Annotated in this window: 45 protein-coding genes and 1 pseudogene; 28 read left to right on the top strand and 18 right to left on the bottom strand. The window is 60.3% G+C overall.

The window, feature by feature from the left end; translation table 11 throughout:
* Positions 1-160: 160 nt before the first annotated feature.
* From JFU58_RS28340 to JFU58_RS28355, 4 genes are all read left to right on the top strand, one after another.
* Positions 161-1,051, top strand: a complete 891-nt coding sequence (locus JFU58_RS28340) for a bestrophin family protein (protein ID WP_201142888.1) — start codon at positions 161-163, stop codon at positions 1,049-1,051.
* Between the two features lie 75 nt (positions 1,052-1,126).
* Positions 1,127-2,185: a tetratricopeptide repeat protein gene (locus tag JFU58_RS28345; RefSeq protein ID WP_063030088.1), complete on the top strand. Its 1,059-nt coding sequence runs from the start codon at positions 1,127-1,129 to the stop codon at positions 2,183-2,185.
* Between the two features lie 111 nt (positions 2,186-2,296).
* Positions 2,297-3,799, top strand: coding sequence for an ATPase domain-containing protein (locus tag JFU58_RS28350; protein ID WP_201142889.1), 1,503 nt, complete (start codon positions 2,297-2,299; stop codon positions 3,797-3,799).
* Positions 3,796-5,466, top strand: a complete 1,671-nt coding sequence (locus tag JFU58_RS28355) for a response regulator (protein ID WP_063030082.1) — start codon at positions 3,796-3,798, stop codon at positions 5,464-5,466. The genes JFU58_RS28350 and JFU58_RS28355 overlap by 4 nt, the downstream gene beginning before the upstream one ends.
* A gap of 30 nt (positions 5,467-5,496) precedes the next feature.
* Here JFU58_RS28355 and JFU58_RS28360 read toward each other — a convergent pair whose 3' ends face one another.
* From JFU58_RS28360 to JFU58_RS28380, 5 genes are all read right to left on the bottom strand, one after another.
* Positions 5,497-5,874, bottom strand: a complete 378-nt coding sequence (locus JFU58_RS28360; protein WP_010171103.1) for a response regulator — start codon at positions 5,872-5,874, stop codon at positions 5,497-5,499.
* A gap of 66 nt (positions 5,875-5,940) precedes the next feature.
* Positions 5,941-7,146 carry a hybrid sensor histidine kinase/response regulator gene (locus JFU58_RS28365; RefSeq protein ID WP_063030080.1) on the bottom strand — a complete coding sequence of 402 codons (1,206 nt, stop codon included), beginning with the start codon at positions 7,144-7,146 and terminating at the stop codon, positions 5,941-5,943.
* Complete coding sequence (locus JFU58_RS28370) at positions 7,140-7,739, bottom strand: chemotaxis protein CheB (RefSeq protein WP_201142890.1); 600 nt, start codon at positions 7,737-7,739, stop codon at positions 7,140-7,142. Before JFU58_RS28370 ends, JFU58_RS28365 begins: the two co-directional genes overlap by 7 nt.
* The gene (locus JFU58_RS28375) at positions 7,736-8,551 is read right to left on the bottom strand and encodes a CheR family methyltransferase (protein WP_063030076.1); all 816 of its coding nucleotides are present in this window, start codon (positions 8,549-8,551) and stop codon (positions 7,736-7,738) included. The genes JFU58_RS28370 and JFU58_RS28375 overlap by 4 nt, the downstream gene beginning before the upstream one ends.
* The gene (locus tag JFU58_RS28380; RefSeq protein WP_201142891.1) at positions 8,552-12,049 is read right to left on the bottom strand and encodes a response regulator; all 3,498 of its coding nucleotides are present in this window, start codon (positions 12,047-12,049) and stop codon (positions 8,552-8,554) included.
* A gap of 256 nt (positions 12,050-12,305) precedes the next feature.
* Between JFU58_RS28380 and JFU58_RS28385 the strand changes: the two genes are divergently transcribed.
* Both JFU58_RS28385 and JFU58_RS28390 read left to right on the top strand, forming a co-directional pair.
* Positions 12,306-12,665, top strand: a complete 360-nt coding sequence (locus JFU58_RS28385; protein ID WP_063030072.1) for a response regulator — start codon at positions 12,306-12,308, stop codon at positions 12,663-12,665.
* Positions 12,666-12,897: 232 nt separating this feature from the next.
* On the top strand, positions 12,898-14,298 hold the full coding sequence (locus tag JFU58_RS28390; protein ID WP_201142892.1) for a DUF1254 domain-containing protein: 1,401 nt from the start codon (positions 12,898-12,900) through the stop codon (positions 14,296-14,298).
* 30 nt (positions 14,299-14,328) lie between these two features.
* Here JFU58_RS28390 and JFU58_RS28395 read toward each other — a convergent pair whose 3' ends face one another.
* The gene (locus JFU58_RS28395) at positions 14,329-15,000 is read right to left on the bottom strand and encodes a DUF3313 domain-containing protein (protein ID WP_201142893.1); all 672 of its coding nucleotides are present in this window, start codon (positions 14,998-15,000) and stop codon (positions 14,329-14,331) included.
* 196 nt (positions 15,001-15,196) lie between these two features.
* On the opposite strand from JFU58_RS28395, the gene JFU58_RS28400 reads away from it, so the two are divergent.
* On the top strand, positions 15,197-17,020 hold the full coding sequence (locus JFU58_RS28400; RefSeq protein ID WP_063030036.1) for a serine hydrolase domain-containing protein: 1,824 nt from the start codon (positions 15,197-15,199) through the stop codon (positions 17,018-17,020).
* 6 nt (positions 17,021-17,026) lie between these two features.
* Positions 17,027-17,830, top strand: a complete 804-nt coding sequence (locus JFU58_RS28405; RefSeq protein ID WP_201142894.1) for a MipA/OmpV family protein — start codon at positions 17,027-17,029, stop codon at positions 17,828-17,830.
* A gap of 153 nt (positions 17,831-17,983) precedes the next feature.
* Here the strand turns inward: JFU58_RS28405 and JFU58_RS28410 are convergent, their stop codons facing one another.
* Positions 17,984-19,261 carry an ATP-binding protein gene (locus JFU58_RS28410; RefSeq protein ID WP_201142895.1) on the bottom strand — a complete coding sequence of 426 codons (1,278 nt, stop codon included), beginning with the start codon at positions 19,259-19,261 and terminating at the stop codon, positions 17,984-17,986.
* A complete protein-coding gene (locus tag JFU58_RS28415; protein ID WP_017480435.1) occupies positions 19,262-19,969 on the bottom strand; it encodes a winged helix-turn-helix domain-containing protein in 708 nt (235 codons plus the stop codon).
* A 246-nt stretch (positions 19,970-20,215) separates the two neighbouring features.
* Here JFU58_RS28415 and JFU58_RS28420 point away from each other — a divergent pair, with 246 nt between their 5' ends.
* Positions 20,216-20,602: an ectoine synthase gene (locus tag JFU58_RS28420; protein ID WP_063030030.1), complete on the top strand. Its 387-nt coding sequence runs from the start codon at positions 20,216-20,218 to the stop codon at positions 20,600-20,602.
* A gap of 31 nt (positions 20,603-20,633) precedes the next feature.
* Positions 20,634-21,833 carry an MFS transporter gene (locus JFU58_RS28425; RefSeq protein ID WP_201142896.1) on the top strand — a complete coding sequence of 400 codons (1,200 nt, stop codon included), beginning with the start codon at positions 20,634-20,636 and terminating at the stop codon, positions 21,831-21,833.
* On the opposite strand, the gene miaE is transcribed toward JFU58_RS28425, so the two are convergent.
* Entirely contained in the window at positions 21,789-22,391 is a 603-nt protein-coding gene (gene miaE / locus JFU58_RS28430) for a tRNA-(ms[2]io[6]A)-hydroxylase (protein ID WP_063030025.1), read from the bottom strand. The genes JFU58_RS28425 and miaE overlap by 45 nt on opposite strands.
* Positions 22,392-22,541: 150 nt before the next feature.
* On the opposite strand from miaE, the gene JFU58_RS28435 reads away from it, so the two are divergent.
* Positions 22,542-23,402 (top strand): universal stress protein, encoded by an 861-nt coding sequence (locus JFU58_RS28435; protein ID WP_017480433.1) that lies wholly within the window; start codon positions 22,542-22,544, stop codon positions 23,400-23,402.
* 851 nt (positions 23,403-24,253) lie between these two features.
* Here the strand turns inward: JFU58_RS28435 and JFU58_RS28440 are convergent.
* Positions 24,254-25,561 (bottom strand): IS4 family transposase, encoded by a 1,308-nt coding sequence (locus JFU58_RS28440; protein WP_081253266.1) that lies wholly within the window; start codon positions 25,559-25,561, stop codon positions 24,254-24,256.
* Between the two features lie 166 nt (positions 25,562-25,727).
* Entirely contained in the window at positions 25,728-26,198 is a 471-nt protein-coding gene (locus tag JFU58_RS28445) for a DUF1289 domain-containing protein (protein WP_063030023.1), read from the bottom strand.
* Positions 26,199-26,592: 394 nt separating this feature from the next.
* On the opposite strand from JFU58_RS28445, the gene acnB reads away from it, so the two are divergent.
* The 4 genes from acnB (at position 26,593) to JFU58_RS28465 (ending at position 34,804) form a co-directional block, all read left to right on the top strand.
* Positions 26,593-29,193 carry a bifunctional aconitate hydratase 2/2-methylisocitrate dehydratase gene (gene acnB, locus JFU58_RS28450; protein WP_063030021.1) on the top strand — a complete coding sequence of 867 codons (2,601 nt, stop codon included), beginning with the start codon at positions 26,593-26,595 and terminating at the stop codon, positions 29,191-29,193.
* A 301-nt stretch (positions 29,194-29,494) separates the two neighbouring features.
* Complete coding sequence (locus tag JFU58_RS28455) at positions 29,495-31,471, top strand: IucA/IucC family protein (protein ID WP_242488343.1); 1,977 nt, start codon at positions 29,495-29,497, stop codon at positions 31,469-31,471.
* Positions 31,461-32,672 carry an MFS transporter gene (locus tag JFU58_RS28460; protein WP_201142897.1) on the top strand — a complete coding sequence of 404 codons (1,212 nt, stop codon included), beginning with the start codon at positions 31,461-31,463 and terminating at the stop codon, positions 32,670-32,672. The genes JFU58_RS28455 and JFU58_RS28460 overlap by 11 nt, the downstream gene beginning before the upstream one ends.
* A gap of 11 nt (positions 32,673-32,683) precedes the next feature.
* The gene (locus JFU58_RS28465; RefSeq protein WP_201142898.1) at positions 32,684-34,804 is read left to right on the top strand and encodes a TonB-dependent receptor; all 2,121 of its coding nucleotides are present in this window, start codon (positions 32,684-32,686) and stop codon (positions 34,802-34,804) included.
* On the opposite strand, the gene JFU58_RS28470 is transcribed toward JFU58_RS28465, so the two are convergent.
* Positions 34,776-35,201 (bottom strand): MerR family transcriptional regulator, encoded by a 426-nt coding sequence (locus tag JFU58_RS28470; protein WP_063030015.1) that lies wholly within the window; start codon positions 35,199-35,201, stop codon positions 34,776-34,778. The genes JFU58_RS28465 and JFU58_RS28470 overlap by 29 nt on opposite strands.
* A 69-nt stretch (positions 35,202-35,270) precedes the next feature.
* Here JFU58_RS28470 and JFU58_RS28475 point away from each other — a divergent pair, with 69 nt between their 5' ends.
* Together JFU58_RS28475 and poxB are read left to right on the top strand one after the other, a co-directional pair.
* On the top strand, positions 35,271-36,503 hold the full coding sequence (locus JFU58_RS28475) for an NADH:flavin oxidoreductase/NADH oxidase family protein (protein WP_201142899.1): 1,233 nt from the start codon (positions 35,271-35,273) through the stop codon (positions 36,501-36,503).
* Positions 36,504-36,581: 78 nt separating this feature from the next.
* Positions 36,582-38,306 carry a ubiquinone-dependent pyruvate dehydrogenase gene (poxB, locus tag JFU58_RS28480; protein WP_201142900.1) on the top strand — a complete coding sequence of 575 codons (1,725 nt, stop codon included), beginning with the start codon at positions 36,582-36,584 and terminating at the stop codon, positions 38,304-38,306.
* Positions 38,307-38,391: 85 nt separating this feature from the next.
* Here poxB and JFU58_RS28485 read toward each other — a convergent pair whose 3' ends face one another.
* On the bottom strand, positions 38,392-38,949 hold the full coding sequence (locus JFU58_RS28485) for an NADPH-dependent FMN reductase (RefSeq protein WP_063030009.1): 558 nt from the start codon (positions 38,947-38,949) through the stop codon (positions 38,392-38,394).
* Between the two features lie 226 nt (positions 38,950-39,175).
* Between JFU58_RS28485 and JFU58_RS28490 the strand changes: the two genes are divergently transcribed.
* Complete coding sequence (locus tag JFU58_RS28490) at positions 39,176-39,412, top strand: hypothetical protein (protein ID WP_003209248.1); 237 nt, start codon at positions 39,176-39,178, stop codon at positions 39,410-39,412.
* A gap of 4 nt (positions 39,413-39,416) precedes the next feature.
* Here JFU58_RS28490 and gspG read toward each other — a convergent pair whose 3' ends face one another.
* Positions 39,417-39,845, bottom strand: a complete 429-nt coding sequence (gspG, locus tag JFU58_RS28495; RefSeq protein ID WP_093197134.1) for a type II secretion system major pseudopilin GspG — start codon at positions 39,843-39,845, stop codon at positions 39,417-39,419.
* A gap of 175 nt (positions 39,846-40,020) precedes the next feature.
* Between gspG and JFU58_RS28500 the strand changes: the two genes are divergently transcribed.
* Positions 40,021-40,923: a LysR substrate-binding domain-containing protein gene (locus tag JFU58_RS28500; RefSeq protein WP_201142901.1), complete on the top strand. Its 903-nt coding sequence runs from the start codon at positions 40,021-40,023 to the stop codon at positions 40,921-40,923.
* 994 nt (positions 40,924-41,917) lie between these two features.
* On the opposite strand, the gene JFU58_RS28505 is transcribed toward JFU58_RS28500, so the two are convergent.
* The 3 genes from JFU58_RS28505 to pdxR form a co-directional block, all read right to left on the bottom strand.
* Complete coding sequence (locus JFU58_RS28505) at positions 41,918-42,487, bottom strand: GNAT family N-acetyltransferase (protein WP_017480421.1); 570 nt, start codon at positions 42,485-42,487, stop codon at positions 41,918-41,920.
* Between the two features lie 20 nt (positions 42,488-42,507).
* Complete coding sequence (locus JFU58_RS28510) at positions 42,508-44,763, bottom strand: Orn/Lys/Arg family decarboxylase (RefSeq protein WP_093197142.1); 2,256 nt, start codon at positions 44,761-44,763, stop codon at positions 42,508-42,510.
* A gap of 81 nt (positions 44,764-44,844) precedes the next feature.
* Positions 44,845-46,218 carry a MocR-like pyridoxine biosynthesis transcription factor PdxR gene (pdxR, locus tag JFU58_RS28515; RefSeq protein ID WP_201142902.1) on the bottom strand — a complete coding sequence of 458 codons (1,374 nt, stop codon included), beginning with the start codon at positions 46,216-46,218 and terminating at the stop codon, positions 44,845-44,847.
* Positions 46,219-46,352: 134 nt separating this feature from the next.
* Here pdxR and JFU58_RS28520 point away from each other — a divergent pair, with 134 nt between their 5' ends.
* The 5 genes and pseudogenes from JFU58_RS28520 to JFU58_RS28540 all read left to right on the top strand — a co-directional run bounded on the left by JFU58_RS28520 (position 46,353) and on the right by JFU58_RS28540 (position 52,531).
* Positions 46,353-46,829 (top strand): carboxymuconolactone decarboxylase family protein, encoded by a 477-nt coding sequence (locus JFU58_RS28520; protein WP_201142903.1) that lies wholly within the window; start codon positions 46,353-46,355, stop codon positions 46,827-46,829.
* Entirely contained in the window at positions 46,822-47,262 is a 441-nt protein-coding gene (locus JFU58_RS28525; RefSeq protein WP_201142904.1) for a GNAT family N-acetyltransferase, read from the top strand. The genes JFU58_RS28520 and JFU58_RS28525 overlap by 8 nt, the downstream gene beginning before the upstream one ends.
* Positions 47,259-47,882, top strand: coding sequence for an FMN-dependent NADH-azoreductase (locus JFU58_RS28530; protein WP_177027383.1), 624 nt, complete (start codon positions 47,259-47,261; stop codon positions 47,880-47,882). Before JFU58_RS28525 ends, JFU58_RS28530 begins: the two co-directional genes overlap by 4 nt.
* 158 nt (positions 47,883-48,040) lie before the next feature.
* Positions 48,041-49,089, top strand: a pseudogene (locus JFU58_RS28535) (MalY/PatB family protein).
* 94 nt (positions 49,090-49,183) lie between these two features.
* Positions 49,184-52,531, top strand: coding sequence for a hypothetical protein (locus tag JFU58_RS28540; RefSeq protein ID WP_201142905.1), 3,348 nt, complete (start codon positions 49,184-49,186; stop codon positions 52,529-52,531).
* A gap of 135 nt (positions 52,532-52,666) precedes the next feature.
* On the opposite strand, the gene JFU58_RS28545 is transcribed toward JFU58_RS28540, so the two are convergent.
* Positions 52,667-52,882, bottom strand: coding sequence for a TOBE domain-containing protein (locus tag JFU58_RS28545; protein WP_003217010.1), 216 nt, complete (start codon positions 52,880-52,882; stop codon positions 52,667-52,669).
* Between the two features lie 412 nt (positions 52,883-53,294).
* Here JFU58_RS28545 and JFU58_RS28550 point away from each other — a divergent pair, with 412 nt between their 5' ends.
* The 4 genes from JFU58_RS28550 (at position 53,295) to JFU58_RS28565 (ending at position 57,522) form a co-directional block, all read left to right on the top strand.
* A complete protein-coding gene (locus JFU58_RS28550; RefSeq protein ID WP_201142906.1) occupies positions 53,295-54,266 on the top strand; it encodes an aliphatic sulfonate ABC transporter substrate-binding protein in 972 nt (323 codons plus the stop codon).
* A gap of 10 nt (positions 54,267-54,276) precedes the next feature.
* The gene (locus JFU58_RS28555; protein ID WP_177071487.1) at positions 54,277-55,110 is read left to right on the top strand and encodes an ABC transporter permease; all 834 of its coding nucleotides are present in this window, start codon (positions 54,277-54,279) and stop codon (positions 55,108-55,110) included.
* A 2-nt stretch (positions 55,111-55,112) separates the two neighbouring features.
* Positions 55,113-55,826, top strand: coding sequence for an ABC transporter ATP-binding protein (locus JFU58_RS28560; protein WP_063029985.1), 714 nt, complete (start codon positions 55,113-55,115; stop codon positions 55,824-55,826).
* A 697-nt stretch (positions 55,827-56,523) separates the two neighbouring features.
* Positions 56,524-57,522, top strand: a complete 999-nt coding sequence (locus tag JFU58_RS28565) for an IS110 family transposase (protein ID WP_201142907.1) — start codon at positions 56,524-56,526, stop codon at positions 57,520-57,522.
* Positions 57,523-57,671 lie beyond the last annotated feature (149 nt).

Raw genomic sequence — 57,671 nt, forward strand, 5'->3', positions numbered from 1 at the left:
TGTAAGAGCGGAACCATAGGCGGCCGTTACCTAAATAACGGATATGTACACCCAAAGCCCCGACGATAGACCCCACCAATCACCCAGTCAGCCCAAGCAATTGGACGCAACGCAAACATGCTTCTAACCTGACAGCCTGCGCTACCCAAGAAGCCCGCCCATGATCGTCCGTCCCAAACCCAACCTGCTCGGCATCCTGTTCTCCCTCAAGGGCTCAATCGCCAAGCGCATCGCCCTGCGCAGCCTGCTGGTCACCTTGCTGGCCTCACTCATCGTGCTGGTAGAAACCCTGCACCCGGCCTACTTCTCCAAGGTCAACGCCACACCCTTCACCCTCCTCGGCCTATCACTGTCGATCTTCATGAGTTTTCGCAACAACGCCTGCTACGACCGCTGGTGGGAAGGCCGCAAACAACTGGGCCAGATGATCATCGAAATACGCTCGCTGATCCGCGAAACCCAAATCCTCAGCCCCACCGACCGAGAAAGCGTACTACGTGGCCTGTGCGGTTTCGCCCACGGCCTGATCGCCCGCCTGCGCCTGGAAGATGAAGCCCAAGCAATCAAACCGTGGGTCAACCCCAAGGCCAGCCACCCCAACCTCCCCGACAGCATCCTGCAAGACCTCGGCGCCCGCTGCTCGAACCTCGCCGAACAAGGCCACATCAGCGACTGGCGCTACACCCAACTGGAAACCCGGCTATACGGCCTGAGCCAGGTCCAGGCCTCGTGCGAGCGCATCAAGCACACGCCGCTGCCCTTCCCCTATACCCTGCTGCTGCATCGCACCATCTACCTGTTCTGCATTCTGCTGCCCTTCGCCATGGCCGAGCCGCTGGGCTGGCTGACGCCGGTGTTTACCGCGATCGTCAGCTACACCTTCTTCGGCCTGGATGAAATCGGCGACGACCTCGAAGACCCCTTCGGCTTTGACGAAAATGACCTGCCCTGCAACGCCATCCTCCGCACCCTGGAGCGCGAGATTCTCGCGGCCCTCGGCGAAACCGAGCTGCCGCCGGCCCTTGAGCCCATTGAATTCGTGCTGACGTGATGCGGGTTTGACACTCGCGGTGACCTGACCGAAGCTGGTGACTTTGCACTAGCTGCCAAGCTTTCGGACGCCTGCATGTCAAAGTCACGCCGTTACTCCATCATCGGCCTGTGCGCCCTGTTGTTTATTGTGCTGATCACCTGGTATTTCACCCGTACGCCCCCGGTGGTGGTGCCCCCGGCCATCGCCCACGGTTACGCCAAGGCCTTGAAACAGGCACACAACGGCGAACCCGGCGCCGCCCGCGTGCTGTACCAACAGCTGGGCCGTCCGGACCTCTCCGATGTGCGCCGCGCCGCCCTGCATGCCGAACTGCCTAACTACCCCAGCCCCCAGGCCCTGAAGCTGGCGGACAAGGACCTTACCCATGACGCACCCATGGTGCGTGAGGCGGCGATTCACAGCATTGTCGGCCTGGTGCCCAGCGGCCAGCGCACGCTGTTACTCGGGCCGTTGCTGGATGACCCGGAGCAAAGCGTCCGGTTTGCGGCGGCCAATGCCTTGCTGGGGCTGTCTCCCGACACCCTGGGCCTGTACTTCGGCCCGTTGCAGCAGGTACTCGACGAATACGTGAAGTTGCTCAAGGCCCAACCCGAAAGCCCCGAAGGCTGGATTCAGCTGGCCCGCCTGTACATTCACAGTGCGCTGCTGCCCGATGCCCAAAATGCCCTGGAACAGGCGATGCGTCTGCAACCGGACAACCTGCAAGCCGTCGTCGCGCAAATTGAACTGCTGGACAAGCAGGGCAAGGTCGACGAATCCCGCCAGCTCCTGGCCAAGCAGTTGCAGGCTCACCCCGATTCGGCCTACCTGCAACATGCCCTGGGCATGTGGCTGCTGCACCATGGCGAGCGCGCGTTTGCCCTGCTCAGCCTGTCCCGGGCAGTGGAGCTGGAGCCGAACAATCAGGATTACCGCTACGACCTGGCGACCACCCTCCACGCCCAGGAGGAACTGGAGGCCGCCCAGCGCCAGTTGGAAGAAATCGTCCAGCGCAACCCGGCCAATCGCAAGGCGCGGGTCTTGCTGGTCAATTACTGGAAGGAAACCGGCCAGTTGCAGAATGTGCAGGTGCTGCTAGCGCAGCTTGAACAGCAGAACCCGGACGACCCGGCGCTGCAACAAGGCCTGTAAACGCTGCAATTGATACAAAACGTTGAACCGCCACACACCGCTACGGTCAAGTAAATATGGCGCGCCCCAGACGGCGCTGCCGACTACTTATTTGTGACCCGAGGGCACTTCTTGTCTACATCCAAAGAGCTGTTCACAGCAAAGGCGGCCACCGGTATTGAAGGTCTGGACGACATTCTTGCCGGGGGGCTTTCCCGTAGCCACTTGTTCCTGCTGGAAGGTGAACCCGGCACCGGTAAAACCACCGTGGCCCTGCATTTCCTCCAGTCTGGGGCAAAAAACGGCGAACGATCGCTGTACATCACCCTGTCGGAAACCGAGCGCGAGTTGCGTCAGGGTGCCAAGTCCCATGGCTGGGACCTGGACGAACACATTCACATCTTTGAACTGACCCCGCCGGAAAGCCTGCTCAACGCCGAGCACCAGCAAAGCCTCCTGTATTCCTCGGACCTTGAGCTGGGCGAAGCCACTCGCCAGATCTTCGAAGTGGTGGAACGGGTCAAACCGACCCGCGTCGTCATCGATAGCCTTTCTGAGATCCGCCTGCTGGCGCAAAGCTCTCTGCGCTATCGCCGGCAGATCCTGGCCATCAAGCACTACTTCGTGCGCTACGACGCCACCGTATTGCTGCTGGATGACCTGACCACCGAGTCCCTCGACAAAACCGTACACAGCGTGGCCCACGGTGTGATTCGCCTGGAAGAACTGACCCCCAACTACGGCGCCGAGCGCCGTCGCGTGCGAATCGTGAAGTACCGTGGCCAGAAGTACCGTGGCGGTTTTCACGACTTCACCATCATGGAAGACGGCGTACATGTATTCCCACGCCTGGTGGCGGCCGAACACCGTGGCGGCTACAACCGCCAGACTCTCACCAGCGGCGTCCGTGAAATGGATGCATTGCTCGGTGGCGGTATCGAAACCGGTTCCAGCACCTTGATCCTGGGCCCGGCCGGTACCGGCAAATCGCTGATCTCGATGATCTTCGCCGCAGCGGCCGTCGCCCGCGGCGAAAAAGCCGCGCTGTTCATTTTTGATGAAGAGCTGGGCCTGCTGTTCGAGCGCATGCGCAACATGGGCATCGACCTGAAAGCGCTGCAAGCCACCGGCAATCTGCTAATCGAACAAGTGGACGCCGCCGAGCTGTCTCCCGGCGAGTTCTCCCACCGGGTGCGGCGTTGCGTGGACGAGCGCGGGATCAAGACCGTGGTGATCGACAGCGTCAACGGCTACCAGGCCGCGATGCCGGAAGAGAACGCGCTGATCCTGCACATGCACGAGCTGCTGCTTTACCTCAACCGCCGTGGCGCCGCGACCTTCATGACCGTCGCCCAGCACGGCCTGGTGGGTGACATGCAGGCGCCGGTGGACATCACTTATCTGGCCGACACCGTAATCCTGCTGCGCTACTTCGAAGCCTTGGGCAAGGTGCGGCGCGCGATTTCGATCATCAAGAAACGCACCGGCAGCCATGAATCGACGATTCGCGAATACCGTATCGGCAGCAAGGGCATGACCATCGGTGAACCTCTGGATACGTTCCAGGGTGTATTGCGCGGCGTGCCGACCTATATGGGCACCGATAACCCGCTGCTCAAGGATGAAAGTTCATGAGTGGATCGTCGGCCATTTCCGAACGGGCGATCATTCTGGCGCCCCTGGGCCGCGACAGCTCCCTGGCATTGATGATGCTCAATGAGGCCGGATTCAACGGCATCATCGCCAGCCATTTGCAGATGCTGTGCGAGGAACTGGAACAGGGCGCCGGCTTGCTGATTGTGGCCGCCGAAGCCATGCACGGTGTCGATCTGGAACCGCTGCTGAGCTACCTGCACCAACAGCCGGCCTGGTCGGACCTGCCTATCGTGCTGATGACTCATCATGGCGGCAGCGAACAGAACGGCTCATCACGCTTGAGTACGCTGCTGGGCAACGTGACGTTCCTGGAGCGGCCGTTCCATCCGATCACCCTGATCAGCCTCGTGACCACGGCCCTGCGCGGACGCCGCCGACAATACGAGGCACGCGACCGGTTGATCGACCTGAGCCAGAGCGAACAGCGCCTGCAAAGCACCCTGGAAACCCTTGAGCAACAGGTGGAAGAACGCACGGCTCAACTGCGCAACAACGAAGAAGCGTTGCGCCAGTCACAAAAAATGGAAGCCGTCGGCCAATTGACCGGCGGTATCGCCCATGACTTCAACAATATGCTGACCGGGATTATCGGCAGCCTTGAGCTGCTGCGAAGGCGCGTAGCCCGGGGCCGCACTGAAGACCTCGACAGCCTGATCGACCTGGGTGTCACTTCAGCCAACCGCGCGGCCGCCCTGACCCACCGTTTGCTGGCGTTTTCCCGTCGCCAGTCGCTGGATTCAAAACCGGTACAGATCAATCAATTGGTGAGTTCGATGGGTGAGCTGCTGCAACGCAGCCTCAACGAAAGCATCACCCTGGACATCCGCCTGACCGAACAGTTATGGACCGCCGAAGTCGACCCCAATCAACTGGAAAGCGCCCTGCTCAACCTGGCCATCAATGCCCGGGATGCAATGCCCAACGGCGGCAAACTGGTGGTGGAAACCACCAACCGCCACTTGGACAGTGTGTTTACCGCAGCCTATGGCACCCTCACCCCTGGCGACTATGTGGAACTGAGCGTCAGCGACACTGGCTGCGGCATGCCCGAGAGCGTGATCAGCCGCGCCTTTGACCCGTTCTTTACCACCAAACCCATCGGCCAGGGCACCGGGCTGGGGTTGTCGATGATCTATGGGTTTGCGCGCCAGTCCCACGGGCATGTGTCGATCCACAGCGTGGTGGGCCAAGGCACCACCGTCAGCCTGTTCCTGCCGAGGTATGTCGGCGAGGTCATTGCAGATGAACCTCTCAACCCGGCATTGCTGCCGTTCGCCAACGCTGGCGAGACGGTGCTGATCGTCGAAGACGACCCGGCCGTGCGGGTGCTGGTCAGCGCCGTGTTGAGTGAACTGGGTTATGCCTTCGTCGAAGCCGGTGATGCCGACAGTGCCATGCCGATCATCGAGTCCAGCCAGCGGATTGACCTGCTGATCAGCGACGTTGGCCTGCCCGGTATGAACGGCCGGCAACTGGCGGAAATCGGGCGGCAGGTGCGACCGGACTTAAAGGTGTTGTTTATCACGGGCTATGCAGAGCATGCAGCGGTACGGGGCGGCTTTCTGGACCCGGGCATGCAGATGATCACCAAGCCCTTCACCTTTGATTTGTTGACGGCAACGGTGAGGGAGATGATCAAGGCTTGAAGAGGGAGTGCGCTCCCTCTTCGCAAGGCGTTAAGCCAGCAAGCGCTGGATATGTTCCTGCAACGTATCCAGGTCAAACGGCTTGGCCAGGATCGGCGCATTGCGCGTGATCGGGCTGTTGCAGTCGAGGATCTCCTGCGGGTAACCGCTGATAAAGATCACCTTCAATTCCGGTCGCAGCTTGATCGCAGGCTCGGCGATCTGCACGCCGGAAATACCGCCTGGCAGACGATAGTCGGTGACCATCAGGTCCAGGTGCGGCTTGGTGGCGAGGATTTCGAACGCCTGCTCACCGTCAATCGCCTTCAACACCCGGTACCCAAGCCCCGACAGGTACTCGCCCAACACAAACATAATCGATTCGTCATCTTCGACGATCAGTACAACATCTTGTGCATCTTCACTCATGGGAAGCCTTTGTCCGGTCAATTGCTGCTGATACGACCATAGGGTCACGCAGAGGTTGCGTCGGATTCACGATTGATTTCCTGGCGCGGGCGCCAACGGCAGGCAAACGCGGAACAAGGCGCCCTCGCCTATCCGGCTTTCGACTTCGATAGTACCGCCATGGGCCGCGATAATCTGCTCGGAGATAAACAGCCCCAGGCCGAGGCCCGCCACAGCGTGGTTGGCCGACACCCGTTCAAACTGCTGGAAAATCCGCTTCTGGTTGTCTTCGCTGATGCCGATACCGTGGTCACGCACTTCCACTCGTGCTTCGCCATGCTCGGCATAAACCCGCACCTCCACCGGGCTCTTGGCCCCGTATCGCAAGGCGTTGGTCAGCAGGTTGGACACCACCTGTTCGATACGGAACTCGTCCCAGTTGCCCTCCACCGGCCCTTCCTGCACCCACTTCACCGAGGACTCGGCCGCCGCCACTTGCGGGGCGAAATTCTCTAGCAGGTTGTGCACCAGTTGCGTCAGGTCAAAGCGCCCGGGGCGAATCGACAGCTTGCCGGTGCGAATACGCGATACATCAAGCATGTCTTCGATCAAGCGGATCAGGCTCTGGATCTGCCGCTCGTCGCGGTCGACCATGGCGTGCATCTTGTCCATGGTAAAGGCGGCGGCGTTATCCCGGGCCAGGTGCATCTTGCGCAACTGGGTTTCCAGGATCAGCCCGTTGAGGGGCGTACGCACCTCATGAGCAACGATCGACATGAAGTCATCACGCATGCGCACGGCTTGCTCCAGTTCCGCCTGGGTGGCCTGCAAGCGCGTGAGCAAGGCTTCCTGCTCGCGGCGGCTTTGCTCCAGGGCTTCAACCTGCTGTTTCATCGCCTTGCTCTGGCGATACAGGTCGACGAACACATTGACCTTGCTCTTGACCGCATGGATATCCAGCGGCTTGTGCAGGAAGTCCACGGCGCCGCTTTCGTAGCCCTTGAACGCGTAGTTGAGCTCACGACCGGCGGCGCTGACAAACACGATCGGGATGTTCTTGGTCTTTTCGGTGCCGCGCATCAGCTCGGCCAGCTCAAAGCCGTTCATGCCGGGCATCTGCACGTCGAGAATGGCCATCGCGAACTCGTGCTCCAGCAGCAGCGACAAGGCCTCGTCGGCGCTCAATGCCTTGTAGACCTGGCGGTCCTCGCGCTTGATCAGCGCTTCAAGGGCCAGCAGGTTTTCCGGCAGATCGTCGACGATCAGCAGTTTGGCCTGGACAGTACTTAACATGGGGAGGATTCCAGGGAAGCCAGCAAGGTGCCGATGCGGCTCAAGGGAAGAATATGGTCAGGTGTATGCAGCGCCAGGGCGGCGCGGGGCATGATGGCTACCCGCGCCTCGTCGGGATCCTGGACCACCGTCATACCACCGCACTGTTTGACATGGGCCAGGCCACGGGCGCCGTCCTGGTTGGCGCCCGTCAGCAGGATCGCCATCAGGCCGGCGCCGTAAGCATCGGCCGCCGACTCGAACAGGTAGTCAATGGCTGGCCTGGAATGGTGCACGCGGTCCTCCTGGCTAAGTGACAGGCTACGGTCGTGCTCTACCGACAGGTGATAACCGGGGCCGGCAAAATACAGGGTACCGGGCTGGATCACTTCCTTGTCCCGCGCTTCCACCACCTTCATCGATACGCGACGGTCAAACACTTCCGCCAACTGGCTGCGGCGCTCGTCGGGCAGGTGCAGCACCGTGATGATCGGCAGGCCGAAGCTCGCCGGCAATTCACCAAAAATGCCCAGCAACGCCTCGACGCCGCCTGCGGAAGCGCCGATCACAATAGCTTCGATCCCGGATACCGGGCTGGCAGCAGCTTCATTCATAATTTTCGGTAGATCCGTTCTTGCTTGACCAAGGGTTCGAACTGCTTGCTGTAGCCGGAAAAATCCAGGGTTTCCTTGCTGCCCAGCACCAGGAAGCCGCGATGACACAGCGACTCATGAAACAATCCAAACGCCCTGTCCTGCAACTTTTTATTGAAGTAAATCAGTACATTACGACACGAAATTAATTGAGTTTCTGAGAATACGCTATCCGTGGCCAGGCTGTGATCGGCAAACGTCACGTTCTCTCGCAGGGTCTTGTCGAAGATCGCATGATCGTAAGCCGCGGTGTAGTAATCGGCAAACGAACGCTGGCCCCCGGCCTGCTGGTAGTTGTGGGTATAAGCGCGGATGTTCTCAAGGGAAAAAATCCCCTGCTTGGCTTTTTCCAGGGACCGGGGATTGATGTCGGTGGCGTAGATGATGGTGCGCTCCAGCAAGCCTTCCTCACGCAACAGGATGGCCATGGAATACACCTCTTCCCCGGTGCTGCAGCCGGCGATCCAGATCTTGATCGACGGGTAGGTCTTGAGCAGCGGCACCACTTCCTGGCGAATCGCCAGGAAGTGCGAGGGGTCGCGAAACATCTCACTGACGGGAATCGTCAGGAACTGCAGCAACTGCATGAACGCCGTCGGGTCATGCAGCACCCGCTCCTGCAAGGCCGAGATGGTGGCGCAGTCGAACTGCCGCAGCGCATGGGCCACGCGGCGCTTGACCGAGGCCCCGGAGTAATCACGAAAGTCATAGCTGTACTTGAGGTAAATCGCCTCAATCAACAAGCGCAGTTCGATGTCAGTGCTTCTTTCCAATTAAATCCGTTCCATCTTGGGTAGCCACACGCGAATCAATGAAAACAACCGGTCCAGGTCGATAGGCTTGGCCAGGTAATCGTTGGAGCCTGCCGCCAGGCAACGCTCCTGATCGTCCTTCATGGCCTTGGCCGTCACTGCGATGATCGGCAGCTTGCGCCAGCGCGGGTCCTGGCGGATCAAGGCCGTGGCCTCGTAACCGTCCATCTCCGGCATCATTACATCCATCAGCACCAGGTCGATGTCATCGACTTCATTGAGTTTCTCGATCGCCTCGCGGCCATTACGGCCGATCACGACAATCGCGCCCTTGTGCTCCAGGGCACTGGTCAGGGCGAAGATATTGCGCACATCGTCATCCACCAGCAGGATCTTGCGCCCTTCGAAGACCTTGTCGCGGCTGCGAGCGGTCCTGAGCATTGTCTGGCGTTCATGGGACAGCTGGGATTCGACTTTGTGCAGAAAGAGTGTGACTTCGTCCAGCAGGCGCTCGGGGGAACGCGCACCCTTGATGATGATCGAGCGCGAATACTTGCGCAGTTCGGCCTCTTCGTCCCGGGTCAGGTTGCGCCCGGTGTAGACGATCACCGGCGGGAACGAGCAGATATCCTCGGTGGACATGCGCTTGAGCAACTCATTACCGAGCATGTCCGGCAGCTTGAGGTCGATGATCATGCAGTCATAGATGTGGGTGCGCAGCAGGTCCAATGCCTCTTGGGCGAAGCCTACGGCGGTGATCTCGATGTCATCGTCGCCGATCAGGCGGGCAATGCTGTCTCGCTGAAGGTCATCGTCTTCCACCAGCAGCACACGCTTGACCTTCTGCGTCAGCTTGGCTTCCAGGCGGGCGAACACATCCTTGAGCTCTTCACGGGTGGTCGGCTTGACCGCATAGCCCACGGCGCCCATGTGCATGGCGGCTTCGACGCGGTCTTCCACGGAAATCACGTGCACCGGGATATGGCGGGTCCCGGCATGTTCCTTGAGGCGTTGCAGCACGGTCAGGCCGGAATGGTCCGGCAGGCGCATGTCCAGCAGGATCGCGTCGGGAATGTACTGCTCAGCCAGGGCGTAGCCTTCGTCCGCGCCATGGGCCACCAGGCAGTGGTAACCCAGTTCATGGGCGAGATCGAAGAGGATGCGGGCGAAGTTAGGCTCATCTTCCACCACCAGGATGCAACGCGTGGCGAACGGAGCCTTGTCGCGGTCATCGATAAAGCGCGGGATCTGCGCTTCGTGGGCGATCGGCATCGGCGACACCTTGATCGGCGCCGGTGCAGGCACAGGGACTACCGCGCGCGGCTGTTCCAGCGCCGGGGTGTCTTCGTCACGCTCTACATAGTGCTCGGGCACCACCAGGGTAAAGATACTGCCCTGACCAGGTTCGCTGGTGACGCTGATATAGCCACCCAGCAGGTTCGCCAGGTCCCGGGAAATCGACAGGCCCAGGCCGGTGCCGCCGTAACGACGGTTGGTGGTGCCATCGGCCTGGCGGAAGGCCTCGAAGATGCTTTCCTGCTGGTCCGGGGCGATGCCAATCCCCGAGTCGCGCACGGTAAAGGCGATGCCTTCCCCCGGCGCCCGGGATACCGACAGGCTGACCTCACCTTTCTCGGTGAACTTGATGGCGTTGGACAGCAGGTTCTTCAGAATCTGCTCCAGGCGCTGGCGGTCGGTGAACAGCATGTGCGGCGAGCCTTCCTGCACCTCCACCTGGAACCCGAGCTTGCGGTCGGCTGCCAGCGGCTCGAACATGCCGCGCAGCCCATCCACCAGGCGCGCAACGCTGGTATTCTCCGGGCGCATTTCCAGCTTACCGGCTTCGACCTTGGAGATATCGAGGATGTCATTGATCAGGTTGAGCAAGTCGTTGCCGGCCGAGTAGATCGACTCGGCGAACTTGACCTGTTCGGCGCTGAGGTTTTCCTGGGGGTTCTCTGCCAGCAACTTGGCGAGGATCAACGAGCTGTTCAGCGGTGTGCGCAGCTCGTGGGACATGTTGGCAAGGAACTCGGACTTGTACTTGCTGGAGCGCTGCAACTCATCAGCGCGCTCTTCCAGCTCGATCTGTACGCGATTGAGTTCAACGTTTTTCTGATCCATGGCATCGCGCTGCTCGGCCAGGGTCTGGGTCTGTTCGGCCAACTGTTCGTTGGTCTGTTCCAGCTCCGCCTGTTGGGTTTCCAGGTGGGCCTGGGACTCCTTGAGGATGCGCGACTGTTCTTCCAGCTCTTCGTTGGCGGTCTTGAGCTCTTCCTGCTGCACTTGCAGTTCTTCATTAAGCTGTTGGGTTTCGGCCAGCACTTCCTGCAGGCGCTGACGATAACGGGCAGCTTCGATGGAGGTGCCGATATTGCCGGCAATCAACTCCAGCAGTTCGACATCACGGTCTTCCAGTACACGCAGGAACCCCAGCTCGATCACCCCGTTGACCCGGCCATCGTCGCTGGTCGGTACCACCATCACACTGCGGGTCGAGCCTTCGCCGAGGCCGGAACTGACCTTGAAGTAGTCCACCGGCACATCGTCCAGGCGAATCAGGCGATCCTGACGGGCAGACTGGCCGACGATGCCTTCATCGTTATAGATCGACTGTTCCTGCTGCTCTTGCTCGCGGGAGAAGCCATAAGTGGCCACGCGTGTAAGGCCGCCGTGCTCTTCACGCACGTACAGCGCCGCCACCGCCGAGCCCATGTACTGGGCGAAGAACTGCAAAATGTTACGACCCAGCAGGCTCAACGTCAGTTGGCCAAGGACCTGCTCGGCCAGTTCGGTCTGGCCGTTGCGCAGCCAGGCTTGCTGCTCCAGGCGCTTGGCAATCCTCTGCTGCGATATGAGGTTTTCGCTGTAACTATTTGAAAGCTCGAGCAAATTCTTTCGGCCGACATACGCGAGAAAGCCGCTCAGGCCGAGTACAAACACCAGGTACAGGGTGACGCTGATGATCGTGGTGCGGGTAACGTCTTCATTCCGGGTGATGCGGAATTGTTGCTCCATCGCCACCGCCCGGTCGTACTCCTTGCGAATTTCGTCCGTCAGGCTTTTGCCACGCCCGGCTTTCACGGCGGTGCGAAAATCACCGCTTTGGCGCTGCATATCAATCATCGACTGGGCATAAGTGTTCCATGCCTGTTGCAACGACTCCAGACGCTTGAGCCGGTCCACCTGCTCTGGATTGTCCGCCACCAGTGCCTGCAAATTGCGCAAGTCCGAAATGATCCGCGGCTTGGCCACTTCATACGGGTCGAGGAAATGCTCGTCCCCCGTGATCAGGAAGCCGCGCATGCCGGTTTCCAGGTCCACCGTCAGTTTCGAGGTTTCGTTGAGATTGTTGATCACCCGGTCGGTGTGCTCGACCCACTGAATCACCGACAACAGGTAAGTGATCAGAACGACGAAAAACACTGCGCTGAGCACACCCACGCCCAACGGCAGCGCCACGTTGCGGCCCAGCAATTTACGGAAGCTTTTCTCATCGACAGACGACGCGGGAGTCATGGATATGCCTTGGCCAAATACGGAAAAACGGGGAGTTTGCCCCAAAGTTGCGCCTAAGCGCTATTTTTCTGCTGGCCATGGTGGCATTGATTACATAACGCGCCTGCTCATCGATTCCTTGGACGGGACATTTCCACTCAATCCCGGCACAATGCCGACCCTGTTTCGGGAACTTGCCGAGATTGACGCGACTCATTAGAGGATGGTCTTTCGACTGCTCAAGACCTGCCCCCTCAACTTCTCGGGAACCCTCACTATGTCCGCCTCAGCCTCCACCATCCTAGTAGTCGAAGACGATGCCATCGTTCGCATGTTGATCGTCGATGTCCTCGAAGAGCTGGAGTTCCAGGTGCTTGAAGCGGCAGACGCTGAAATCGCCCTGGATATCATCAAAGATACCGCCCACACCATCGACCTTATGATGACCGATCACGGCCTGCCGGGAATGAGTGGCGTTGACCTGGCCGCCAAGGCCCGTGAACTGAGACCCGCCCTGCCGATTCTGTTCGCCAGTGGTTATGCCGAGAACATCGGTGTACCGGCTGGCACCCAGGTGATTGGCAAACCGTTCTCGATTGATCAGTTGCGTGACAAAGTCAAATCCATGCTGCCTTGACCCCCCCTGCTGCCGCCTTCCACAGGCGGCACTTTCATCTCTTGATGTCGACTGATCGATAGATCTTTGCGTTGAACCTCACGTGCCAAAAGACTTCCTGAGCAACTGAGTGCAAACTCTGCCTGACACGCAAACGTTCAGCCAGTTGCGACTGTACGCGCCCACCGAAGCCTGCTTTGATAACAGCTGAAAACTCGACGACATCCGACTGATTCAGTAAGGACGCAACAACATGATTCGAACACCGACGCGCCTGCTGTTGGCGAGCCTCTCGATTCTCATGAGTACCGGCGCCTGGGCCGATTTCACCGCCACGCCGAGTGAAGCACGGGTCATCGCCAAAGAAGCCTACCTCTATGGCTTCCCGGTGGTGGAGATGTACAAGACTCTCTACACCCAGGCCGTCGACAAAGCCGGGCCGAACTTCAAGGCGCCGTTCAACCATATCGGCAACACTGCGCAAGCGATAACCCCTAAAGATACAGCTATCCCCACCCCCAACCCGGACACGCCCAACTCCTTTGTCTGGCTCGATCTGCGGGCCGAGCCCGTGGTGTTGACCCTGCCCAGGATCGAAGACAACCGCTACTACGCCGTGCAGTTGGTCGACCTCTATACGCAGAATTTCGGCTATCTGGGCACCCGCAGCACCGGCAACAACGGTGGCCACTACATGATTGCCGGCCCGGGCTGGAAAGGCCAGCAGCCAACCGATATCGACCGCGTCGTGTACAGCGAAAGCAACATCGCCTACGCCCTTTACCGCACGCAATTGTTCGATGAAAAGGACCTGGGTAAGGTAAAACAGATCCAGAGCGGCTATAAGGTCCAGACCCTGAGCAGCTACGTGAACCAGCCCAAACCCATCAAGCCGCCTAAAATTGCCTGGCCCAAGCCTACGCCGAACATGAGCGACAGCGTGCATCTGTTCCGCTATCTGAACTTCATGCTGGCCTACGCAGCACCCCAGGACAGTGAGAAAGACGTGCTCGCGCGTTTTGCCAGGATCGGCGTCGAAGCGGGTAAGCCGTTCGACCTCAAGGCCCTGACAGTTGAGCAACGTAAAGCATTGGATGACGGTATCGCCGATGGCAAGGCCGAGTATGCCGCCTTCAAGAAAGACAAGATCGATACTCATCAAGTATCCAGTGCGGACCTGTTCGGTAACCGCGACCACCTCCAAAACAATTACCTGTACCGCTACGCTGGCGCCAACATGCACCTGTTTGGCAACTCCGGCGATGAAACGGCCTACCTGCGCTACTCCGTGGACAGCGAAGGCAAACCCGCCAACGGCGCACGCCACAGCTACACCCTGCACTTCGCCAAGGACCAGTTGCCACCGACCGACGCATTCTGGTCACTGACCATGTACAGCGCCAAGACCAATCTGCTGACGCCTAACCTGAAGAAGCGTTACGTGCTCACGTCGGGGATGTTGCCCAACTTCAAGCTCGACGCCGATGGAGGCCTGACACTTTTGGTCGCGCACCACGAACCACCGAAGGCGGAGCAAAGCAACTGGCTGCCTGCACCACCCGGCCCGTTCTATGCCCTGTTGCGCATTTACCTGCCCAAGCCTGAAGTGGGTAACGGGCAATGGAAGCAGCCACCGCTCACACCGATCAAATAGCACCTGCTCAAGTCGTGCAGCGTTTGAGGCTTAGCCCTTTTTAAGCTTCAAAAACGATTGATGCAGGTCCGACGCCCAACCGTCGATGACGCTTTTCACGTCATCGGCTTTCATCACCTGGGATTCGTTTGCCAACGGCTTACCGGTGCCTTTGCGCACGACTTGGGCGACCACCTTGCCACTGGCACCATCGAGGAATTGGGCTTCGGTGCCCAAGGTGGTTTCCTGGTCACGAATTCCGGCGCCCGTGCTGACCGTGGCGACTACCAGGGCGACAGGAATGTACTCATAGGGTTTGAGACTTTCGGTCTTGCTGCTGACGGCAGTGATCGCCGCACGCACCACGATCACGCCCGGGCCTGGTCCGTCGGCCAGAGGCAAGGACTTTTCCAGTTCGCGCTTGAGCGCCTGGCTGTAGTAGGTGTTGATGCCCTGCAGGGTGCTTTCAGGGATCTTGGTGCTGGCTTGCGGCTTGGGGTAGAACTGGGTGGGCTCGATGTACACCGCGTTATAGCGGCTCAGACTCAGGCTGGGGTCCACCCAACGCATTACCTGCGCACCCGATGGCGACTTGGCTTCCTTGAGATTGCTGTAGTCGGAGAGAAACCCGGAGTATTCGTCCGGCTGAGTCACCTTGCTGGAACACCCCATCACCCCGATCGTGGCAATACACACGGTGCTTATCATTATTCCCAGTTTCATCGCGATACTCCTTGGCTGGCGTTGAGGAAGCGCTGAGCATTAGGTATAGCTGATGCTGGAGCTGCGGCAATGAAGCGAGCCCGCTCGGCGCGCCCCCTTTAACAGTCTTTGACAGTTTCCCGACAAAGCTCACAAAGACTCATGGACGGCCCGCCCCTAGCATTCGAGCATCCAAACCACCCCTCGGGTGCTCATCATGTTTCGCACATTGCGCAGTATTCCGCTGCTGGGTTGCCTGCTGGGCAGCCTTGGCTGCCACGGCCAACCGCCGGCTCCGCCGCCCATCCCCAAGGGCGACTACAGCGCAATCATTCGCTACCTGCAAAAACGCATCCCCGTTGAAATGGCCAGGCAAAACATACCCGGCCTGTCCATCGCCCTGGTCAATGGCCAGGAACTGATCTGGGCCCACGGCTTCGGCGTTGCCGACAAAGCCCTGGGCAAACCGGTGACCCCCAACACCGCGTTCCGCGCCGGCGCCCTCTCCAAACTGCTCACCGCCACCGCGGCCCTGCAACTGGTTGAGCAACAGCGCCTGACCCTCGACGCCCCGATCCAGGACACCCTGCGGGAGTTTTACGTACGCTCGCGCTTTCATTCCGACCAGACCGCCGCCGACCGCGACATCACTCTGCGCCGCCTGCTCAGCCACCAGTCCGGCCTGCCCAGCGAACACCTGCGGGACGTGCGCAGCACCTTCGCCATGGGCCAGATGCCGATGCGTATTTCCGGGGTATGGCTGAGCACGCCGCCGGGCACTCAGGTGGCCTATTCCAACCTCGGCTACGCCCTGGCCGGTGCCGCCATCGAGCGCAGCAGCGGGCAAGACTTTGAAAATCGGTTGCAAAGCAGCCTGCTCAAACCGCTGGAGATGAACCAGTCGAGCTTCGTCGGTACCGGCGCACAACTGAGCTTCCGCGCCCGGGGTTATGAGGATGGCACCGTCAGCGCCGACGCCCAGGTGCGCGACCTCGCGGCCGGTGGCTTGTGGGCAAGCCCCAAGGACCTCAGCCACTACGTGCGCATGCTCTTCGCCCGAGGCCTCTACAAAGACAAACAGGTGCTGAGCAGCCAGTCGATTGACGAAATGTTTACCCAGCAAAACACCGGCAACGCCCTGGACTTCGACTGCCAGATGGGCCTGGGGTGGTTTCTCGCCCCTTGTGGTGATGAACCGGTCGGCCCCGGCATACGCACCTACCAGCACAGCGGTGGCGGTGATGATTTCGCCGCGCAACTGACGATGCTGCCGGACCAGCAACTGGCGGTGATTGTCATGGCCAACGACAGCAACGCCGAAGAGATGGTGGTGTCCCTGACCACCGACACCCTGCGCCTGATGCTCCAGGCCCAGACCGGCGAGCCGGTGTGTTCTGACGACTGCCAACAGCCGGCCCACGGTCTGAAAATCCGCCAGGTGCCCGCTGCCATCGACCGCAAGCGCCTGGCCGGTTTCTACGCCACGGCCTGGGGCATTTTCCGTATCAAGGACGAAAACGGTCAGCTGTATGGCGAGTTGGCCGACACCCGTTTCGAACTGCTGCGGGACGGCCATGGCTGGCTGCGGGCGCAGCAGAAATTCCTCGGCTTCTGGCTCAAGGACCTGGGTGAACTGGGCCGCGTCCAGCTGGACGTGGTGACGGTGCAAGGGCGCCAGATGCTGACCGCCCGCAGCCATGGCCAGCGCGTGCCCGTGGGCGAACGCATCGAACAGACCCCGCTGAGTAATGCCTGGGCCGACACCATCGGCACCTATCAAGTGCTCAACACCCATGAGCCCGACGCGCCCTTGAGCGGCATCAGCGTGCGCCTGGAAAACGGCTTCCTGGTGATTCGCGGCCAACTGCACGACGAACCACTGACCGACTACATCCTGCTGCCCGTGGACAACGCCCACGCGGTGCTTGCCGGCAACGGCTATGGCCTGGGGGACACCGTGAGCCGCCAGATCAATGGCCTGAGTGCCTCTGGCTACCAGTTCAAACGTACTGATTCTCCCCACAACCCCCTGAGTCTCTGACCTCACATGAAGACCATCCTGCGTTCAAAAAACCTCTGCCTGTCCCTGACATCGCTGTGTCTGCTGTCCAGCGCCGACACCCTGCTGGCGGACGATTGGGAATACACCCTCAAGGCCGGCGTGGCCAACCTGCCCCGCTACAGCGGCAGCGACGAGCGGGTGACCGCGCCGGTGCTGGGTGCGGCCATCGTCAGCCCGTGGGGGATTTTCCTCGACACCGACAAGGGCTTGGGCTGGGGTTATGACGGCGGCGGCGCGAGCTTCAGCGCCTACGTCGGCGCCAGTGGCAATCGAAAGGATGAAAGCAGGAGCGGTCGCCCGGGCTCGAAGAAACTCAAGGGCATGGGCGAAATCAAGACCCGCCCCCAAGTAGGCATCAGTGGCAGTTATAACTTGGGCGGGGTGATTCTCGGCGCCACCCTGGAGCATGCACTTGAAGAGGATGATCACAAGGATTCCGGCAAGGCCTTCACCCACCTGGAACTGAGCCTGGGCACCAACCTGTATGACGGCGACTACGGTTCGCTGGACGCCAGCCTCAGCAGTCATTTTGGCGACAGCAACTACCTGCAGACCTGGTACGGCGTCACCACCGGCCAGGCCGCGCAGAGCCGCTTCAAGGCTTACAAGGCCAGCGGCGGCAATATCAGCAACGGGATGAACCTGGTATGGAGTTTGCCGATCAGCGATCACACCCAGTTTTCGACGCTGCTGGATGTGCAATACCTGGCGGACAAGGCTGGCCAGAGCCCGATTGTAGAGCGACGGTTGCAGACGTCAGTGATGGGGATGGTCGAGTACACGTTCTAAGGCGATCGTTCCCACGCTCTGCGTGGGAATGCCTATTGGGACGCTCGCGTCCCGCCGTCGATGCAAGGCTAAAGTCCTGCGCATGGGTGACGCGGAGCGTCACGGCAGGCATTCCCACGCAGAGCGTGGGAACGATCGGTGGCTCCTGGATGGTTATTCGACATACGCCCAGGTCATCCGAAACGACGCCCCGCCCCACTCCGAATCCAGCACTTCAACCTGCCCGCCGTGCCACTGGCACACGCGCCGCACCAGCGCCAGGCCGAGGCCGAAGCCACCGGTGCGGCGGTCGCGGCTGGCATCGAGGCGCAGGAACGGTTCGAAAATCTTCGCCCGCCCTTCCATCGGCACCCCAGGCCCATCGTCATTCACCCGCACTTCGTAGCCGGCACCGAATTTCACCAGCGACACTTCCACACGCCGGTCGGCGTAGCGAATCGCATTGCGCAACAGATTGATCACCGCCCGGGCCATAAAGCGCGGCTCGATGCGGATGTAATCGACTTCACAGGTGCGCAGCAGCAACTGCACGCCTGCCGCCTCGGCCTCCAGGGCGACGCTGCCGATCACACTGTCGAGCCAGCTGTGAGCCTCGATGCTTTCCCGGGTGATCTGCGTGGCCCCACGTTCCAGGCTGGCATAGGTCAACAGTTCCGAGACCATTTCTTCCAGCTCGCCGAGGTCGGCGTACATGTCGGCGATCAGCGCGCGGCTTTGGCGTGGGTCGGCCTGTTGCTTGAGCTGGTCTAGCTCAAAGGAAAGCCGTGCAATCGGCGTGCGCAGTTCGTGGGAGACCGCGTTGGTCAACTCGCGCTGATTGGCGATCAGGCTTTCGATGCGCTCGGCCATCTGGTTGAAATGCCCCGCCAGCTCGCGCACGGTGGAGCGGCGCGGCAGCAGGATGCGCGAGCCGAGGTCGTTGTCGCCGAAACGTTGCGCGGCCAGGCGAATATGCTCCAGGTCACGCCAATGGGGCCGTACCCAGAAGTACAAGACAATCGCCAGGCACAGGCCGAGGAAGCCATACGCCCACATGTACAACCACTTGGGCTCTTCCGGCAGCTTGATTTGCAGCAGTTGCTGGCCGCCATCGATGTTGGAGATGAACTCCATGAAATCGCCGCGCACCACCAACTCGCCCCCGGCCAGCAGTTGCTGCTCACGTTCGGTCAGTTTCAGCGCGTCCTTCTGCACCAGCGCCAGGCGCAGTCCGTAGTGCGGCTGCAAGTCAACCAGGCGAGCAGCGCGGGCTTCACCCGTCACCGGCCGCAATTGTTCCACCACCCCATAAGCCGGGCCGCGCAGGGCCTCACGGTTATAGGTTTCGTTGGCCTCCGGCAGCAGCTCATCGAAGGTGTAGTTCACCAGCCAGATCGCCCCGGCCAAGCCAATGGCCAGGATGATATACAGACGCAGAAACAGCCGTAACATCTAGACCTCCCAGGCGAACGGATTGAACAGGTAGCCCTTGCCCCAGATGGTCTTGATGCACACCGGTTCCCGAGGGTTGTCATTGAGCTTGCCGCGCAGCTTGCTGATGTACACGTCGACGCTGCGATTGAGCCCGTCAAAGGCAATCCCGCGCATGCGGTTGAGGATGTCGTCGCGGGAGAGGATTTTCCCGGCAGCGCTGGCCAGCAACCACAGCAGTTCGAACTCCATGGTGGTCAGGTCGATCTTCTCGCCGCCCAGGCTCACCACTCGGCAACTGCGATCGATGGCCAGCCGGCCGAACTCAAGGGAGCCCCGCACCGTGGGCTCCGGTGTCTGGCGGCGTTGCAGGGCACGCAGGCGGGCCAGCAGCACGGGTGGTTTAATCGGTTTGATCACGTAGTCGTCAGCGCCGGATTCCAGGCCGAGGATATGGTCCAGGTCGTCTTCCTTGGCGGTGAGGATCACGATGGGCGTGTCGGACACGTTGCGAATTTCGCGACACACATGCAGGCCGCTCTGGCCGGGCAGCATCAGGTCGAGCACGACGATCTTGGGCTTGAACTCCAGGAAGGCCGCCAGCGCCAGGTCACCCCGATGCACGGCCAGCACTTCGAAGCCGTGCTGGGACAGGAAATGGGCGATCAGCCCTGCCAGCTTCTGATCGTCCTCCACGAGCAAGACCTTGCCGAGACCCAAGTTATCCATAAATTTCCAGTGCACGCGCGGATTGAAGTGTGCGCATTATAGGGGGCAAGCCGGCAGACTAAAGCAGCTGGCCATTACTGGCCGACGAAGCTTCATGCTTTTAAGAGTTTTTAACAGTTTCACCGCAGTCTTTAACTCGGCACGGTCCGACAGGCGCGCCCCACACGCTTTTCGGAAGTGTCGCTGATGACAACACCACAAACACAAGAGAATCATGGCCCTTTACCCACATAGCGGGAGAGGATCATGTTCGTTCGTCATAAATCAGACATAGAAAACACCGCGCACTTTGTCGAATGGGGCGCTGGCACCAGCCATCGGCTGCTGACGGAAAAGGACGGGATGGGTTATACCGTGTGCCACACCGTCGTGCGCGCCGGCACTGAGTCGCTGCTGCACTACCGTAATCACCTGGAAGCTTGCTACTGCATCGCCGGCGAAGGTGAGGTGGAAGACATGGACGGCAACGTCTACCCTATCCGCCCCGGTGACATCTATGTGCTGGACCAGCACGACCGCCATTACCTGCGAGGCGGGAAGGAGCAGGATCTGGTGCTGGTCAGCGTATTCAACCCGCCGCTCAAAGGCGATGAGCGCCACAACCTCACGGATAAATCCGGCTCCGGCTACTGACGACGATTTGACTCACGGACACGAGCACACCATGCGCAAGGATTACCTGGCTTTCTTCATTTCGTTGTTTCTGTCACGCCTGGCCGACCAGATTCTGTTGTTCATCGTGCCGTTGATCGTATTCCAGACCACTAACAGTGTGTCGTGGGCCGGGCTGGCGTTTTTTGTCGAGTCCTTGCCGCGCTACCTGTCGTTCCCGGTGTGCGGGGCATTGTGCGACAAGTATCCCGCCGTGCGCATCCTGCATATCAGCCAGGTTTATCGGGCACTGGCCTGCGTGGTCGCCGTGCTGTTGTACGGCATGTTCGACGGCATTTACTGGATCGTGATCCTTTCAGCGCTGTGTGGCGTGTTGACCACCCAGGGCATCATGGCCCGGGAAGTGTTGATGCCGCATATCTTCAAGCATTACACCTACGCCAAGACCTTGTCCTACTCGCAGATTGCCGACCAGACCGGGTTGGTGCTGGGCCCACTGGTGGCCGCGCTGATGTTGGGCGCCTGGGCCTGGCACTGGGTCGTGCTGGGGGTTGCCGGGCTGTTCCTGCTGGCGGACCTGGCGATGCGCATCTGGCAACGCCACACCACGGTCAGTCTTGAAACCTTCGAGCAGCACAACGACATCTGGCTGCAGCCGTTGCGCGTTGCCTTCGGGCATATCCGCGACCTGCCGGAGCTGAAGAAGATCATCGCGCTGGCGGTGGGTGTGAACCTGATTATCGGTGTAACCCTGGCGACATCAGCCGCGATGGTCATTGGTCAGTACGCCGCCGGAAAGGACACCTACGCCGGGCTGCAGGCGGCGGGTGCCGTGGTGACCATCGCCATTCTGTTCTATCTGGCGCGCGCTTCCCTGCCGCTCAAGGTGCTGGGCGGTCTGTCGTATTCGATGATTGCCGTGGGTGCGCTGATCACCGCTCTCAGCCCGAATGTGTGGGCTTATGCCGTGGGTTTCCTGCTGCTGACCGGCTTCGACAAGATGTTCAACGTGTACATCCGCAGCACACGCCAGCGGATAATCCCGGTTCAGGACTTTGGCAAGACGGTGGGTGTGTTGACCTTGCTTAACAACCTTTCGCAGCCACTGGCAGGGTTATTGATTGCTTTGCTGGCGGCGCCGTTGGGGACACAGGCGGTGATCCTGATACTCGCCGGGGTCACCGCGCTGATTGGTGCAGCGGTTGCGTCAGGCTGGCACGCCACTGTGAAAGCGGAACTCGACGTCCGGTGATTCGATCAGGTCCTGCTCGGCGGCGCGTACGCGGTCAATGACCTGGGCGATGTCCTTGGCGTCGCCGTACTGGTAAGCCAGTTTCAAGTAACCCTGGAAATGCCGGGCCTCGCTTTTCAGCAGGCCGAAGTAAAACTTGCCGAGTTCTTCGTCCAAATGCGGCACCAGTGCTTCGAAACGCTCGCAACTGCGGGCTTCGATAAACGCGCCGACCACCAGCGTATCCACCAGTTTGACCGGCTCATGGCTGCGCACCACTTTGCGCAAACCCGAGGCGTAGCGGCCGGCGGACAGTTGGCGCAGTTCGATCTTGCGCTTCTTCATCAGGCGCATGACTTGCTCGTGGTGCACCAGTTCTTCCCGTGCCAGGCGTGACATCAGGTTGATCAGGTCGACGTGGGAATGGTACTTGGCGATCAGGCTCAAGGCGGTGCTGGCGGCCTTGAATTCGCAGTTCTTGTGGTCGATCAGCAAGGTTTCCTGGTCGGCCAACGCGGCCTGGACCCAGCCGTCGGGGGTGCGGCAACCGAGGAATTCGTGGATTTCTGGCAGGTTCATCGGGCTCACGGGCAAAGATTCACAAAAGGCCGGCGATTATACCGACCGCGCCGCAGACCGCCAGCCACCGGGCTTGATGTGCATCAACATGACGTGTGCCGAGCAGCAACTATAGTTGTTCCACGCCCACCCTTTTTGGAGAACCCGACCATGCAAGCCATCCGCAGCATCCTGGTGGTCATCGAGCCCGAGCATTCGGAAAGCCTGGCCCTCAAGCGCGCCAAGCTGATTGCCGGCGTCACCGGGGCCCATTTGCATCTGTTGGTGTGTGACAAGAAGCACGAGCATTCGGCGATGTTGAGCCTGCTGAAGGCCGGTTTGCAGGAGGATGGTTATAGCGTCACGACTGAACAGGCGTGGAATGACAGCCTGCATGAAACCATCATCGATGTGCAGCAGGCTGAGGGATGTGGGTTGGTGGTCAAGCAGCATTTCGCGGACAGTCCGCTGAAAAAGGCGCTGTTGACGCCTGCCGACTGGAAGCTGATGCGTTACTGCCCTACTCCGGTGCTGCTGGTGAAGACATCCACGCCCTGGGCTGGCGGGGTGATTTTGGCGGCCATCGACGTGGGGAATTCTGATGCGGAGCATCAGGCGCTGCATAACTCGATCATTGATCATGGGTTTGATATCGCGAGCCTGGCCAAGGCGCAGTTGCATGTGATCAGTGCGCATCCATCGCCGATGTTGTCGGCGGCTGATCCGGTGTTTCAGCTCAAGGAGACGATCGAGGCCCGGTATCGTGAGCAGTGCAAGGCGTTTCAGGCGGAGTTTGATATTGACGACACGCATCTGCATATCGAGGAAGGGCCGGCGGATGTGTTGATTCCTCATGCCGTGCATAAGTGGCAGGCGGCGGTGACCATTATCGGTACCGTGGCGCGTACGGGGATTTCGGGGGCGTTGATTGGGAATACGGCGGAGGTGGTGCTGGATGCGGTGGACAGTGATGTGTTGGTGCTTAAGCCGCAGGAGTTGATGGATCATCTGGAAGAGCTGGCTAATGGGTGAGGCTTTTTTTGGGGGCATATCCGTTTTTGGGTGATGGCTTGTATTGGTTCCGCTCTTACAGCGGGTCACTTTTGAAAAGAGCCCAAAAGTAACCAAAAGGCTCTTGCCCCACCACTCGGCACCTCGCCCAGGCTCGGTGTGCCCTCACTCCGGCTTTGGACCGTGGGCCGCCGCGATGGGCCATCCTTGGCCCAGCGCGGCTAACCCGGCGTCCTGCCGGGTTACCCACGCTCCAAAGCCTGCGTTCGGCCAGCGTGGTTTAACGGGGCGCCTAAGATCAAGATCAAAAGCAAGAGCACAGCGGCCTACCGGCCGGCTTGAGTGTGGTGAAGCAACAGCCAGATCAAAAGCTAAAGCGGGCACGGTCAAATGTGGGAGCTGGCTTGCCTGCGATGGCATCAACTGGGTGTACCTGATGCACCGAGGTGTCTGCATCGCAGGCAAGCCAGCTCCCACAGAAAAGCAGAGCTGCATCAGCTTCAGATTTGGCTTTCGCTCTGGCTTTCGCTCTGGCTTTTGATCTGGCTTCTAACACTCAAGCCGGCCGGTAGGCCGCTGTGCTTTTGCTTTTTGCTTTTGATTTTGATCTGACTGCCCCACTCAGCCCGAGGCCGAACGCAGGTATTGCGGAGCGGGTAAACCGGCAGGACGCCGGTTTAGCCGCGCCGGGCCATGGATGGCCCGTCGCGGCGGCCCGCGGAGCAATGCCGGAGTGAGGGAACGCCGAGCCCTAGCGAGGCGCCGACAGGCGGGGCAGAGCCCTTTGCTTACTTTGGGGCTTTTCCAAAGTGAGCCGCTGTAAGAGCCATCCCTTTCAAGGTCTGCGTTTAAAAGTCCGTTTAAGGCCATGTTTAAGTACGTTTATCCGACTTGGCCGCCTTAAGCACCCTAGCTGTTGAGACATGCGCCCGTGCTGCCTTACCTTCCAGCCACTCCTTGGGCTTGGCTACTTTGGGGCCACGAGGGCTTTTTGCTACGGACTTAGGTTTGATCATCCTTGCCAGGGCCAGCAATCGCTCTGCCAGCCCTTGCGGAGTCTTTTCAAGAGGGAAATTTTCCGCAGGCAATGCGATCTGCAAGCCTTGATAATCACTGCGAACATGCACCGCCAAATGGAAAATCGAAACCTGCCAACCCTCTGGCTGCGTTTCGCGGTGCGCCTGCTCAACGCTACGCTTGAGAACCGACAAAACGTTGTAAGCCAGGACCGCCGAGGCAAAGCCCAATAGCGCGGCTTTCGGGCTGCCAAGGCCTGTAATTTCACTGTCCAGTACCGACTCAAGGCGCTGAAACATTCCTTCGATACTCCAGCGATGACGGTATAAATCGGCTATCTGCCGGGCACCGATGGTGTCGGGCAAATTGCTCCAGAACCACATCACCAAATCACCTGAGTCATTCGCCGTTTGCAGGCTCAACTCAACACGTCGCCAGCGGCGGCCACCCTTCACTTCGATGATTTGTTCGCGAACGGTTCCGCTATCGACCGTCCCTGAGTCTTGCCACTCACTTTCCTGGACCAGGCGTGGATGCTTGCTGGGTTGGCGAACGATGAACGAAGCCCCCGTGTCCTCGCAGGCTTGCAGGATGGGCAGCGTGCAATAGAGCCGGTCAGCCATCCACAACTGGCCCGCGCATGCGCGGGCCAGCAGCGGTAAAACACTGACTCGCTCACTGGCGTAGGCATCTTCCCACGGCTGAAGATCAACGACTAAATCCAGATCCGGATCGTAGGCAACTACTGAAAATCCTGGGCGCGCTGCGCCGCGCTCATTGCGCAGAGCGCCTAGACGTTTTTCAGTGGCCGGCAAGTGGTTGCCATCCACAATACGCAACTGCCAGCCGGGCAGGATCGATGAATGGCCGAGCGTTTCGACGGTTGGTATCAAACGCTCGGCACTGCCCGAAATGAGGGCGCGAAGCAGCTCGGGTTCGGTTCGCTTGATCTTGTCATAGAGTGCCGAAACACTGACCGAAAGGCCCTCCATCTTGCGCGCCGCCGCGTGCAACGACGGCCTCAAGCCCAATGAAACAAGGGACATCAGCTCAACAACGGTTGAAAACAAAAGCTCACGTGAGTACTGCCGTTGGCGGTGATCATCGAACACCTTGTCAACCCAAGCGGCATCTACTGCCTGCTCTAATATCAACTTGGTCATGACGCTGGCCGGAGCCTGTTTTTCAAACCGTTCTAAAACCTTTTCCCACATAGTTTCGTCGTCCTGACTGGATTGGTTAGGGGATTTTAAACCAAGACCTTGAAAGGGATGGCTGTAAGAGCGGAACCATAAGTGGCCGTTACCGCAGCAACGGATATGTACACAGTCAGCTACCAAAAGCATCCCGCAAAAACCCCGGAGCGATATACCGCTGATAATGCGCCTCGGACAAAATAAAAAACTCCCGATCTATCGCATCCCGCAACTCAGGCAACCCCCAATCCCGAAACTCCGGCATCAACACCATCCCATAAGCCTCAAGATTGCTGATCACCCGAGCCCCCCGGGCAATCAACTGATACGCCCAGCAGTACTCCGACTGATGCGGCACAAACCGAATCTTGCGCTGCTCCAACTGCCCCCGCAGCATTTTCGGGTCAAACACCTCAAGCTTCCCGGCCATCACCTGCACCAACAACTGCTCCAGCCGCAGCCAGACCGCACGCTTTTCTTCCTCGTTATACCCGTTCCACTGAATCACCTCATGGTGAAACCGCTTACACCCCCGGCACACAAGATCGCCGTAAACCGTGGAGCACAGGCCTACGCAAGGGGTCTTGATGGTTTGGTTAGACATGGTCGACAACGCACAAATCAGCGAAACAGTTGCACATGTTAGCCCTTTGTCTAAGGTTGATCACCCCGCAAACTTGGCGAGGCAACTTACGTTTAGAATTTTTTTGCCGTAGAATCATCCGGCCTTGTAAGGCGCCAATAATCCGTTGGAAGCTGTTTTCAAAGCGTCACGAGCACAGTCGTTCCTAAAGAACGGTGTTGGCGATGGTTATTTACCCGGTAAATAGCCAGCGCCAACCCTCATCAGCTCCGTTCTGCAGGCGTAAAACTTTGAAAGCAGCTTCTGTGAGGATTGCCGGCAGCGCTGGCTCTACGGCCCAAAAAGCCCCTGAGCGCATGCGTGCCGTGCTTTTCTGGATGAGCGTCCCGTGGGACCACTGATGAGGGTAATAACTGTGCTTGAAGCCTACCGCAAACATATCGAAGAGCGTGCAGCCCTGGGTATCGTTCCCCAGCCGCTTAACGCCGAACAAACCGCAGGCCTGGTCGAGCTGCTGAAAAATCCTCCGGCTGGCGAAGAAGAATTCCTCGTTGACCTGATCACCAACCGCATTCCACCAGGCGTTGACGAAGCTGCCTACGTCAAGGCCGGTTTCCTGTCTGCCCTGGCCAAGGGCGAAGCCACTTCCCCTCTGATCGACAAGAAACGCGCTGTTGAACTGCTCGGCACCATGCAAGGCGGCTACAACATCGTGACCCTGGTCGAGCTGCTGGACGACGCCACCCTGGCTCCCGTCGCTGCCGCCCAACTCAAGCACACCCTGCTGATGTTCGATGCTTTCCACGACGTCGCGGAAAAAGCCAAGAACGGCAACCAGCACGCCAAAGACGTGATCCAGTCCTGGGCCGACGGCGAGTGGTTCAAGAACCGCCCGACCCTGGCCGACAAGATCAGCCTGCGCGTGTTCAAGGTGTCTGGCGAAACCAACACCGACGACCTGTCCCCTGCCCCGGACGCCTGGTCCCGTCCTGACATCCCGCTGCACGCCCTGGCCATGCTGAAAATGGCCCGTGACGGTATCGTGCCGGATGAGCAAGGCAAGACCGGCCCGATGAAGCAAATCGAAGAAATGCGCAGCCAAGGCTTCCCGATCGCCTACGTCGGTGACGTGGTCGGTACCGGTTCGTCGCGTAAATCGGCAACCAACTCGGTACTGTGGTTCTTCGGCGACGACGTGCCTTACGTGCCGAACAAGCGCGCTGGCGGCTTCTGCTTCGGCAGCAAGATCGCTCCAATCTTCTACAACACCATGGAAGATGCCGGCGCACTGCCAATCGAGTTCGACGTTACCAACATGAACATGGGCGACGTGATCGACCTGTACCCGCATGCTGGCAAAGTCACCAAGCACAACAGCGATGAAGTCCTGACCACCTTCGAAATGAAGACCCCGGTCCTGTTGGACGAAGTCCGTGCCGGCGGTCGTATCCCGCTGATCATCGGCCGCGGCCTGACCGAGAAGGCTCGCGCCGAGCTGGGTCTGCCACCTTCGACCCTGTTCAAGCTGCCGGAAGCACCGGCTGAAAGCGACAAGGGCTACACCCTGGCGCAGAAAATGGTCGGCAAGGCCTGCGGCGTGGCTGGCGTTCGTCCAGGCACCTACTGCGAACCGAAGATGACCACCGTCGGCTCCCAGGACACCACCGGTCCTATGACCCGTGACGAACTGAAAGACCTGGCGTGCCTGGGCTTCTCCACCGATCTGGTAATGCAGTCGTTCTGCCATACCGCGGCTTATCCAAAGCCGATCGACGTGACCACCCACCACACCCTGCCTGACTTCATCATGACCCGTGGCGGTGTATCGCTGCGTCCAGGCGACGGCATCATCCACAGCTGGCTGAACCGTATGCTGCTGCCGGACACCGTCGGTACCGGTGGTGACTCCCACACCCGTTTCCCAATGGGCATTTCGTTCCCGGCCGGTTCCGGCCTGGTGGCGTTCGCCGCAGCCACCGGCGTTATGCCGCTGGACATGCCGGAATCGATCCTGGTGCGCTTCAAAGGTGAAATGCAGCCTGGCATCACCCTGCGTGACCTGGTTCACGCCATTCCTTACTACGCGATCCAGGCTGGCCTGCTGACCGTAGAGAAGAAAGGCAAGAAGAACGCCTTCTCCGGCCGCATCCTGGAAATCGAAGGCCTGGACAACCTGAGCATCGAACAGGCTTTCGAGCTGTCCGACGCCTCGGCTGAACGTTCGGCTGCCGGTTGCACCATCAAGCTGTCGAAAGAATCCATCACCGAGTACCTGAACTCCAACATCACCCTGCTGCGCTGGATGATCGGTGAAGGCTACGGCGATGCGCGTACCCTGGAACGTCGTGCCCAAGCGATGGAAGCCTGGGTTGCCAACCCTGAGCTGATGGTTGCCGATGCTGACGCCGAATACGCTGAAATCATCGAGATCGACCTGGCCGACATCAAGGAGCCTGTGCTCTGCGCGCCAAACGATCCGGACGACGCCCGTCTGCTGTCCAGCGTGGCTGGCGAGAAGATCGACGAAGTGTTCATCGGTTCGTGCATGACCAACATCGGTCACTTCCGCGCTGCCGGCAAACTGCTGGATCAGGTCAAGGGTCAGCTGCCAACCCGTCTGTGGCTGTCGCCGCCGACCAAGATGGACGCTCACCAACTGACCGAAGAAGGCTACTACGGCATCTACGGCAAGGCCGGCGCGCGCATGGAAATGCCGGGCTGCTCGCTGTGCATGGGTAACCAGGCACGTGTAGAGCCGAACTCGACCGTTGTGTCGACATCGACCCGTAACTTCCCGAACCGCCTGGGTGACGGCGCAAACGTCTACCTGGCTTCGGCTGAGCTGGCGTCGGTGGCTTCCATCCTGGGTCGCCTGCCGACCGTCGAGGAGTACATGGAATACGCCGCGAAGATCAACACCATGGCCAGCGACGTGTATCGCTACCTGAGTTTTGACCAGATCGCCGAGTTCCGTGAAATTGCCGCAAGCGCCAACATTCCTGTGGTTCAAGCCTAAGGTTTTGTTGCTGTAAAGGAACGCCGCGTATCGCAAGGTACGCGGTGTTTTTTTATGCCTGCAGAAAATCGGGCAATCCGAGACAGCCCCAAATGGGCCGTAGGAACGGTCCTGTATTCGCGTCAGTAATATTTACACTTCGATACAGAGCATTCCGTCAGAACATTAAGCCATCCACAAACGTCAATGAATCCGCGGGATAGAGAGGTTTATTCGGACCGCTGGAAGGCCCGTCGACTGTATCAAAATACAAAAACAACGCTGCGAATAACAATGATTATCATTGGTTTCCGCATTTTAAATGGGTATCCTCCGCCTGCTTTTACTCAAGGCTGCGCAAAAGGACTCCCACTTGAAGTACGAATACAGCACAAAACCGCAATGGCTACTGACTCGCTGGAGCGAGGCACTCGGCACTCCCCTCTTCCAAACCCATCGCATCACACTTGACTCCCTGATCAACACCTTGGCGCCAGCCGCCGAGCGCAGCTTCCAACGTTTGATTCAGGCGCTGTTCCGTGAGGGGTTACTGAACGCAAACGCCCTTGAGTACGACGACCACCACCGATGCTGGTTGACCCTCTGCAACCAAACCCGCCTGTGCTTCGACCATTTGCTCCCGGGGCGCATGAGCAGCTGGGACCTGCGTGGCAATATCACCGCACACAGCGGGGAATACCCACCTCACAAGGTCCAGTTTCCTTCGGAACTGCTGACCCTGCTCAACAACGATCTCCAGGCGCCTGCCGCCCCCGAGGTGCTGCACCGCCTCAACGAAGAACTCGATGACAGCTTCACCAACGACACGCTGTGCCTGGCGTTCCATCAGCAGTGGACGCTCCAGTTGCACGAGGCCATGGACCCGGCACACAGCGACAATCTGCTGGGATGGCTCAAGGACGATCCACGCGTTGCCAACCCGACCTCGTTACTTGAGCAATGGGGCACCCTGGGCCACCCATGGCACCCCAACTACAAGACCAAGCTTGGCTTGAGCACCGACCAAGTCATCGATTTTTCACCGGAGTTCGAAGCCCGCTTTCCGGTGATCCTCTGCGCGCTGCACCGCCAGTTTGCCCATGTCGAATCACTGGCTGGCACCGCCGACTACTGGCAGTGGTGGCAAGCCCACTTTCCACAGGCGGCCCAGCAACTGACGGCTGAACTGACGCGCCAAGGCCTTGAGGCCGCAGACTACCTGCCGCTGCCTGCACACCCGTGGCAAGCCCGCCAGGAGCTGCCACAGACCTTTGCCAACGAAATCGGCGACCGGTTGTTGGTGCTGACCGACATCGTCGCATTTACCGCACATCCCACCATGTCGTTCCGCACCGTGTTGCCCGAGGGACGGCGTGATGCACCGATGGTCAAGCTGCCGGTTTCACTGCGCCTGACCAGCGTGCAACGCACCGTATCGCCACGCTCGGCGCGCATGGGCCCGCGCATCAGCCACTTGATGCAAACCATCCTGGCTCGCGAGCCGGAGGTTCAGAAGATTCTCGGCATCGTTCCCGAACGCATCGGCGTGCACTTCAAACCACAACCGGCAGACGACGAGCGCTCTCGTCACCTGGCGGTGCTATACAGGGACAACCCGCTGAACCAACTGCAACCCGGGGAAATAGCGGTTCCGGTCGGCAGCCTGTTCGCCGTCGACCAGCACGGCCAGCCGCTGCTGCGACAGTGGGTGCATCTGGCACAGGGCAAGGACGATAGCGGCGCCATGCAAGCGTTCTTCCGTGATTACGTTGCGATTGCAGTGCCCGGCCTGCTGAATATGTACCTGCGCTACGGCGTGGCTTTCGAAGCCCACCAGCAGAACAGCTTCATGATCATGGCCGCAGACGGACAACTGAGCCGCCTGCTGTTGCGTGACTTCGGCGATATCCGTATCGACCGCAAGACGTTGCATGCGCAGGGCCTGGACATCGAATTGCATGACCCGAAGATGACGCTGTATGACGACGCAGGCTTCGTGCGCGACAAACTGCTGCACACGGTTTTCATGTGTCACCTGGGCGAGCTGGTGCTGCTCGGTGCCCGCGAATTCGACGTCCCCCAGGCGCTGCTGTGGGGTGAACTGGCTTCACAGGTCAGCCAATGCTTCGACGACCTGCGCGGCCAGGTCGAACCGCAGCGCTGGGCCACGGAACGCCAGGCCTTGCTGGAACAGGACTGGCCGGCCAAATCGTTCATGCGCATGCGCTTGCTGGAGAGCCATGCCGATATCGTCGGGCGCCTGTGCAACCCGCTGAGCGTTCAAGTCGATGGCAACTAACAGCGCAGCCCTGCGGTTGCTGGTCTGCATTCAACTGGTGTCCATGGGCGCCATGGAAATGAGCGGCCCTTTCTGGCCCTTGCAGATCCAGAAACTGCTTGGCATCGCCAACGCCCAGTACACCGGCCTGCTGTCTTCACTGGTGTACGCCGGGCCGATGATGGCGGCGATGGTGCTGACCCCCGCCTGGGGGCGCCTGGGTGATCGAACCGGCCACAAGCCCATGATCATTCGGGCGTTGCTGGCGCTGGCAGTGTGTCAGGCCCTGGCCGCAATCACCTTCGATCCATGGCTATTGGTGGGCATCAGGGTGGCGCAAGGGGCGCTCGCCGGGTTTATTGCAGCGGCCCAAGCCTACGCTCTGGCCTGCTGTGGTGACGGGGGGCGCGGGCAAATTCTTGCCCGCCTGCAATCGGCGACAGCCGTTGGCTCACTGGCCGGCCCAGTGCTGGGTGGCTGGCTGATGGATGTCTCGGGGTTCGCGTTGCTGTGCTACAGCGCCACCGTCATTTGCCTTTTGTGCGCGGCGATCAGTGTGTTTTTGCCCAGCGATACGCAGCGCGTAACACACAAGCAAAAACCGGCACATACCCAGCTACCCAAGGGTTGGCTGGGAGCGATGCTCGGCGTCATCGTGCTGATTCAAGCGGCCAAAATGATGCCGCAGCCGTTCTATGCCTTATACGTGGCAGACATCCTGCACGCGCCCGCCTGGCTGATCGGCGCCAGTTATGCCGCCAGCGCCGCCACGCTCGCACTGTCCGCGCCGCTTTGGGGTCGGTTATTCGACCGCCATCAACCGGCGCACACCCTGCGTGTCATTGAATGGGTTACCTGGGCCTGCGCACTGACCCAGGTTTTTACCGCGGTCGCCAGTGAATGGATGGGCTTTATTGCCAGCCGCTTGCTCTGGGGCGTATGGCAAGGCGCGCTACTGCCCGTCGCTTACACCTTGATCGCCAACACGGTCGCGTCCAGCCAGCAAGGCTTCGCGCTGGGCCTGGGCAACAGCGCCGCCAAAGCCGGCGCGTTGTGCGGAGCCCTGATCGGTGGCATCGGCATGGGCCTCATTGGGTTGGCACACAGCTTCTGGCTCGTCGCCCTCACGTACGCGTTGGCTGCACTGGGTATTCGCGCCATTCGGTCTTTCTCAAAAATGCCAGAAACGACTGTTTCCACAACCAACACTTCTCAATACTAAAAAAGAAAAAAATGAAAAAAATCCAACTTTCTATCCTGTTGCCCTTTATCGGCTCGTTGAGCACCCCGGCGTGGGCTGATCAAACCGAAACGGCGCCCACCACGCCCAATGCCATGCAGTTACAGGAAGTGGTGGTGTCCGCCACCCGTACAGAGGCCAGTATCGCCTCGATTCCCGGCTCTGTGCAGGTGATAAGCCAAGAGCAGATCACCCAGCAAACCGGTGCGGGACGACGCGTCTCTGACATCCTCGGCCAACTGGTTCCGGGTATTTCCCCCTCCACCGGAGGCATGAGTAACTTCGGCCAGACTCTGCGCGGGCGAAATACTCTCGTGCTGATCGACGGGGTTTCCCAGAACTCGACGCGAGACAACTTCCGCCAGCTCAACAGCATCGCCCCGGAAAGCATCGAGCGCATCGAAGTGATTTCCGGCGCCAGCAGTGTGTACGGAGCGGGCGCATCCGGCGGCATCATCAACATCATCACCAAGCGCAACAACGGTGAGGAGTTGGCATTCAGCAGCAAGATAGGCCTGACTTCCGGCAACAACCTCAACAAGAAAGGTTTTGCCTACGACGTGTTCCAGAGCGCCACCGGGCGCAAGGACGCGCTGGACTGGTACGTATCGGCCAACGGCGTACAGCGCAACGATCAATTTGACGGTAACGGCCACCGCATCCCCCAGGACACGTCCCAGGGCAGCAACATGGACACCGACACCTACGACCTGCAAGGTCGCTTCGGCTACGAGCTGGACGCTGACAAGAAAATCAGCCTGTCGCTGCAGGACTACAAAGACCAACAAGATACCCACTACACCAAGAACCCACGCATCACCAGCGAAGCCGTCGCGGTAAAAGGCCTGGACCTGGATGACCAACCGTTCACTCACAACCAGGCCGTCAACCTCAACTACACCGACAAGGATTTCTACGGCCAGGGCTTGCAGGTCGAAAGCTATTGGCGGCGCGCCGACGCCTTGTTCTTTCCGGACCTGTCACGGGGCAGAGCCGGGATTTCCGACAACAATAGCGTGCAGGATGTGTACGGCCTGCGGGCAGCCATCGAAAGCGCCATGCCGGACATCGGCCCGGCCACCGGCACGCTGGTCTGGGGCGCCGATTACAATCACGAAACCTCAACCCAGCGCGGTGACCAATACCGGGTCAATGGGCTGAGCTACACCAAGACCGGTACGACCTTTGAAATGGGGCCGGACATCACGACCACCAACAAGGCCATCTTCGGTCAACTGTCCTACGACATTGGCGATTGGACACTGCGTGGCGGCGTGCGCCGCGAATGGATCGACAGCGAGATTTCCGACAGCATCGCCTACGGGGAAATCGTCCAGACAGGCAATCGGGCGACCCTCCCCGGCGGCACCCTGAAATACAACGACACCCTGTACAACTTCGGCGCGGTGTACCACTTGAGCGAAAATCAGGACGTGTTCGCCAACTTCAGCCAAGGCTTTTCCCTGCCGGATATCCAGCGTTTCCTGCGTGACGTCAACAGCACCTTTGACATCCAGAAACTCAATGCCCAGGCACTCAAGGTCAACAGCTATGAGTTGGGATGGCGTGGCAACTGGGACAAGTGGCAGGCCAGCGTCACGGCGTACGAGAACACTTCGGACGTCACCCAGTTCTATGACGCCAACGACCGCGTACTGCGCTTGATCAACCAGAAAGAACGCGTGCGCGGCGCGGAAACAACGCTGACCTATAACGTGACGGATCAATGGTCGGTGGGCGGCACTTACGCGTACGCCAAGGGCGAGACCAACCAGAACGGCAAATGGATCGACCTGCCTGCCACGCGTATTTCACCGGCCAAGACAACTGCCTTCGTGGGTTACGACCGTGGCGACTACAACCTACGCCTGCAAGGCATGCGACTGGCCAACTATGACGCCGCGTTCGACGATAACAACGGTCGCGATATCAAGGGCTACACGTTGTTCGACCTGCTAGGTTCGGTAGCGTTGCCGGTGGGTCGCCTGGAGGGCGGGGTCTACAACCTGACCAACCGCAACTACCAGAACATGTTTGCCCAGGCCAACGCCCGCGCGCCCTACCCGAATGCTGAAGGCCGTACGTTCAGCCTGAGTTATGCCGTCGACTGGTAATAACCTCTGCACGCGGGAGCGAGCTCCCGCTGATTAAGCAAGGCTCGCCTTCCGGGTGGGCCTTGACCGTCGCGATCACCGCCCGCAACTCAGCCTTGCTTTGCTCCAGACGCGCCTGTATCACCTCGATTTCCTCGATCTTTCGCTCAAGCCCGAAGACAATCTCTGCCCGCCTGGCCTCGCTGGGCGAGGCATCCGGCATCAGCTGTTTCAGCTCCTGCAAACTGAAACCTGCGCGCTGAGCGCCTTGGATCAACTGCAACGCCTGCAGGGTTTGGGGCGCATAACGGCGATAGCCATTGGCTTGCCGTTCAACCTGGATAAGACCCTCAGCCTCGTAAAAGCGAATTTTTGAGGCCGACAGGCCGCTGAGTTTTGCCAACTCGCCGATATTCATGCTTTACCCGCTTGACCTTAAAGTGACCTTTAAGCTTAGCCTGAGCGCTCCCATTGTGAGGAGTCAAGCATGTCGCCCTTTGAAGCGTTGCAATTGCCCAACGGCCAGCTCATCAGTAACCGCATCGCCAAGGCGGCGATGGAAGAGAACATGGCGGATGCACACCAGGCGCCTTCCGAGGCCTTGATGCGCCTGTATCAAGCCTGGGCCGAAGGCGAACCCGGCCTGATCCTGACCGGCAACGTGATGATCGACCGCCACGCCATGACCGGCCCCGGCGGCGTGGTGCTGGAAGACGAACGTCACCTGGACAAGTTTCGCCAATGGGCCGCGATTGGCCGGGCCAAGGGCGCGCAGTTCTGGGTACAGCTCAACCACCCGGGCCGACAGACCATGGCCAACCTCGGCCAGCCAGCACTGGCACCTTCTGCGGTGGCCCTCGATCTCGGCGGCTTTTCGAAGATGTTCGCCCAACCCAAGGCGATGACCGAGGACGATATACAGGACGTCATCTCGCGCTTCGCCACCAGCGCGCGTCTTGCCGAAAAAGCCGGTTTCAGCGGCGCGCAGATCCATGCCGCCCACGGCTACCTGCTCAGCCAGTTTCTCTCGCCCTTGTGCAACCAGCGCACGGACCGCTGGGGCGGTAGCGTGGAAAACCGTGCGCGGCTGCTGCTGGAGGTGGTCAAGGCCGTGCGCGCCGCCGTGAGCCCGGACTTCTGCGTGGCGGTAAAACTCAACTCCGCCGACTTCCAGCGTGGCGGGTTTGACGCCGCCGACGCCCGCGCCGTGGTCGAGCTGCTCAACCCCCTGGCCATCGACCTGCTGGAGTTGTCCGGCGGCAGCTACGAAGCCCCGGCCATGCAAGGCGAGGCTCGCGACGGACGCACTTTGGCCCGCGAAGCCTATTTCATCGAGATGGCCAGCGACCTGGCGAAAGTCGCCAGCATGCCGGTGATGGTCACCGGCGGTATCCGCCGTTTGCCAATCGTCCAGCAAGTTCTGGACAGCGGCATCGCCATGGCCGGAATCGCCACCGCCCTGACCCTGGAGCCGCACCTGATCAAGCAGTGGCGCGCTGGCCGCGATCTCAACCCGCAACTGCCGCCGATCCGCTGGAAGCGCAAACCCCTGGCCAGCCTGGCGAACATGGCAGTGGTGCGCTATCAGCTGCGCCGCCTGAGCCGTGGCCGCCAGCCGAACCCCGGGGTGGCGCCGCTGCTGGCATTGATAAAAGACCAACTGTTTATCGCCCGTCGCACCCGCCAATATCGAGCCGCGATGACCAATTCTTCACATTGAGCGGGGAGCATTCAGCGCCATGGAACTGTCCTCTACTGATCAGCAGCTTTTTACCCTCACTGACGATTGGAGTTCTTCATGGCGAAAATCACCCTGGCCCAGCAACTGGCGACCACCCTTGAACAGGCGGGCATCAAGCGCATCTGGGGCCTGACCGGCGACAGCCTCAACGGCCTGACCGACTCCCTGCGCACCATGGACAGCATCGAGTGGATGCACGTGCGCCACGAAGAAGTGGCTGCGTTTGCCGCCGGTGCCGAAGCGGCGGCCACCGGGGAACTGACCGTATGCGCCGGCAGCTGCGGCCCCGGCAACCTGCACTTGATTAATGGCCTGTTCGACTGCCATCGCAACCACGTGCCGGTACTGGCCATCGCCGCACAGATCCCCTCCACCGAGATCGGCCTGAACTACTTTCAGGAAACCCATCCCCAGGAACTGTTCAAGGAGTGCAGCCACTTTATCGAGCTGGTGACCAACCCCGAACAGATGCCCCACGTGCTGCACCGCGCCATGCGCTCGGCGATCCTCAATCGCGGCGTGGCGGTGGTGGTGATTCCTGGCGATGTGTCGTTGCTGGAAGTGGAAGACAAGTTCAAACCATGGCCGGCCCTGCTGGCGCCGCGCACCCTGCCGGCAGAACAGGACCTGCAACGCCTTACCGACATCCTCGAACACAGCGGCAAAGTCACCCTGCTGTGCGGCAGCGGCTGTGCCGGTGCCCACGATGAAGTGGTAGCCCTGGCCGACGCCCTCGGTGCACCGGTGGTTCACGCCCTGCGTGGCAAAGAGCATGTGGAGTGGGACAACCCGTTCGACGTCGGCATGACCGGCCTGATCGGCTTCAGCTCCGGTTACCACGCTATGCTCAACTGCGACACGCTGATCATGCTCGGCACCGACTTCCCGTATCGCCAGTTCTACCCGACTGACGCGAAGATCATCCAGGTCGACCGCAACCCGCAGGCATTGGGCCGACGTGCCACGCTGGACTTGGGGATTGCTGCCGACGTCAGCGAAACGATTCAAGCGCTGCTGCCGCGCCTGACCCGCAAGACGGATCGCAGCTTCCTCGAAACCTCGCTCAAGCATTATGAGAAAGCGCGCCAAGGCCTGGATGACCTGGCGGAACCGTCAAAGGCTGGCCGGCCGATTCATCCGCAATACGTCGCGCGCCTGCTCAGTGAGCTGGCGGATGACGATGCGATCTTCACCGCCGACGTGGGTTCGCCTACGGTGTGGGCAGCGCGCTACCTGAAGATGAACGGCAAGCGCCGGTTGATCGGCTCGTTCAACCACGGCTCGATGGCCAACGCCATGCCCCAGGCCATCGGCGCACAAGCGGCGTTTCCCGGGCGGCAGGTGATTTCGATGTCTGGCGACGGTGGCTTTACCATGCTGATGGGGGACTTCATCAGCCTGGCGCAGTTGAACCTGCCGGTGAAACTGGTGGTGTTCAACAACTCATCCCTGGGCTTCGTCGCCATGGAGATGAAAGCTGCGGGCTATCTGGACACCGGCACCGAGCTGAAGAATCCGGACTTTGCCGCCATGTCCAACGCCATGGGCATCCTCGGCATTCGGGTAGAGCAGTCCGAAGACCTCGAGCCGGCCCTGCGCCGCGCCCTGGCCCACGACGGCCCGGTGCTGGTGGATGTGGTCACCGCCACCCAGGAACTGGTGATGCCGCCCAGCATCAAGCTGGAACAGGCCAAGGGTTTCAGCCTGTACATGCTCAAGGCGGTGATGAGCGGGCGCGGTGATGAGGTGATCGAGTTGGCGAAAACCAACTGGCTGCGTTAATAGCGCCGTAGTGACCGACCATGCGGCCTGACCGCAGATAAAAAAGACCCCGCTTAAATAGCGGGGTCTTTTTTCGCGCGGCTAATCAACCGTGTTGTTTTTCCACCCACTTCCCGTAGGCATCAATAAACGCCTGCAAGAACGGCTTGGTCTTTTCCGACAGCTTGCCCGACTCGTCGAACACACTGCCCGCCCCGCCCAGGTAGGCTTCCGGCTGTTGCATGCACGGCACGTCAAGGAACACCAGGGATTGGCGCAAATGGTGATTGGCCCCAAAACCACCGATGGCGCCCGGGGACACACTGATCACCGCACCTGGCTTGCCACCCCAGACACTTTGGCCATAAGGCCGCGAACCGACGTCAATTGCGTTCTTCAATACACCCGGCACCGAGCGGTTGTATTCGGGGGTCACAAACAGCACCGCGTCGGATGAACGCACGTGTTGACGGAAAGTACTGTAGGCTGCCGGCGGTGAAGCGCCTTCAAGGTCCTCGCTGTAGAGCGGCAAATCGCCAATTTCGACAATGTTCAATTTGAGGTTGGCGGGCGCCAACTCAGCCAATGCCAGGGCGACCTTGCGGTTGATCGACTCTTTTCTCAAGCTGCCGACCAGTACGGCAATCGTGTAGACCTTGCTCATTGGGGTTTCCCGATTTCTGACTAAGGAGCTTGTAGTTATAGAGCCTGCGCGACGCTATCACCAGCGCGTTTTTGCAATCCCAAGGACGTTTACACCGCAAATGGACTTGTAAGTAATGTCTGAAAAAGTCAACGAATAGTATTTTTTTTCAATAGGTAAACTACCCCGCTCTCCTACGGTCTACAGAACCGCAAATCGAGTGTTTATCTCCAGAGGTTCTAAACAGATGGCAGCAGTACTTGTCGGACAGTTCCATGCCAGAGACGCGGAAGGTCGCGTTTATTCGGTGCATGAGTTCCAGGAATCCAACCCGCCCCTCGACGGCCTGGCTGGATCGGCGCCCACCACCACCTACAAGCTGGCCATTGGCGACCGCGTAGAAAAACTGGATGGCGATGAGTTCAGGCTGATTCAGTCGGGCACTATCATCACCCGCGAATCCGCAACGATCCACGCTTCATAAGACGTTATTCCCCATAGGCGATATCAACATTATCGCCGACGCCTCCCAGTGTCCGGTCCTTGCCGAACGAGAACAGATCAAAGTTGGTTTTGGCCTGGCTGGGAGGATAGTGGTACTGATAGGCCACGCCCCAGGGGTCTGTCAGCATGTCCTCATCCTTGAGATAGGGCCCCCGCCACTTCCCTTCCCCCGCTGGCTGAACCGTCAACACCGCCAGACCCTCGTCGTCGGTAGGATAACGCCCTACATCCTGATGAAATTGCTCGACCGCCTTGCCCAGCACTTTCAGCTGTACCTTGGCCGTGGCGATTTCGGTTTGAGTCACGTCGCCAAAGATCCGCGGCCCAACTGCAATCACCAGCACACCGACAACCAGCACGGCCACCAGCAGATCCCACAACGAAAACCCGCGCGTGTGTGTTTTACCGAGCATCGATAAAGCTCCCCGTGGATCCTTTGGTTGATACGCCCTTTATATGACCTGTTGGTTGCAGGCGCCAAGGGACTTGACCGTGCAAGTCTAGTTGGGCCGCTGCCGTGGCGGGTCTTTTTTCCTCACCCGGGCCTGAGCCATTGAATCCACGTCGCGCTGAACATAGACTCCGGCCATGCGTTTACGTCATATCGAAGTCATTCAAGCGATTTTACAGACCGGACACCTCGGCACTGCCGCCGAATGGTTGCAACTGCCCGTGGCCGATGTGGACGCGACGCTCAAGGATGCCGAGCTGCAATTGGGTTTCATGCTGTTCGCCAGTGTGCGCGGACGCTTGCAGGCCACCCGGGAAACCCTCGAGCTGCAGGGCGAAATCGCCCACTTCTATGCGGCCCTTGAGCCGGTGCAACGCCTGGCCAGCAGCCTGAAGCACCACCATGCCCCGCCCTTGCGCGCACTGTGCACCCCGCCGCTGGCCAATCAACTGCTGCCCCAGGCGATCGCCGTGCTGCGCCGGCGCTTTCAAGACACGCCGTGCAACCTCTCCAGCCACTCCACCCGGGACATCGTCAAGAGCCTGCTGCTGCACGAAGCAGACCTTGGCCTGAGCCTGCACGACCCGGAACATCCGCAGATCCACAGCACGCCACTGGCTCACGGCAAGCTGCAATTGCTCGCGCCCCATGGCTGGCTGAAGCCTCGGCAGAAGTACATTGCGCTACAGGAGCTGGCCGGGCAGTCGATGATCGGCCTTGAAAACCAGGACCCGCTGAGCCGCCTGCTGGACAGCAAACTGCAAGCCCTGCGCCCGCTGCCGGTGGTGCAAACGCGGGTGCAGACCTACCAGATGATGCGCAGCATGGTAGAGGCCGGGGAAGGTCTGGCGATTGTCGACCCGTTCACCGCCACTGGCGCACGGGAAGCCGGACTGGATGCGTGCCCGTTGTCACCGCCGATGGTGGTGACCTTGTATGCGTTGACCCTGAAGGACAGCGAAGCGTCGCCCGCCTTGAATGCGTTGCTGGAGATTGTCACCGAGAAGGCTGAAAGCCTGCTGACAAGCACACTGCCTTGAATATGGGAACTGTCGAGCCCTGGCGAGGCTGCGAAGGCGGCGGCATGGTCGATAAAGAGGTCGCCTGACACACCGCCATCGCGGCCTCGTTGGGGCTCGACGGCTCCCACAGGGGTTCGGGGGAAGTCTGGGAGGTGTGTGTTTGATCGCAACCACTCGGGGTTACTCAAATCAAATGTGGGAGCTGTCGAGCTTTAGCGAGGCTGCGAAGGCGGCGGCATGGTTGATAAAGAGGTTGCCTGACACACCGCTATCGCAGCCTCGCCAGGGCTCGACAGCTCCCACAGGGTTTGGGGGAAGTCTGGGAGTTGTGTGTTCGGTAGCAAGCACTCGGGTTGCGCAAATCGAATGTGGGAGCTGTCGAGCCTTAGCGAGGCTGCGAAGGCGGCGGCATGGTTGATAAAGAGGTTGCCTGACACACCGCTATCGCAGCCTCGCCAGGGCTCGACAGCTCCCACAGGGTTTGGGGGAAGTCTGGGAGTTGTGTGTTCGGTAGCAAGCACTCGGGTTGCGCAAACCGAATGTGGGAGCTGTCGAGCCTTAGCGAGGCTGCGAAGACGGCAGCACAGTCGATAAAGAGGTCGCCTGACACACCGCTATCGCGGCCTCGCTTGGGCTCGACGGCTCCCACAGGGTTCGGGGGAAGTCTGGGAGTTGTGTGTTTGACCGCGAGCACTCGGGTTGCGCAAACCGAATGTGGGAGCTGTCGAGCCTTAGCGAGGCTGCGAAGGCGGCGACACAGTCGATAAAGTGGTCGCCTGACACACCGCTATCGCGGCCTCGCCAGGGCTCGACAGCTCCCACAGGGGTTCGGGGGAAGTCTGGGAGTTGTGTGTTTGATCGCAACCACTCGGGTTGCGCAAATCGAATGTGGGAGCTGTCGAGCCTTAGCGAGGCTGCGATGGCGGCAGCACAGTCGATAAAGAGGTCGCCTGACACACCGCTATCGCAGCCTCGCCAGGGCTCGACAGCTCCTACAGTTGATTGGTGAAGCTCACACCGCTTCCAGTTCTGTCTTGAACAACCGATACCAGAAAATCGCCACTTCACGGGTCTGGGGATCAATCCCGCGATAGCGCAGGTGGTCGATCCCGCCCATCACATACCCGCAGCGCTCATACAGCCGGCAGGCACCGAGGTTGTTGTTCTGGGTTTCCAGCATCATCCCCGGCAGGTTCTTCTTGCGGCTCCAGAATTGCGCCACGTCCAGCAATGCCTTGGCCACCCCATGGCGCCGCGCCGGCAACACCACCGCCAGCTCATCCACATGGGCAAACCCGTTCCAGTTGGTGCTGACCACTATGTGCCCAACGGGCCGGTCATCCAGGTACGCCATGAACACCGCACTGTCGGCGGCGTCCCGAAAGCTGGCGAATTCCTCGGGGTCGATGCCGTAGCATTTGCGGTACGGCACGATACGCTCCACCGCCCATTGATCGACGCGCTTGCCCATTTCCGGCACACCATAGGCATTGACCTCAAAGCTGAAGTCATTACCCCACACGTAGGCGTCAAATCCCTCATCAGCCACGCGGACACTGAGACCCGGGTACTTCGGGTTCATTACAGCTTGCATAAACATTCTTAACCCTTGATGCAATCGACGGTGTAACAGCGACCATTGCCGTCATCTTCGTGTTGCAGTCCATGAACATCGGCGACAAAGCCGGGGAAACTACTGTCGAACGTCCTGGCAAACGCCAGGTAATCAATGATCGAGCGAGTCGATTCGGTGAACCGCTCACCCGGCATGATCAACGGAATACCCGGCGGATAAGGCACCAGCATGACCGCTGCGATGCGTCCTGGCAAAGCGTCGATGGACACTGCCTCGACTTCGCCCTTGACCAACAGGTCGTAGGCATCGGCCGGTTTCATGGCGATTTCCGGCAAGACCGTGTACATCCGCTTCAAGTGCTTGGCCGTGGCATTGCTGCGGTAGCAGCTGTGCAACTGGTCGCACAGGTCCTTCAAACCCAATCCCTGATACCGCACCGGGCCCTGCTGAAACACCGATGGCAAACAGACAGCAAGGCTCACGTTGGCGTCATAACTGCGCTTGAATTCCAGTAATTCGGTGAGCAGGGTACTCCACTTGCCTTTGGTGATGCCCATGGAAAACAGCACAAGGAACGAATACAGCCCGGTCTTTTCCACCACCAGCCCACGTTCCCAGAGGAATTTACTGACCACCGCAGCGGGGATTCCGCACTCGCTCAAGGCCCCGCCGGCGTTCAGGCCGGGCATCACCAGAGTGACTTTGATCGGGTCCAGCAACACGTAGTCTTCGGCGATATCGCCAAAGCCATGCCAGTCGGCCTGGGGTTGCAACAGCCAGTCCGCCGTCACCACCCGGTCAATGCCCGCCACCAGCGGCGGCTGCCAGATGGAGAACCACCAGTCTTCAGCGGCGATGTGCTGGCGCAGGTTGGCCAGGGCGCGACGAAAGCTCAGGGCTTCGTCAAACATCTCTTGCAGCAACGAGCGCCCCGCCGGCCCTTCCATCATTGCCGAGGCGACATCCAGGGAGGCGATGATGCTGTACTGCGGCGAGGTGGAAATATGCATCATGAACGCTTCGTTGAAGCGATCCCGGTCGAGCTTGCGCACACCGCCATCCTGCACATGGATCATCGACGCCTGGCTGAACGCCGCCAGCAGTTTGTGGGTGGAGTGTGTGGTGAACACCAGCGGGCTGTCGGCCGTGCGCGAAGTGCCCATGCCATAGCGCCCGGCGAAAAACTCATGAAACGCCGCGTAGGCGTACCAGGCTTCGTCAAAGTGCAGCACCTCGACACTGTTGCCCAGTTGCTGCTTGATCAGCTCGGCGTTGTAGCACAGGCCGTCGTAGGTCGAGTTGGTGACCACCGCCAGCTTGACCTTGGCCGGTCGACCTCGGGTCAGCGGGCTGGCGTCGATCTTGGCGCGGATCGACTCGGGGCTGAACTCGCTCAGGGGAATCGGCCCGATGATCCCCAGTTCATTGCGCTCCGGGCACAGGTACAGCGGGATGGCGCCAGTCATGATGATCGAATGCAGTACCGACTTGTGGCAGTTGCGGTCCACCAGCACCAGGTCATCCCGGCCAACCATGGAATGCCAGACAATCTTGTTGGCGGTAGACGTGCCATTGATCACGAAGTAGGTGTGATCCGCGCCGAAGTTGCGCGCCGCCCGAGCCTCGGCCTCGGCCAGCGGGCCGGTGTGGTCCAGCAGCGAGCCCAGCTCCGGCACCGACACCGACAAGTCCGACCGCAGGGTGTTTTCCCCGAAGAACTGATGAAACGCCTGCCCCACCGGGCTCTTGCGATAGGCCACGCCACCGCCATGGCCGGGGGTGTGCCAGGAATAATTGGAATCCGCCGTGTGCTGCACCAGGGCCTTGAAGAATGGCGGCAACAGGCCATCCAGGTAAGCCCGCGCTGCCCGTGCCACTTGCCGCGCGAGAAACGGCACGGTGTCTTCAAACAGGTAAAGAATGCCCCGCAATTGGTTGAGTTCGCTCATGGCGTCGGCCGGGGCGTTTTCCAGGGTGACTTGCTCACCCAGGGCAAAGATCGGCAGGTTCGGCGCCCGTACCCGCGCCAGGCGGATCAGCTCCACCATGTTTTGCATCAGGTGGGTATTTTCCCCGGCGCCCTCGGCGGCGATCAGCATGCAGGCCAGGCCGTGATGGGTCGAGGCCACCAGGCGGCCCTCGGCGTAGTCCACCGCCGAAAAGATACTGAAGCCCTCCTGTTCCAGCTCCCGGGCAATGCCCCGGACGCGGTCGCCGGCAACGGTGTCGGCCTTGATGTCGCGGTGTACGATCAGAACCGGGAACTTCAGGTCTTTGTACATGAGCGCTTGGCGTCCTGGGGGCTATGCCTTCAGGGTAGAAGCTCGGAGCGGATGTGGCGAATGAAGATGTTCAACCAGCCTTCATAAAGCCCCCCTGATGACCTCCCGCAACAGCAACGCCGCCTCCACGGCATGCTGGCGCGTCGCCAGGTTGGTGAAACCCATCAACAGGCCTTGCTGGCGCCCCGTCTCGATACTCCAGACAGACAGTGCCTGAATCCCCAGCCCCGCGTCGGCAGCCTGGGACGCAACTGCCTGATCAGAGACCTCCACCCGCAACCGCGCCAACAAATTGATCCCGCCAGACTGCTCATCGACCTGCAAAAATGCCCCGCAATGGCTGTTCAACGCATCCACCAGAAAGCCGCGCCGCTGGGTGTAGAGCTGGCGCATTTTTTTCAGGTGGCGGGTGAAATGGCCCTGGTCGAGAAAGTCGGCGGTGGTGGCTTGCAGCAACTCGGCACTGCGGTTTTGCAGGATGCGGGCGCTGGCCTCAAAGGCCGGGAGCAACGCCTGCGGCACCACCAGATAACCCAGCCGCAACCCCGGGAACAGCATCTTGCTGAAGCTGCCCGAGTAAATCACCCGGTCCGCCGTGTCCTGTCTTTTGAGCGCCGCCAAGGGCTGCCCCTTGTAACGAAACTCACTGTCGTAGTCGTCCTCCACCAACCAGCCGCCATGGGTCTGTGCCCAGTCGAGCAGGCTACGGCGCCGGGTGGCACTGAGGGCGACACCCAGCGGGCTTTGGTGAGCCGGCGTGACAATCGCCAGCCGCGCCTTTGGAGCAAGTCGTACGCCCTCCTCGACATCGAGCCCGTCACGGTCGACCGGCACCGGCACCAACTTCACCTCCAGGTGGAGCAACAACTGCCGCGCATGCAAATAGCCCGGGTCTTCGAACCAGCAGTGCTTGCCTGCCATCTGCAACGCATCACACACCAGCGCGAGGCACGCCGAGTAACCCGCACACACGAACACCTGCTCCGGCGAGCACTCCACACCACGGTACAGCGCCAGGTATTGAGCAATCGCCACACGCAGCGACCGGGCACCCCGCACGTCACCCATGGCCAGGCTGTTGACGTCGACACGCCGGACCTGCCGGGTGACCAGGCGCGCCCATAACTTGCGCGGAAAGCTATCGAGCGCCGGCAAGCCCAGTTGCAACAGGCGCGGCGCAGAGGTCGGCGCCAAGGGCTGCGATTCGACCGCCAGCGACTTGATCGACCGCTGCGGCAGCGCCTCGGCCACCACCGTTCCCGCTTGCCCGCGCGCCAGGAAGAACCCCTCGCTAACCAGCAACTGGTAGGCCGTCTCCACGGTGCCCCGGGCCACCTTCAACTCCTGGGCCAGGCTGCGCACCGACGGCACCCGTTCGCCAGGACGCAGTTGGCCCTGATCAATGGCCTGGCGAAAGCGCCGGTAAATCTCCTGGTATTTGGGCAGTGACGACATCGTTATCCGGCTCACAGTGAATCAGCGCTGGAGTCTGATCTTGTCCCAACCCGCTTGTCCATTCTTGGCCCTATTGAGCCGGCGACCAGGCCGCCAAACTGACGGCATCCCTTCACCACAGCAAGGAACACAGCATGCAACACCGTCTCGACTACGCCCAGGCAGCGCCCGCCGGCTACAAGGCCCTTGGCTCGGTGCACAGCTACATCCACGGCTGCGGCCTGGAGAAGGAGTTGATTGACCTGGTGTACCTGCGGGTTTCCCAACTCAACGGTTGCGCCTACTGCCTGGACTCTCATTCCCGCGACCTGCTCAAACAGGGCGTGAGCCTGGAAAAGCTGATGCTGCTGGCTGCATGGCGCGAAGCCTTGCCGTTGTTCACTCCGCGTGAATGTGCTGCGTTAGCGTGGGCCGAGTCGGTCACCCAGGTCGCACACACCGAGGTGCCGGACGAACACTATGCCGAGGCCAAGGCCCTCTTCGACGACAAGGAAATTGCCGACCTGACCCTGGCTATCGCCCTGATGAACGCCCTGAACCGCGTCGCCATCAGCTTTCGCAAAGTTCCTGCCGCCGTAAAAGCGCACATTGAGCACGGTAACCATGAATGACGCTGTTGAGTTTGTGCACATCGAAAGCGACGCCGACTGCCTGGCCTGTTTTGCCGTCATGCAGCAACTGCGGCCAAAACTGGAAGACCCGCACGCCTTTGCCCAGCAGATCCAGCGCCAGCGGGAAAACGGTTACCGCCTGCTGGCCGCCCGGGAAAACGGCCAGGTGCTGGGCCTGGCCGGTTACCGCCTGACGGAAAACCTGCTGTATGGCCGCTTCATCTACGTCGATGACCTGGTAGTGGACGCGTCCCTGCAACGCCGACGCCTGGGCGAACGGCTGCTGGATCAGGTACGCCAGCACACCCGCCGCCTGGGTTATCGCTATCTGGTGCTGGACACCGGCATGCACATGGCCCTGGCCCAGCGCTTCTATTTCCGCCAGGGCCTGCTGCCGCTGGGGATGCACTTTTCCCAGGATCTGAACCAATGACCCGCGCCCTGCTGCTGAGTTTCAGCCCCCACGGCAAGGCGGCCCAGACCTTCCGCCTGGCCCGCGCCCTGCTCCGTGAACAGGCGCCCGAGGCCGAAGTGGTCGAGCGCGACTACGGCGGCCAGGCCCTGCCACCGTTGACCCGGGAATACGCCAACGCACTGACCACGCCCGGCGGGCTCAGTGGCGCGGCAACGGCGCTGTCCGAGCAACTGATCGTCGAGCTCGAGGCTTGTGACCTGCTGATTATCTGCACCCCGGTGCACAACTTCACGGTGCCGGCAGCGCTTAAGTGCTGGATCGATCATGTGGTGCGTATCCATCGCAGCTTCACCGTCAACTCGCAGTTTGAAAAAGTCGCCTTGCTCCAGGACCGGCCAACCTTTGTGCTGGTCAGTTCCGGAAGTTCGCGAAAAAACCGTGAACCCGACTTCCTTACGCCCTACCTGCAGGCAATCCTCGGCACCGTGGGTATACGCACGGTCGAGTTCGCCTATCTGGGCGCCATGGTCCGTGGCGAAGCCGCCGTGCAACGTAGCGTGGAACAGGCCCAACAGCAGTTGTCCGGGGCTTTTTACCGGCAAGCGGGAGCCCAAGCGGCAATCAGCTCTGGCGCGTAAAATTAATGGCGCTAGAATCAGCGCCATTTCCACGCCCGCCTCCCTGACACGAGCCACCCATGAGCTTTGACTTCGACATGATCCACTCCCGCCTCGGCACCGGCAGCACCAAGTGGAGTCGTTACCCGCAAGACGTTCTGCCGATGTGGATTGCCGACATGGACATCGCCGCGCCACCGGCCGTGCTTCAAGCGTTGCACGAGCGACTGGGTCAGCAGATCCTCGGCTACAGCGTGGCCTGCGATGGCGTGCGTGAGGCGATCGTCGCCGATTTGTGGGCCAAGTACGCCTGGCGCGTACAGCCGGATGAGCTGCTGTTTTTGCCGGGTGTCGAGCCTGGTTTCAACATGGCGTTGCACGCGTTTGTGCAGCCTGGGCAACCGGTGGTGTTGCAAACCCCCAACTACCGCCCGATTCGCCTGGCACCTGGCCACTGGAACCTGCCGAAGATCGAAGTGCCGTTTGAGTTGAGCGCCGAAGGCGAGTACCTCACGCCGTTGCCAGCGATGCGTGAGGCACTCAAAGGCGCCGGTGCGTTGCTGTTGAGCAACCCGCATAACCCGATGGGCAAGGTCTTCCCCGTGAAGAACTGCTGGCCGTGGCCACCGCCTGCCTGGACCAGGGCGCGCTGATCGTCTCCGATGAAATCCACGCCGAGCTGTGTTTTGACGGCCGCCGCCACATCCCCACCGCCAGCCTCAGCCCGGAAATCGCCCAGCGCACCATCACCCTGATGTCGGCGAGCAAGGCGTACAACGTCGCCGGGTTGAAGACCTGCTTTGCGGTGGTCCAGAACCCCGAGATTCGCGAACGCTTCAATCACGCCCGTTGCGGCATGGTCGACAGCGTCAGCCCCCTGGGCCTGGAAGCCACCCGTGCGGCCTACAGCGACTGCGGCGACTGGCTGCAAGCGCTGGTGGCCTACCTGCAAGCCAACCGTGATTACCTGCTGAACGCCGTGCAAACCCGCCTGCCTGGCGTAGTGATGCATGCGCCCCAAGGCACTTATCTGGCGTGGCTGGATTGCAGCGCCCTGGGCCTGGACGACCCGCAACGGTTCTTCCTTGAGCAGGCCAAGGTCGGCTTGAGCGCGGGGATCGAATTCGGCGATGACAGCCAGCAGTTCGTGCGCCTGAACTTCGGCTGCCCGAGGGCCATGCTGGAAGAAGGCATTGCCCGCCTGGAACGCAGCCTGCGTCACCGTTAAGGCGCAATTCACAACTTTTCGCAACGACCGCCGAACCCCTGCTGTTACTGTTTTTGCCGATTCGTCCCACCGGTAACAGCAGGAGTTCCATGGCATGACGACCCAGCCGCTCAACCGCTCGACCGACCCCAAAGCCCTTCCTCTCACACCGCCCAAGTCCGGCGCGGCGTTCCACGTGCTGCTCAAGAACAGCGCCAACAACAAGAAGGTCGAGGCCGGCGACAAAACCGCGCAAGGGCTCGCAGCCAGCAAGGAACAAGGCTATGAACTGGCCGCCAAGGACGCCGCACCGCCGGCGAGCCTGGGTGACTACAAGGCCATCGGTCCGGCTGATGAAGTCGGCCCCGGCCTGATCCGTTATGAAACCCAGGATGGCAAGAAGGTCATTGTCAGCGAAAAAGACAGCCCCGACCTGTTCAAGCAAGTCAGCGCCGACTTCAAGGCCCTGTCCGGCGTCAACGCCAGCGAAGCCGCCGGCTACGAGCGACTGGGCAGCGATGCCACGGCCCCGGAAAAACTCGGTGACTACAAATCCCTCGGGCCGCCCGACGAAACCGGCCCCGGTGTGATTCGCTATGAAACCCAGGACGGCAAGAAGTTTGTCATCAGCCAGCGAGACAACCCCGAGGCCTTCCAGAAAGCCAAGGAAGCCTACGAGAGCTTCACAGGCCTTACCAACAGCGAAGATGCCGGCTACAAACGCGCCAGCGACAACGAAGTGTGGCCGCCCTACGCCGGCACCACCGTGGGTCCCAAGGATGAAGTCGGCCCCGGCCTGATCCGCTTTGAAAGCAATGGCCAGAAAATGGTCGTGGCCCGGGACGACAACCCCAAGTTGTTCGACTACCTGGCAGGCCTGCACGAGGTCTACACCAACCCCGACAAAAAGGCCGCCGTAGAGTCCGCGCTCAACGACGGCTCGACCCTGGCGGATGCCAATACCAAGGTGCCGGAACTGAATGACTACAAGGGCTTCGGCTGGATCGAAGGCCAGCAAGGCAACGTGCTGACCTATGAAACCCACGACGGCACCAAGGTGGTGGTGTCGGCCGATGTCAGCCCGGAACTGTTCAAGAGCGTGGCCACCGCCCAGGACACCTGGAGCAAGATCCACAGCAGTGAAGACGCCGGCTACAAGCTGGCCGGGCCGAATGATTTCCTGAAAAACACCGACATCACCTTCGGCTCCCCCGACGAGCTGGGCGACGGCCTGATCCGCTATGAAACCAGCGAAGGCAAGGTCATCGTCTCCAAGGAGCTCAGCCCGCAGCTCTACGACGAAGTGGTGGCGAAATGGGAAGCCTGGAGCGCCGGCACCGTCGACGAAACCCGCGCCAAGTACAACCTGCCGAGCAACGATGAGCTGGACGTGCTCAACCTCGACACCGGCGTGCATGCCGACAAGGACGACGACAAATCGCCGACCCAAAGCGTCAGCGAACTGGCCACCACTGAACTGATCGACACCTACCGCGCCGGCGTCAAGGACGGCTCGATTCCCAAGGACGACCCGCGAGCCAAACTGGTCCGCGCCCTGGAAGCCCAGGCCGCCTACCAGAACGGCCATGGCATCACCGGCTACGAAGAATCCAAGCGCCCGTTCAACACCACCTGGCGCGAGTTCGATGACAAGCAGACCGAACTCACCTCCGCCGACATGCACGACATCATCGACGGCAAGGCGGTGCAGGAGCAGATTGGCGAACTGTTCAAAGACCCGACCGTGCAGGCCGACTACAAGACCAAAATGGACGACGCCATCAGTCACCTGCCCAACAAGGACGAGATCAAGCAGAAGCTCCTCGACCTGACCAGCAACCCGGACTACGTGCTGTACCTCAAGGACCTGCAAAAACAGGGCAAGAGCCACGAAGCCCAGCAAGACCTGAGCAACACCCTCACCTCGCTGTCGCTGTTCGACCCGGAAGCCGCTACCAAGGCCGCGCAGAATATCCAGGCCGACGGGCTGACCACCGACCTCAACGAGATCCTCTCGGACCCGAGCAAGATCTCCGACGAGAACAAGGAACTGGCCACCAAGGACCTGTTCGGCCTGCTCAAGGGCGTGCTCAAGGGCAACCTGCTGGACCTGCCGCGTCGCAGCCAGGAAGTGCTGGAGAAATTCCTCAACGAGGGCCTGGAGGGCAAGGAGAAATCCTCGGCCGTGACCAAGGCCCTGGAAGAGCTCGGCGACGTCTACAAGAACAGCGGCACCATCAGCGAAGCCGACGTGAAAACCGCCCTGAGCAAACCGTATATCCCGGTGGCGGATCGCGGCATGCTCGGCGAGGTGTTCAACACCCTCAACAGCAAAGGCATCCTCGGTTCGATGGGCGCCGGCGTCAGCCTGTTCTCGGGGATTTACCAACTGGTGGGCAAAGGCGGCAAGCTCGGCGAAACACCGGCCCAACGCATGACCATCGCCAAGGACTTCCTGAGTTTTGCCGGCGGCGCGAGCCACTTCGTCAAGCTCGGTGACAAGATCGGCGAAGCCCTGGGCAAAGGCGGCCTGGTGGACTTCCTCGGCCTGGACAAGACCCTGCCGGAAATCTGGGGCAAGGAAGGTGCGGCCGGCAAAGTCATCGACTTCAGCAAGCCGACCGAGATCGACTCAAAGGTCAGCAAGGAAATCGCCGCCGCCCTGGACGCAGTTCCCGACAGCCAGTACGACGGCGTCGCCAAGCTGTTTGGCGAAGGTGATAAAGCCGTGACCGAAGCCACCGAAGGCCTCGCCACTCACCTGGATGACGGCCTCAAGGCCGCCGGTGCGGCCAAGCTTGGCGCCTCCCAATCGGCGAAAATCGCCGGTTCCGTGATCAAGGTGCTGGGCCCGGCGACGGACATTGCCGGTGGTTTTGCCGACATTGTGCTCGGCGCCCTGGCGATCAAAAGCGGCGTGGACAGCAAAGATCCCTTGGCTCAGGCCGCAGGTGGCTTGCAAGTGGCGGGCGGTGCGTTCGGCGCGTCGGCCGGGGTATTGGGTGCGGCGGCGCTGTTTGGCGCAGGCACGGCGGCGGCGCTGACCGGGCCGCTGTTCCTTGTGGGCGTGGTGTTGGCGGTGGTGGGCGGAATCATCGGCTACTTCGTCGACCACAACAAAAAACAGAAGGCCACCGAGAAGGAAAACGACTGGTACCGCGACCTGGCCGGCGACGGCTTGTTGCAGGACAACTGGGCGGACAAGGTCGAATACGCCCACTACGAAATTCACCACTACCACGGCCGCGACACGCCGACCGATGACAGCCTGTTCCGCTTCCAGCAATCGGAGTGGGAGCATTTCGACTCGACACCCCAAAGTGGCGGCTCGTCGAGCAACCGGCTGGATGGGGATTTGCACAAGGACTACAAGGACCCGAGTGAAACGCCCAAGGCACTGCCGGATGCTTCGGATGAGAAGCCGGGGTCACGGCCATCAGGAGGCGGGCCTCGGCTCAACTAAATCTACACAAATCAGTGTGGGAGCTGGCTTGCCTGCGATAGCGGTGTATCAGCCGACAAATAGGTCGACTGACACTCAGTCATCGCAGGCAAGCCAGCTCCCACATTTGGATTGGGTTCACAACTGGACTCGGGTTTACAGCTTGGCGATCGACACTTCAGTCGACTTCACAAAGGCAATCACTTCACTGCCCACCTTCAATTCCAGGTCACGCACCGAGCGGGTGGTAATCACCGACGTCACGATCCCCGACGCGGTTTGCACGTCGATCTCGGACACCACTTCGCCGATCAGGATTTCCTTGATCACGCCTTTGAACTGGTTGCGCACGTTGATCGCTTTAATGGTCATGTCGGCTTTCCTTTGGTCTGTTGGGTCAATCCGCACGAATGCGCAGGCACTCAAAGTGCCCTATTCGTGAAACCAACAAAAGGAATATATAACTCTTTATTTATTCCATAAAAACATATGCAAGCTGTTGCACAGCCAACAGTGATTCAACAAAGTGCCCACCTCCCCACTCCCAACCACTCCCCACGTAGCAGCTGTCGAGCCCAAGCGAGGCTGCGTTCGCGGTGTGTCAGACAGACCGCTGACGCAGCCTCGCTTGGGCTCGACAGCTGCTACGTGGGGTATTGCCCGGCGGCACGAAAGACGCTGGCACAGAGACTGCATATTCCTATAACGCATGATGGAACATGCCATATGAATTTTCTGAATATAAGAAAAGCCTTCTCTTTCCCGCCTTGTCCGGAGCTGTTCCATGAAACCCTTCGTCAACACCCTGTTGGGCGCCTGCGCCCTGGCCCTCAGCCTGCAACCCCTGGCCCATGCAGCGGAAACTGACCCTGCGCAAGTCAACCTGGATTACGCCTATTACTCCCCGGTGAGCCTGGTGCTCAAACACTTCGGCTGGCTTGAAGAAGCGCTGCCGCAAACCAAGGTCGGCTGGGTGTTGAGTCAAGGCAGCAATCGCTCGCTGGAATACCTCAACAGCGGCGGCGTCGACTTCGCCTCGTCCGCCAGCCTGTCAGCAGTATTGAGCCGGGCCAATGGCAGCCCGATCAAGTCGGTGTACGTCTACAGCCGCGCTGAATGGACCGCACTGGTGGTGCGCAAGGACTCAACGTTCAAGAGCGTCACCGACCTCAAGGGCAAGAAAATCGCCGCCACCAAAGGCACTGACCCGTACCTGTTCACCCTGCGTAGCCTGCAGAAAGCTGGCCTGAGCAAGGACGATGTGGAGCTGGTGCACCTGCAACACCCGGACGGCCGTATCGCCCTGGAGAAAGGTGATGTGGACGCCTGGGCCGGTCTCGACCCGCACATGGCCGCCAGCGAAATCCAGGCGGGCTCCCGCCTGCTGTACCGCAACAAGGACTTCAACAGCTACGGCGTGGTCAGCGTGACCGACAAATACGCTAAGGAGCACCCACAGACCATCGCCAAGGTGCTCGGCGCCTATGAAAAAGCTCGCAACTGGGCGGTCAAGCACCCTGACGAATTCGCCAAGCTGCTGGCCGACGAGTCCGGCCTGCCCCTCGACGTGGCCAAGCTGCAACTGTCGCGCACCGACTTGAGCAGCCCGTTGCTGACCGCACAGGACGTGGTGTCATCCAAGGCCGCCGCGCCGATCCTGGTGTCGGAAGAACTGGTGCGCCGTGGTGTGAATGTGGATCAGGTGATCGACCAGTTGATCGACCCAAGCTTCGGCCAGGCCTTGCCTCGTCCATAAGGGGAGCGTCATGAGCAGCAAAAGCGAAACCCTGCCCGTCGCACTCGCGCCAACGCTCACCGTGCAGCGCAGCGCCTGGCCGCGGCGGCTCAAGGGCCTGGCGTTGCCGGTGTTGATCCTGGTGATCCTTGAAGTGGTGGTGCGCATCGGCTGGCTGCCGTCCTACCAGATGCCGGCCCCCAGCGAGATCGCCGTGACCCTCACCGACCTCGCCGAAGGCGCGCTGTGGAAACACATCAGCGCCAGCCTGTTACGAGTGCTGCTGGGGTTCGCCATTGGTGCCAGCCTGGCGCTGGTGTTTGCCGCCTGGGTCGGCTTGAGCCGCGAGGCCGAGGCGTATCTGGAGCCGACCTTCGCCGGCCTGCGCTCGATCCCGAGCCTGGCCTGGGTGCCGCTGTTGCTGCTATGGCTGGGCATTGATGAGACCTCGAAGATCGTGTTGATTGCCATCGGCGCGTTCTTCCCGGTGTACCTCAATGGCGTTGCAGCGATACGCGACATCGACCGCAAGCTGGTGGAAGTCGGGCAGATGTATGGCTTCAGCCGTACGCGCCTGGTGCGTCGCATCCTGTTGCCCGCCGCCCTGCCCGGTTTGTTCACCGGCTTGCGCAGCGGCCTGAGCCTGGCGTGGATGTTCCTGGTGGCGGCCGAGTTGATCGCCGCCACCAAGGGCCTGGGTTACCTGCTCAGCGATGGCCGGGAAACCTCACGGCCCGACATTGTGCTGGCGGCGATCATCGTGTTGGCGCTGCTGGGCAAGATCAGCGACGGCCTGTTGGCCGCCCTGGAAAAACGCTGCCTGGCCTGGCGCGATACCTTCAACGGCCAAGGCCCGGAGCATTGAGCATGAGTGAAGCGCTACTGGATATTCGCGTCGAGCGTAAGAACTTCGGCGCCACCACGGTACTGACCAACGTCCACTTGGCCCTGCAACCCCGGGAAGCGGTGAGCTTGCTGGGGCCCAGCGGCTGTGGCAAAAGCACGTTGCTGCGGATCGTCGCCGGGCTGGAAAAGGACTATCAGGGGGAACTGCTGCAAGGCGGTGGTGAGGTTGCATTTGTCTTCCAGGAGCCGCGTCTGATGCCGTGGCTGACGGTGGAGCAAAACATCGGCTTCAGCGATGACGATGGCTATGACAAGGCCTGGGTCGCGCAGTTGATTGATGAGGTGGGGCTGACGGGGTTTGGCCGGGCGTTGCCCAAGGCGTTGTCGGGCGGGATGGCGCAACGGGTGGCGATCGCTCGCGGGCTGTATTCGAGACCGCAGGTATTGCTGCTGGACGAGCCGTTCAGCGCGGTGGATGCGTTTACCCGCATGAAGCTGCAGGACCTGTTGCTGCAGTTGGCTGAGCACCATGGGATCGCCTTGCTGCTGGTGACTCACGATGTGGACGAAGCGCTGTACCTGAGTGACCGGGTGTTGGTGATGGATAACCGGCCCAGCAGCATTCGCCAGGAGCTGGCGGTGGAGCTGGTGCATCCGCGGGATCGGCGGGATCCGCTGTTGGCGCGGCTCAAGGCACTGGCGCTGACTGAGCTGCAGCGGGCGCATGTGATCTGACCGATGCAGTGATCCCCCCTGTATTTGTGTTGGGGGCGAGTTAGGCTGGGGGGCATATCCGTTATTTAGGTAACGGCCGCTTATGGTTCCGCTCTTACAGCGGCTCACTTTTGAAAAGCGCAAAAGTAAGCAAAACGCTCTTGCCCCACCACTCGGCACCTCGCTTAGGCTCGGTGTGCCCTCACTCCGGCTTTGGACCGTGGGCCGCCGCGATGGGCCATCCTTGGCCCAGCGCGGCTAACCCGGCGTCCTGCCGGGTTACCCACGCTCCAAAGCCTGCGTTCGGCCAGCGTGGTTTAACGGGGCGCCTAAGATCAAGATCAAGATCAAAAGCAGATCAACAGCACAGCGGCCTACCGGCCGGCTTGAGTGTGGTGAAGCAAAAGCCAAATCAAAAGCTAAAGCGGGCACGGTCAAATGTGGGAGCTGGCTTGCCTGCGATGGCATCAACTGGGTGTACCTGATGCACCGAGTTGTCTGCATCGCAGGCAAGCCAGCTTGTATGGTTAGACTTGTAGGGGTGGTGGGACTAAAAGCCAGCATCTGACTCTAGCCAGTACAGACCGTGGGAGACTTCGCCCCACCCCTTCACCAAAGCGCCGATAAGGAATGCATCGGCCATGACCGACGATAGAAGCAAGCCAGCGCAACGGTGAAGCCCCAACAAGCCCATAAACCCTAACCCGGAGCGTTTTTCATGGCAATGACTGTCTTGCAATCAATCATCGGCGTGGATGTTGCTAAGGCTGAAGTCGTGGTCTGTCACATTGAAACAGACGAATTGAAGATTGTGCCCAACAACAAAACCGAGCTGAGGGCGTGGCTCAAATCTCTACCCGTGGACAGTGCCATCGCGATTGAGGCGACCAATATCTATCACCTGGATACGGTCAATTTGGCTCACGGGATGGGCCATAAGGTTTATGTGATTGATGGCTACCGCCTTAATCACTACCGCAAAAGCACGGGTGGGCGGGCGAAAACAGACGCCAGCGATGCGCGTTTACTGGCCCGTTATTTGAAAAATGAACAGGCTGATTTACGTGCCTGGAACCCGCCGCCGAAGATCTATACCAAGCTTCAAAGCTTGCTTCGCCGACGGGCAGCGTTGGTGAAAATGCGGGTTGGCCTTAGCCAAAGCTGGGCAGGTGAGCCACTCCTTAAGGCCTCATCAAAAAATGTCTCAGCCTGCCTTGCGAGACATGAACGGCTTATTGAAAAACGGATATTAGATGCCGTCACTGAGGCGGGCCTCTTGCATCAGATCAAACGCTGCCAAGCTGTTGAGGGGATTGGTTTTCTCACTGCGGTGGCGCTCACGATGGCGTTTCAACGAGGCGAGTTTGAAAGTGCCGATGCCTATATCGCGTTCCTGGGAATGGACTTGAGAGTATCTGACTCGGGGCAAATGAGCGGACGTCGCTCACTGAGCAAAAAAGGAGACTCGGAGATCCGTCGATTGCTGCATAACGCGGCGTCAGCAGGTATCAAGTCAAACGCTTGGAAACCGCTCTATGAAGGCTATCTGGGCAGAGGCCTGAAAACGACTCAGGCCTTGGTTATCATCGCTCGCAAGCTGGCGCGTATCGCGTTCTCCCTCATGAAAAACCTAAGCGAATACCAGTCGAAAGCGGTTTTGGGGCTTCCCCCAACCATAGAATCTCCCACAAAAAAACAGCGCCACCCCCGCCCGTAGCAGCTGTCGAGCGCCAGCGAGGCTGCGTGCCTTTGATCTTGATCTGCTTTTGATTTTGATCTGCGGGCCCCGTTAACCACGATGGCCGCAAGCAGGCACGGTGGAGCGGGTAAATCGGCAAGGATGCCGATTTAGCCGCGCCGGGCCAT

This window comes from Pseudomonas sp. TH34, from assembly GCF_016650865.1.
GTDB classification, from domain to species: domain Bacteria; phylum Pseudomonadota; class Gammaproteobacteria; order Pseudomonadales; family Pseudomonadaceae; genus Aquipseudomonas; species Aquipseudomonas yamanorum.

What these genes read in the sequence shown, in the direction of transcription:
- JFU58_RS28475 (WP_201142899.1), top strand. Translation starts at nt 35,271, where the DNA reads ATGTCGCCCTTTGAAGCGTTGCAATTGCCCAACGGCCAGCTCATCAGT.
- JFU58_RS28435 (WP_017480433.1), top strand. Translation starts at nt 22,542, where the DNA reads ATGCAAGCCATCCGCAGCATCCTGGTGGTCATCGAGCCCGAGCATTCG.
- JFU58_RS28380 (WP_201142891.1), bottom strand. Translation starts at nt 12,049, where the DNA reads ATGACTCCCGCGTCGTCTGTCGATGAGAAAAGCTTCCGTAAATTGCTG.
- JFU58_RS28505 (WP_017480421.1), bottom strand. Translation starts at nt 42,487, where the DNA reads ATGAACCCGAAGTACCCGGGTCTCAGTGTCCGCGTGGCTGATGAGGGA.
- JFU58_RS28345 (WP_063030088.1), top strand. Translation starts at nt 1,127, where the DNA reads ATGTCAAAGTCACGCCGTTACTCCATCATCGGCCTGTGCGCCCTGTTG.
- JFU58_RS28360 (WP_010171103.1), bottom strand. Translation starts at nt 5,874, where the DNA reads ATGAGTGAAGATGCACAAGATGTTGTACTGATCGTCGAAGATGACGAA.
- JFU58_RS28550 (WP_201142906.1), top strand. Translation starts at nt 53,295, where the DNA reads ATGAAACCCTTCGTCAACACCCTGTTGGGCGCCTGCGCCCTGGCCCTC.
- JFU58_RS28525 (WP_201142904.1), top strand. Translation starts at nt 46,822, where the DNA reads ATGAATGACGCTGTTGAGTTTGTGCACATCGAAAGCGACGCCGACTGC.
- JFU58_RS28400 (WP_063030036.1), top strand. Translation starts at nt 15,197, where the DNA reads ATGTTTCGCACATTGCGCAGTATTCCGCTGCTGGGTTGCCTGCTGGGC.
- poxB (WP_201142900.1), top strand. Translation starts at nt 36,582, where the DNA reads ATGGCGAAAATCACCCTGGCCCAGCAACTGGCGACCACCCTTGAACAG.
- JFU58_RS28405 (WP_201142894.1), top strand. Translation starts at nt 17,027, where the DNA reads ATGAAGACCATCCTGCGTTCAAAAAACCTCTGCCTGTCCCTGACATCG.
- JFU58_RS28395 (WP_201142893.1), bottom strand. Translation starts at nt 15,000, where the DNA reads ATGAAACTGGGAATAATGATAAGCACCGTGTGTATTGCCACGATCGGG.
- JFU58_RS28340 (WP_201142888.1), top strand. Translation starts at nt 161, where the DNA reads ATGATCGTCCGTCCCAAACCCAACCTGCTCGGCATCCTGTTCTCCCTC.
- miaE (WP_063030025.1), bottom strand. Translation starts at nt 22,391, where the DNA reads ATGAACCTGCCAGAAATCCACGAATTCCTCGGTTGCCGCACCCCCGAC.
- JFU58_RS28510 (WP_093197142.1), bottom strand. Translation starts at nt 44,763, where the DNA reads ATGTACAAAGACCTGAAGTTCCCGGTTCTGATCGTACACCGCGACATC.
- pdxR (WP_201142902.1), bottom strand. Translation starts at nt 46,218, where the DNA reads ATGTCGTCACTGCCCAAATACCAGGAGATTTACCGGCGCTTTCGCCAG.
- JFU58_RS28390 (WP_201142892.1), top strand. Translation starts at nt 12,898, where the DNA reads ATGATTCGAACACCGACGCGCCTGCTGTTGGCGAGCCTCTCGATTCTC.
- JFU58_RS28415 (WP_017480435.1), bottom strand. Translation starts at nt 19,969, where the DNA reads ATGGATAACTTGGGTCTCGGCAAGGTCTTGCTCGTGGAGGACGATCAG.
- JFU58_RS28530 (WP_177027383.1), top strand. Translation starts at nt 47,259, where the DNA reads ATGACCCGCGCCCTGCTGCTGAGTTTCAGCCCCCACGGCAAGGCGGCC.
- JFU58_RS28410 (WP_201142895.1), bottom strand. Translation starts at nt 19,261, where the DNA reads ATGTTACGGCTGTTTCTGCGTCTGTATATCATCCTGGCCATTGGCTTG.
- JFU58_RS28520 (WP_201142903.1), top strand. Translation starts at nt 46,353, where the DNA reads ATGCAACACCGTCTCGACTACGCCCAGGCAGCGCCCGCCGGCTACAAG.
- JFU58_RS28560 (WP_063029985.1), top strand. Translation starts at nt 55,113, where the DNA reads ATGAGTGAAGCGCTACTGGATATTCGCGTCGAGCGTAAGAACTTCGGC.
- JFU58_RS28490 (WP_003209248.1), top strand. Translation starts at nt 39,176, where the DNA reads ATGGCAGCAGTACTTGTCGGACAGTTCCATGCCAGAGACGCGGAAGGT.
- JFU58_RS28370 (WP_201142890.1), bottom strand. Translation starts at nt 7,739, where the DNA reads ATGAATGAAGCTGCTGCCAGCCCGGTATCCGGGATCGAAGCTATTGTG.
- JFU58_RS28565 (WP_201142907.1), top strand. Translation starts at nt 56,524, where the DNA reads ATGGCAATGACTGTCTTGCAATCAATCATCGGCGTGGATGTTGCTAAG.
- JFU58_RS28500 (WP_201142901.1), top strand. Translation starts at nt 40,021, where the DNA reads ATGCGTTTACGTCATATCGAAGTCATTCAAGCGATTTTACAGACCGGA.
- JFU58_RS28385 (WP_063030072.1), top strand. Translation starts at nt 12,306, where the DNA reads ATGTCCGCCTCAGCCTCCACCATCCTAGTAGTCGAAGACGATGCCATC.
- JFU58_RS28555 (WP_177071487.1), top strand. Translation starts at nt 54,277, where the DNA reads ATGAGCAGCAAAAGCGAAACCCTGCCCGTCGCACTCGCGCCAACGCTC.
- JFU58_RS28465 (WP_201142898.1), top strand. Translation starts at nt 32,684, where the DNA reads ATGAAAAAAATCCAACTTTCTATCCTGTTGCCCTTTATCGGCTCGTTG.
- JFU58_RS28440 (WP_081253266.1), bottom strand. Translation starts at nt 25,561, where the DNA reads ATGACCAAGTTGATATTAGAGCAGGCAGTAGATGCCGCTTGGGTTGAC.
- JFU58_RS28445 (WP_063030023.1), bottom strand. Translation starts at nt 26,198, where the DNA reads ATGTCTAACCAAACCATCAAGACCCCTTGCGTAGGCCTGTGCTCCACG.
- JFU58_RS28545 (WP_003217010.1), bottom strand. Translation starts at nt 52,882, where the DNA reads ATGACCATTAAAGCGATCAACGTGCGCAACCAGTTCAAAGGCGTGATC.
- JFU58_RS28460 (WP_201142897.1), top strand. Translation starts at nt 31,461, where the DNA reads ATGGCAACTAACAGCGCAGCCCTGCGGTTGCTGGTCTGCATTCAACTG.
- gspG (WP_093197134.1), bottom strand. Translation starts at nt 39,845, where the DNA reads ATGCTCGGTAAAACACACACGCGCGGGTTTTCGTTGTGGGATCTGCTG.
- JFU58_RS28470 (WP_063030015.1), bottom strand. Translation starts at nt 35,201, where the DNA reads ATGAATATCGGCGAGTTGGCAAAACTCAGCGGCCTGTCGGCCTCAAAA.
- JFU58_RS28420 (WP_063030030.1), top strand. Translation starts at nt 20,216, where the DNA reads ATGTTCGTTCGTCATAAATCAGACATAGAAAACACCGCGCACTTTGTC.
- JFU58_RS28455 (WP_242488343.1), top strand. Translation starts at nt 29,495, where the DNA reads ATGGGTATCCTCCGCCTGCTTTTACTCAAGGCTGCGCAAAAGGACTCC.
- JFU58_RS28365 (WP_063030080.1), bottom strand. Translation starts at nt 7,146, where the DNA reads ATGTTAAGTACTGTCCAGGCCAAACTGCTGATCGTCGACGATCTGCCG.
- JFU58_RS28425 (WP_201142896.1), top strand. Translation starts at nt 20,634, where the DNA reads ATGCGCAAGGATTACCTGGCTTTCTTCATTTCGTTGTTTCTGTCACGC.
- JFU58_RS28355 (WP_063030082.1), top strand. Translation starts at nt 3,796, where the DNA reads ATGAGTGGATCGTCGGCCATTTCCGAACGGGCGATCATTCTGGCGCCC.
- JFU58_RS28485 (WP_063030009.1), bottom strand. Translation starts at nt 38,949, where the DNA reads ATGAGCAAGGTCTACACGATTGCCGTACTGGTCGGCAGCTTGAGAAAA.
- JFU58_RS28540 (WP_201142905.1), top strand. Translation starts at nt 49,184, where the DNA reads ATGACGACCCAGCCGCTCAACCGCTCGACCGACCCCAAAGCCCTTCCT.